This is a genomic window from Pseudomonas sp. MT3 (assembly GCF_054720805.1).
On record NZ_JBTVPY010000013.1, the window covers coordinates 53,274 to 107,921 of the forward strand.

At 66.0% G+C, this 54,648-nt stretch carries 59 protein-coding genes and 1 riboswitch (2 of these 60 running past the window's edge); of the genes, 36 read left to right on the top strand and 23 right to left on the bottom strand.

Going from position 1 to position 54,648, the window contains the following annotated elements:
- The 4 genes in view from ACYCAX_RS15015 to ACYCAX_RS15030 are tightly spaced (at most 16 nt apart) and all read right to left on the bottom strand, a layout consistent with a single transcriptional unit that may run on beyond the window.
- Positions 1-179: the 5' end (the start) of a DUF3299 domain-containing protein gene (locus ACYCAX_RS15015; RefSeq protein WP_294977166.1), read on the bottom strand. The gene continues 343 nt to the left of window position 1, outside the view; 179 of the gene's 522 nt are visible here — the first part of the coding sequence; it begins with the start codon at positions 177-179; its stop codon lies beyond the left edge, outside the window.
- 9 nt (positions 180-188) lie between these two features.
- A complete protein-coding gene (locus ACYCAX_RS15020; RefSeq protein WP_460248324.1) occupies positions 189-1,454 on the bottom strand; it encodes an ABC transporter permease in 1,266 nt (421 codons plus the stop codon).
- Positions 1,455-1,456: 2 nt separating this feature from the next.
- Entirely contained in the window at positions 1,457-2,164 is a 708-nt protein-coding gene (locus tag ACYCAX_RS15025) for an ABC transporter ATP-binding protein (protein WP_294977170.1), read from the bottom strand.
- Between the two features lie 16 nt (positions 2,165-2,180).
- A complete protein-coding gene (locus ACYCAX_RS15030; RefSeq protein ID WP_294977172.1) occupies positions 2,181-2,762 on the bottom strand; it encodes a DUF2796 domain-containing protein in 582 nt (193 codons plus the stop codon).
- Positions 2,763-2,891: 129 nt separating this feature from the next.
- Between ACYCAX_RS15030 and ACYCAX_RS15035 the strand changes: the two genes are divergently transcribed.
- Positions 2,892-3,245, top strand: a complete 354-nt coding sequence (locus ACYCAX_RS15035) for a hypothetical protein (protein WP_294977174.1) — start codon at positions 2,892-2,894, stop codon at positions 3,243-3,245.
- 97 nt (positions 3,246-3,342) lie between these two features.
- Here ACYCAX_RS15035 and trxA read toward each other — a convergent pair whose 3' ends face one another.
- From trxA to ACYCAX_RS15050, 3 genes are all read right to left on the bottom strand, one after another.
- Positions 3,343-4,212 carry a thioredoxin gene (trxA, locus tag ACYCAX_RS15040; protein ID WP_015475388.1) on the bottom strand — a complete coding sequence of 290 codons (870 nt, stop codon included), beginning with the start codon at positions 4,210-4,212 and terminating at the stop codon, positions 3,343-3,345.
- Positions 4,213-4,411: 199 nt separating this feature from the next.
- Positions 4,412-5,068: a class I SAM-dependent methyltransferase gene (locus ACYCAX_RS15045; protein ID WP_460248325.1), complete on the bottom strand. Its 657-nt coding sequence runs from the start codon at positions 5,066-5,068 to the stop codon at positions 4,412-4,414.
- Complete coding sequence (locus ACYCAX_RS15050) at positions 5,065-5,514, bottom strand: YbaY family lipoprotein (RefSeq protein WP_460248326.1); 450 nt, start codon at positions 5,512-5,514, stop codon at positions 5,065-5,067. Before ACYCAX_RS15050 ends, ACYCAX_RS15045 begins: the two co-directional genes overlap by 4 nt.
- A gap of 138 nt (positions 5,515-5,652) precedes the next feature.
- Here ACYCAX_RS15050 and nrdR point away from each other — a divergent pair, with 138 nt between their 5' ends.
- The 13 genes from nrdR to ACYCAX_RS15115 all read left to right on the top strand — a co-directional run bounded on the left by nrdR (position 5,653) and on the right by ACYCAX_RS15115 (position 15,686).
- Complete coding sequence (gene nrdR / locus ACYCAX_RS15055) at positions 5,653-6,117, top strand: transcriptional regulator NrdR (RefSeq protein WP_015475391.1); 465 nt, start codon at positions 5,653-5,655, stop codon at positions 6,115-6,117.
- Positions 6,118-6,131: 14 nt separating this feature from the next.
- The gene (gene ribD, locus ACYCAX_RS15060) at positions 6,132-7,232 is read left to right on the top strand and encodes a bifunctional diaminohydroxyphosphoribosylaminopyrimidine deaminase/5-amino-6-(5-phosphoribosylamino)uracil reductase RibD (RefSeq protein WP_460248369.1); all 1,101 of its coding nucleotides are present in this window, start codon (positions 6,132-6,134) and stop codon (positions 7,230-7,232) included.
- Positions 7,233-7,376: 144 nt separating this feature from the next.
- A riboswitch (FMN riboswitch) is annotated at positions 7,377-7,538 on the top strand.
- A gap of 162 nt (positions 7,539-7,700) precedes the next feature.
- Entirely contained in the window at positions 7,701-8,369 is a 669-nt protein-coding gene (locus ACYCAX_RS15065) for a riboflavin synthase (protein WP_015475393.1), read from the top strand.
- 16 nt (positions 8,370-8,385) lie between these two features.
- Complete coding sequence (gene ribBA / locus ACYCAX_RS15070) at positions 8,386-9,492, top strand: bifunctional 3,4-dihydroxy-2-butanone-4-phosphate synthase/GTP cyclohydrolase II (protein WP_015475394.1); 1,107 nt, start codon at positions 8,386-8,388, stop codon at positions 9,490-9,492.
- Between the two features lie 230 nt (positions 9,493-9,722).
- Entirely contained in the window at positions 9,723-10,199 is a 477-nt protein-coding gene (gene ribH, locus ACYCAX_RS15075; RefSeq protein WP_015475395.1) for a 6,7-dimethyl-8-ribityllumazine synthase, read from the top strand.
- Positions 10,196-10,675 carry a transcription antitermination factor NusB gene (nusB, locus tag ACYCAX_RS15080; RefSeq protein WP_015475396.1) on the top strand — a complete coding sequence of 160 codons (480 nt, stop codon included), beginning with the start codon at positions 10,196-10,198 and terminating at the stop codon, positions 10,673-10,675. Before ribH ends, nusB begins: the two co-directional genes overlap by 4 nt.
- Positions 10,676-10,822: 147 nt before the next feature.
- Entirely contained in the window at positions 10,823-11,782 is a 960-nt protein-coding gene (gene thiL / locus ACYCAX_RS15085) for a thiamine-phosphate kinase (protein WP_294977187.1), read from the top strand.
- Between the two features lie 2 nt (positions 11,783-11,784).
- The gene (locus tag ACYCAX_RS15090) at positions 11,785-12,300 is read left to right on the top strand and encodes a phosphatidylglycerophosphatase A family protein (RefSeq protein ID WP_294977189.1); all 516 of its coding nucleotides are present in this window, start codon (positions 11,785-11,787) and stop codon (positions 12,298-12,300) included.
- A gap of 17 nt (positions 12,301-12,317) precedes the next feature.
- Entirely contained in the window at positions 12,318-13,055 is a 738-nt protein-coding gene (locus ACYCAX_RS15095; protein WP_041711701.1) for a substrate-binding periplasmic protein, read from the top strand.
- A 5-nt stretch (positions 13,056-13,060) separates the two neighbouring features.
- Positions 13,061-13,708, top strand: a complete 648-nt coding sequence (locus tag ACYCAX_RS15100) for a retropepsin-like aspartic protease family protein (RefSeq protein ID WP_460248327.1) — start codon at positions 13,061-13,063, stop codon at positions 13,706-13,708.
- A gap of 129 nt (positions 13,709-13,837) precedes the next feature.
- The gene (gene ribA, locus ACYCAX_RS15105) at positions 13,838-14,467 is read left to right on the top strand and encodes a GTP cyclohydrolase II (protein ID WP_460248328.1); all 630 of its coding nucleotides are present in this window, start codon (positions 13,838-13,840) and stop codon (positions 14,465-14,467) included.
- Complete coding sequence (locus tag ACYCAX_RS15110; RefSeq protein ID WP_015475402.1) at positions 14,464-14,880, top strand: hypothetical protein; 417 nt, start codon at positions 14,464-14,466, stop codon at positions 14,878-14,880. Before ribA ends, ACYCAX_RS15110 begins: the two co-directional genes overlap by 4 nt.
- A complete protein-coding gene (locus tag ACYCAX_RS15115) occupies positions 14,880-15,686 on the top strand; it encodes a cobalamin-binding protein (protein ID WP_460248329.1) in 807 nt (268 codons plus the stop codon). The genes ACYCAX_RS15110 and ACYCAX_RS15115 overlap by 1 nt, the downstream gene beginning before the upstream one ends.
- Positions 15,687-15,792: 106 nt before the next feature.
- Here ACYCAX_RS15115 and ACYCAX_RS15120 read toward each other — a convergent pair whose 3' ends face one another.
- Both ACYCAX_RS15120 and ACYCAX_RS15125 read right to left on the bottom strand, forming a co-directional pair.
- The gene (locus tag ACYCAX_RS15120; protein ID WP_460248330.1) at positions 15,793-16,806 is read right to left on the bottom strand and encodes a zinc-binding alcohol dehydrogenase family protein; all 1,014 of its coding nucleotides are present in this window, start codon (positions 16,804-16,806) and stop codon (positions 15,793-15,795) included.
- A 25-nt stretch (positions 16,807-16,831) separates the two neighbouring features.
- Positions 16,832-17,119 carry a putative quinol monooxygenase gene (locus tag ACYCAX_RS15125; RefSeq protein ID WP_460248331.1) on the bottom strand — a complete coding sequence of 96 codons (288 nt, stop codon included), beginning with the start codon at positions 17,117-17,119 and terminating at the stop codon, positions 16,832-16,834.
- 101 nt (positions 17,120-17,220) lie between these two features.
- Between ACYCAX_RS15125 and ACYCAX_RS15130 the strand changes: the two genes are divergently transcribed.
- Positions 17,221-18,135, top strand: coding sequence for a LysR family transcriptional regulator (locus ACYCAX_RS15130; RefSeq protein WP_294977203.1), 915 nt, complete (start codon positions 17,221-17,223; stop codon positions 18,133-18,135).
- A 3-nt stretch (positions 18,136-18,138) separates the two neighbouring features.
- On the opposite strand, the gene ACYCAX_RS15135 is transcribed toward ACYCAX_RS15130, so the two are convergent.
- Positions 18,139-19,455: a bifunctional DedA family/phosphatase PAP2 family protein gene (locus tag ACYCAX_RS15135; RefSeq protein ID WP_294977205.1), complete on the bottom strand. Its 1,317-nt coding sequence runs from the start codon at positions 19,453-19,455 to the stop codon at positions 18,139-18,141.
- Entirely contained in the window at positions 19,452-20,171 is a 720-nt protein-coding gene (locus tag ACYCAX_RS15140; protein ID WP_041711702.1) for a DNA-3-methyladenine glycosylase, read from the bottom strand. Before ACYCAX_RS15140 ends, ACYCAX_RS15135 begins: the two co-directional genes overlap by 4 nt.
- 63 nt (positions 20,172-20,234) lie before the next feature.
- Between ACYCAX_RS15140 and ACYCAX_RS15145 the strand changes: the two genes are divergently transcribed.
- Positions 20,235-21,089: a class I SAM-dependent methyltransferase gene (locus ACYCAX_RS15145; RefSeq protein ID WP_015475409.1), complete on the top strand. Its 855-nt coding sequence runs from the start codon at positions 20,235-20,237 to the stop codon at positions 21,087-21,089.
- Positions 21,090-21,295: 206 nt separating this feature from the next.
- On the opposite strand, the gene ACYCAX_RS15150 is transcribed toward ACYCAX_RS15145, so the two are convergent.
- The gene (locus ACYCAX_RS15150) at positions 21,296-22,522 is read right to left on the bottom strand and encodes an alpha/beta fold hydrolase (RefSeq protein WP_015475410.1); all 1,227 of its coding nucleotides are present in this window, start codon (positions 22,520-22,522) and stop codon (positions 21,296-21,298) included.
- Positions 22,523-22,882: 360 nt separating this feature from the next.
- Here ACYCAX_RS15150 and ACYCAX_RS15155 point away from each other — a divergent pair, with 360 nt between their 5' ends.
- From ACYCAX_RS15155 to ACYCAX_RS15230, 16 genes are all read left to right on the top strand, one after another.
- A complete protein-coding gene (locus tag ACYCAX_RS15155) occupies positions 22,883-24,148 on the top strand; it encodes a glutamate-5-semialdehyde dehydrogenase (protein WP_015475411.1) in 1,266 nt (421 codons plus the stop codon).
- Positions 24,148-24,804, top strand: a complete 657-nt coding sequence (gene nadD / locus ACYCAX_RS15160) for a nicotinate-nucleotide adenylyltransferase (RefSeq protein ID WP_294980485.1) — start codon at positions 24,148-24,150, stop codon at positions 24,802-24,804. The genes ACYCAX_RS15155 and nadD overlap by 1 nt, the downstream gene beginning before the upstream one ends.
- 19 nt (positions 24,805-24,823) lie before the next feature.
- A complete protein-coding gene (gene rsfS, locus ACYCAX_RS15165; RefSeq protein ID WP_015475413.1) occupies positions 24,824-25,177 on the top strand; it encodes a ribosome silencing factor in 354 nt (117 codons plus the stop codon).
- Between the two features lie 7 nt (positions 25,178-25,184).
- Positions 25,185-25,652, top strand: coding sequence for a 23S rRNA (pseudouridine(1915)-N(3))-methyltransferase RlmH (gene rlmH, locus ACYCAX_RS15170; RefSeq protein WP_015475414.1), 468 nt, complete (start codon positions 25,185-25,187; stop codon positions 25,650-25,652).
- Positions 25,653-25,667: 15 nt separating this feature from the next.
- Positions 25,668-27,557 (top strand): penicillin-binding protein 2, encoded by a 1,890-nt coding sequence (gene mrdA / locus ACYCAX_RS15175; protein WP_015475415.1) that lies wholly within the window; start codon positions 25,668-25,670, stop codon positions 27,555-27,557.
- 38 nt (positions 27,558-27,595) lie between these two features.
- Positions 27,596-28,699: a rod shape-determining protein RodA gene (gene rodA / locus ACYCAX_RS15180; protein WP_086009589.1), complete on the top strand. Its 1,104-nt coding sequence runs from the start codon at positions 27,596-27,598 to the stop codon at positions 28,697-28,699.
- A gap of 8 nt (positions 28,700-28,707) precedes the next feature.
- A complete protein-coding gene (gene mltB, locus ACYCAX_RS15185) occupies positions 28,708-29,730 on the top strand; it encodes a lytic murein transglycosylase B (RefSeq protein ID WP_086009541.1) in 1,023 nt (340 codons plus the stop codon).
- On the top strand, positions 29,727-30,746 hold the full coding sequence (locus tag ACYCAX_RS15190) for a septal ring lytic transglycosylase RlpA family protein (RefSeq protein WP_460248332.1): 1,020 nt from the start codon (positions 29,727-29,729) through the stop codon (positions 30,744-30,746). Before mltB ends, ACYCAX_RS15190 begins: the two co-directional genes overlap by 4 nt.
- A gap of 99 nt (positions 30,747-30,845) precedes the next feature.
- Entirely contained in the window at positions 30,846-32,003 is a 1,158-nt protein-coding gene (locus ACYCAX_RS15195) for a D-alanyl-D-alanine carboxypeptidase family protein (RefSeq protein ID WP_015475419.1), read from the top strand.
- Positions 32,004-32,193: 190 nt separating this feature from the next.
- On the top strand, positions 32,194-32,505 hold the full coding sequence (locus ACYCAX_RS15200; protein ID WP_015475420.1) for a DUF493 domain-containing protein: 312 nt from the start codon (positions 32,194-32,196) through the stop codon (positions 32,503-32,505).
- Complete coding sequence (gene lipB, locus ACYCAX_RS15205; protein ID WP_015475421.1) at positions 32,505-33,158, top strand: lipoyl(octanoyl) transferase LipB; 654 nt, start codon at positions 32,505-32,507, stop codon at positions 33,156-33,158. Before ACYCAX_RS15200 ends, lipB begins: the two co-directional genes overlap by 1 nt.
- Positions 33,155-34,150 carry a lipoyl synthase gene (gene lipA / locus ACYCAX_RS15210; RefSeq protein WP_041711704.1) on the top strand — a complete coding sequence of 332 codons (996 nt, stop codon included), beginning with the start codon at positions 33,155-33,157 and terminating at the stop codon, positions 34,148-34,150. Before lipB ends, lipA begins: the two co-directional genes overlap by 4 nt.
- 561 nt (positions 34,151-34,711) lie before the next feature.
- Positions 34,712-35,230, top strand: a complete 519-nt coding sequence (locus ACYCAX_RS15215) for a fimbrial protein (RefSeq protein ID WP_015475423.1) — start codon at positions 34,712-34,714, stop codon at positions 35,228-35,230.
- Positions 35,231-35,288: 58 nt separating this feature from the next.
- Entirely contained in the window at positions 35,289-36,032 is a 744-nt protein-coding gene (locus ACYCAX_RS15220; RefSeq protein ID WP_015475424.1) for a fimbrial biogenesis chaperone, read from the top strand.
- 196 nt (positions 36,033-36,228) lie between these two features.
- A complete protein-coding gene (locus tag ACYCAX_RS15225; RefSeq protein ID WP_460248333.1) occupies positions 36,229-38,781 on the top strand; it encodes a fimbria/pilus outer membrane usher protein in 2,553 nt (850 codons plus the stop codon).
- A gap of 32 nt (positions 38,782-38,813) precedes the next feature.
- Positions 38,814-39,890 carry a fimbrial protein gene (locus ACYCAX_RS15230; RefSeq protein ID WP_015475426.1) on the top strand — a complete coding sequence of 359 codons (1,077 nt, stop codon included), beginning with the start codon at positions 38,814-38,816 and terminating at the stop codon, positions 39,888-39,890.
- A gap of 45 nt (positions 39,891-39,935) precedes the next feature.
- Here the strand turns inward: ACYCAX_RS15230 and ACYCAX_RS15235 are convergent, their stop codons facing one another.
- The gene (locus tag ACYCAX_RS15235) at positions 39,936-41,204 is read right to left on the bottom strand and encodes a lytic murein transglycosylase (RefSeq protein WP_015475427.1); all 1,269 of its coding nucleotides are present in this window, start codon (positions 41,202-41,204) and stop codon (positions 39,936-39,938) included.
- 225 nt (positions 41,205-41,429) lie between these two features.
- The gene (gene arfA, locus ACYCAX_RS15240; RefSeq protein WP_015475428.1) at positions 41,430-41,582 is read right to left on the bottom strand and encodes an alternative ribosome rescue factor ArfA; all 153 of its coding nucleotides are present in this window, start codon (positions 41,580-41,582) and stop codon (positions 41,430-41,432) included.
- A 168-nt stretch (positions 41,583-41,750) separates the two neighbouring features.
- Here arfA and ACYCAX_RS15245 point away from each other — a divergent pair, with 168 nt between their 5' ends.
- Positions 41,751-42,101, top strand: a complete 351-nt coding sequence (locus tag ACYCAX_RS15245; protein ID WP_041711706.1) for a YciI family protein — start codon at positions 41,751-41,753, stop codon at positions 42,099-42,101.
- Between the two features lie 175 nt (positions 42,102-42,276).
- On the opposite strand, the gene holA is transcribed toward ACYCAX_RS15245, so the two are convergent.
- The 3 genes from holA to leuS form a co-directional block, all read right to left on the bottom strand.
- On the bottom strand, positions 42,277-43,314 hold the full coding sequence (gene holA / locus ACYCAX_RS15250) for a DNA polymerase III subunit delta (protein WP_015475430.1): 1,038 nt from the start codon (positions 43,312-43,314) through the stop codon (positions 42,277-42,279).
- A gap of 36 nt (positions 43,315-43,350) precedes the next feature.
- A complete protein-coding gene (locus ACYCAX_RS15255) occupies positions 43,351-43,965 on the bottom strand; it encodes an LPS-assembly lipoprotein LptE (RefSeq protein ID WP_015475431.1) in 615 nt (204 codons plus the stop codon).
- Positions 43,966-44,045: 80 nt separating this feature from the next.
- Positions 44,046-46,667 carry a leucine--tRNA ligase gene (leuS, locus tag ACYCAX_RS15260; protein ID WP_015475432.1) on the bottom strand — a complete coding sequence of 874 codons (2,622 nt, stop codon included), beginning with the start codon at positions 46,665-46,667 and terminating at the stop codon, positions 44,046-44,048.
- 235 nt (positions 46,668-46,902) lie between these two features.
- On the opposite strand from leuS, the gene ACYCAX_RS15265 reads away from it, so the two are divergent.
- Together ACYCAX_RS15265 and ACYCAX_RS15270 are read left to right on the top strand one after the other, a co-directional pair.
- Positions 46,903-47,340 (top strand): hypothetical protein, encoded by a 438-nt coding sequence (locus ACYCAX_RS15265; protein WP_041711708.1) that lies wholly within the window; start codon positions 46,903-46,905, stop codon positions 47,338-47,340.
- A 45-nt stretch (positions 47,341-47,385) separates the two neighbouring features.
- Positions 47,386-48,147: a YdcF family protein gene (locus tag ACYCAX_RS15270; RefSeq protein WP_460248334.1), complete on the top strand. Its 762-nt coding sequence runs from the start codon at positions 47,386-47,388 to the stop codon at positions 48,145-48,147.
- A 244-nt stretch (positions 48,148-48,391) separates the two neighbouring features.
- Here the strand turns inward: ACYCAX_RS15270 and lnt are convergent, their stop codons facing one another.
- The 5 genes from lnt to miaB all read right to left on the bottom strand — a co-directional run bounded on the left by lnt (position 48,392) and on the right by miaB (position 53,890).
- Positions 48,392-49,924 (bottom strand): apolipoprotein N-acyltransferase, encoded by a 1,533-nt coding sequence (gene lnt, locus ACYCAX_RS15275; protein WP_460248335.1) that lies wholly within the window; start codon positions 49,922-49,924, stop codon positions 48,392-48,394.
- 206 nt (positions 49,925-50,130) lie between these two features.
- Complete coding sequence (locus ACYCAX_RS15280; RefSeq protein WP_015475436.1) at positions 50,131-50,970, bottom strand: HlyC/CorC family transporter; 840 nt, start codon at positions 50,968-50,970, stop codon at positions 50,131-50,133.
- A 20-nt stretch (positions 50,971-50,990) separates the two neighbouring features.
- The gene (gene ybeY, locus ACYCAX_RS15285) at positions 50,991-51,452 is read right to left on the bottom strand and encodes an rRNA maturation RNase YbeY (protein ID WP_460248336.1); all 462 of its coding nucleotides are present in this window, start codon (positions 51,450-51,452) and stop codon (positions 50,991-50,993) included.
- Complete coding sequence (locus ACYCAX_RS15290) at positions 51,445-52,446, bottom strand: PhoH family protein (RefSeq protein WP_015475438.1); 1,002 nt, start codon at positions 52,444-52,446, stop codon at positions 51,445-51,447. Before ACYCAX_RS15290 ends, ybeY begins: the two co-directional genes overlap by 8 nt.
- A gap of 106 nt (positions 52,447-52,552) precedes the next feature.
- On the bottom strand, positions 52,553-53,890 hold the full coding sequence (miaB, locus tag ACYCAX_RS15295; RefSeq protein WP_460248337.1) for a tRNA (N6-isopentenyl adenosine(37)-C2)-methylthiotransferase MiaB: 1,338 nt from the start codon (positions 53,888-53,890) through the stop codon (positions 52,553-52,555).
- A gap of 138 nt (positions 53,891-54,028) precedes the next feature.
- On the opposite strand from miaB, the gene ACYCAX_RS15300 reads away from it, so the two are divergent.
- Complete coding sequence (locus tag ACYCAX_RS15300; RefSeq protein ID WP_015475440.1) at positions 54,029-54,361, top strand: DUF1820 family protein; 333 nt, start codon at positions 54,029-54,031, stop codon at positions 54,359-54,361.
- 102 nt (positions 54,362-54,463) lie between these two features.
- On the opposite strand, the gene ACYCAX_RS15305 is transcribed toward ACYCAX_RS15300, so the two are convergent.
- Positions 54,464-54,648, bottom strand: partial view of a tetratricopeptide repeat protein gene (locus ACYCAX_RS15305; RefSeq protein WP_294980942.1) — the final stretch only. Its footprint extends 361 nt past the window's final position; 185 of the gene's 546 nt are visible here — the last part of the coding sequence; its start codon lies off the right edge, out of view — the gene reads right to left on this strand; its stop codon occupies positions 54,464-54,466.

Below are 54,648 nucleotides of genomic sequence, written 5' to 3' on the forward strand. Positions count from 1 at the left end.
GCCGGGCCACTCTCCGAATTGAGTACATCGGAAAGCTTGGACATATCGTGCAGTGGCACCGGCGGCGGGGGCGGCGGTGCGCCTTCGGGGATCAGCTCGGGCCAGGTGAGTTCACGCGGCGTGCCTGCCCAGGTGGCGAAGCTGGTCAGCATCAGCAGCAGGAAAAGCAGGCGGCGCATCGGGGTTCCTCAGAGGCGAATGGACAGCCCATCGGCCAATGACTGCCGATAGGCGCGCCACGCCGGGACACAGCCGATCAGCAGCGCGGCCAGGAGTATGCCGCCCAGCAGCGCCCCTTCATAGGCGCTGGGCGGCGTCAGCGGCAGGAAGATTCCGTAGCTGGCCTGCACGTAGCCCTGGCTGGCGGCGATGCCGGCGTAGAGCAGCCCGACACCCAGCGCCACGCCCGCCAGCGCCAGGGCGAAGGCCTCGGCCACCAGCAGCCCGAAGATGTGCCAGGGCCGCGCGCCCACCGAGCGCAGGATGGCCATCTCGCGGCGGCGTTCGTTGAGGCTGGTGAGGATCGCCGTGAGCATGCCGATCAGGCCGGTCAGCACGACGAACAGCGAGACCACGAACAGCGCCTTCTCCGCCGTGCCCATCAGGCCCCACAACTCTTGCAGCGCCACGCCCGGCAGGATCGCCATCAGCGGCTCGCCGTCGTACTCGTTGATCTGTCGCTGCAGGGTGAAGGTCGCGACCTTGCTCTTCAGGCCGAGCAGGAAGGCGGTGATCGCCTTGGGTTGCAGGTCCATGCCGCGCGCCTGATCCTCGCTGACGCGCGCGGCGCCGCGTGCCGGGACGCCGTTCTGCCAGTCGACGTGCAGCGCCTCCATGCCCTGCAGCGAGATGTGCAGGGTGCGGTCCACCGGCGTGCCGGTGCGCTTGAGGATACCGACCACGGTGAACGGCTTGTCGTCGTGCTGCACCAGGCTGATGGTGCTGACGCCGTGGGCCAGGACGATCCTGTCGCCCAGCTTGTAATGCAGGGCCTGCGCGACTTCCGCGCCGAGCACCACGTCGAACAGGTCCTGGCCGAACGGCCGGCCCTCGGCGAGTTCCAGCGTCTGCCCACGGCCGAAGCGGTAGTGCTCGAAGTAGCCGGTGTCGGTGCCCATGACGCGGTAGCCGCGGTGCGAATCGCCCAGGGAAATCGGGATGGCCCATTTCACCAGCGGGCTGTGGGTGACGGTTTCGTAGCTTTCCCAGCGGATGTTGTTGGTGGCGTTGCCGATGCGGAACACCGAGTAGAGCAGCAGGTTCACCGAGCCCGAGCGGGCACCGACGATCAGGTCGGTGCCGGAGATGGTGCTGGCGAAGCTGGCCTTGGCCTCGGTGCGCACGCGCTCCACCGCCAGCAGCAGGCAGGCGGAGAGGGCGATGGCGAAGATGGTCAGCAGCGCGGTGAAGCGGCGGTTGGACAGGCTGGCGAGCGCCAGGCGCAACAGGTACATGCTCAGATTCCCGGAGCGCGGGCGGCGCGGTTGAGGTCGGTCAGCGACAGGCTGCGATCGAACAGGGGCGCCAAGCTCTGGTCGTGGCTGACGAACAGCAGGCTGGCGCCGGCCCCGCGGCATTCGGCGAACAGCAATTGGAGGAAGGCTTCGCGGGCGTCGGCGTCCAGCGCCGAGGTCGGCTCGTCGGCGATCACCAGTTCCGGCTGGCCGATCAGTGCGCGGGCGGCGGCGACGCGCTGCTGCTGGCCGATCGACAGGCTGTCGGCGCGGCGCTCGATCAGCGCCGCATCGCCCAGACCCAGGTGACCCAGTAGCGCTTCGGCGGCCTTGGCCACGCTGCCGTGGCGCAGGGTCGCGCGCTCGGCGCGGCTGTGGGAGAAGTGGCAGGGCAGCTCGACGTTCTCCCGCACCGAGAGGAACGGCAGCAGGTTGAACTGCTGGAAGATGTAGCCGGTGTGGTCGACGCGAAAGTGATCGCGGCGCGCTGACTTCATCTGCGCGATATCCTCGCCGAGCAGCTTCACGCTGCCACGCTGGGGGCGCTGTACGCCGCCGAGCAGGCCGAGCAGGGTGGTCTTGCCGCTGCCGGACGGACCCTTGAGGAACAGGGTTTCGCCACGGGCCAGGGTGAAGGCGGGGATGTCCAGCAGCTCCGCCTGGCCGGGCCAGGCGAAGCCGAGGTTGTCGAGTTCGAGCAGTGCGGTCATTTCGTCTGTTCGGGAATCAGAAGTTCAGGGTCGGGTTGGCGGCGGTCAATTCTGCACCTTGCTGGCCGCTCGGGCCGATCAGTTGTACCTGAATCTTCTGGGTCGCCGGGAATCGCTTGAACAGCGGTGCGAAATCGAGGGTGGCAAGATCCTGCGGCTGGGCGCAGGTCAGCTGGTAGTGGGCGTCGATATCGGCGTGCTGGTGACCTTCGTGCTCGTCGTGGTCGCCATCTGCATGTTCGTGGTCATGATCGTGGTCTTCCGCCTTGGGCGCATCGCCGAACAGCGGGCTGGAGAGCTCCACCGACTGCACGCTGCACCGGGCCGAGGCGGGCAGGGCGAGCAGTTGCAGCGGCTGCTTGAGCTGGGCCTGCACGGCGGCGACCGTGGCCTTGTCGGCGTCGCTGGTGGCGGCGTGCTCGAAGCCGACGAAGTTCATCGCCGGGCTGTCCATCTCCAGTTCCAGGGTCTTGCCGTCGAGGGCGACGTTGAGCTGGGCGACGCCATGCTCGTGCTTGCCGAGGCTGCCGTGTTCATGTTCGTCGTGGGCTTGGGCGGCGAGGGGCAGCAGGGCGACAGCGAGGAGCAGGGGGCGCATGGGAAACTCCGGTCCGTTGAATGATTTTGTTACGTTATAACAGATGAATTATTAACGCCAGCTTAGCGTGCGTTTGGCGCGCCGGCCGTGCCGTGGGAGCATGCGCGAAAGGCCGCGAGGAGAAGGGCGATGCTGAGAATCAAGGGCACCATCGGCGACTGGCCGGTGGACCTCACCGTGGAGATGGATGACGCCGACTGGGCGCGGCTGGCGCAGAACCTGCCGGCTGCCGCCGTGGCGCCGGTGGCCGCTGCCGTGCCGGCGCCGGCAGCGAGCGCGCCGGTGGATCAGCTGTGGCTGGCGGCGCAGGACCTGCTACGCCGCAGTGGCAGCAGCGAAGGGCCGCAACTGCTGGATGAGCTGGCGGCGCTGGCGGGCAGTGCCGGAGCGGCGAAGGGGCTGCTGGTGCGCCTGCGGCACAGCCCGAAGGTGAAGATCGAGGTGCGCGAGGGTGTGCAGGTGTTCAACTGGATCGAGGAGTAACGGCTTTTCGTAGGAGCGAGCTTGCTCGCGAACAGCCCGCCACGGGGTTGGTTCGCGAGCAAGCTCGCTCCTACAAGGGCGGTTCCGCCGCAGGGGATCAGTAGAGGACGTTCGCCAGCTTGCGGCGATAGGCGATCACCAGCGGGTGGTCGTTGCCCAGCAGGTCGAACACCTGGACCAGCGTCTTGCGCGGCAGGTCCTCGCCGTAGCTGCGGTTGCGCACGAACAGCTTGAGCAGGGCGTCCAGCGCCGCCTCGTACTGCTGGCGGGCCAGTTGCTGGACGGCCAACTGGTAGGTGGCTTCGTCGTCGTTGACGTCGGCGGCCAGGCGGGTCTTCAGCGTGGCGGCGTCCGGGAGGCCTTCGGCCTGGCGGAGGAAGGTCAGTTGGGCCTTGGCGGCGGCCAGCGCCTGCTTGTGATCGTCGCTCTTCACCGCGCCGAGCACGGTTTCGGCTTCGCCCAGTTCGCCGCGCTCGGCGAGGCAGCGGGCATAGAGGATCAGTGCGGCGGCGTTGCTGTTGTCTTCGCCCAGCAGGGCTTTCAACTGGGCTTCGGCCTCGGCGAAGCGACCCTCGCTGAAGGCGGCCTGCGCCAGTTCCAGCGGGTCGGCGGCCGCCGGAGCCGGAGGCTGCACGTGCTGTTCGAGCATCTGGCGGATCGCCGATTCGGGCTGCGCGCCGGCGAAGCCGTCCACCGGCTGGCCGTCCTTGAACAGCACCACGGTGGGCAGGCTGCGGATGCCGAAGCGCATCACGATGTCCTGCTCGACGTCGCAGTTGACCTTGGCCAGCAGCAGCTCGCCCCGGTAGGACTCGGTGATCTGCGCCAGCAGCGGCATCAGCGCCTTGCACGGGGCACACCAGTCGGCCCAGAAGTCCACCAGGACCGGCTTGTGGAAGGAGTTCTCGATGACCACCTGATCGAAGTTGGCGATCGAGGCGTCGAAGATGTAGGGCGTATCGCTCATGGGCAATCTCGGGCGAGTGGGGCGATGGGGTGGTTGCCACTATAAGTGGGGGCGCTCTGTTACGGAAACAACCTCCGGTTGGCGGGCGGCGTGGACGGGCTTTGCCCGCCTTTCGCGGACGGAGTCCGCTCCTGCGCGAGCAACGATGTTCCCCGTTACCCGCAGGAGCGGACTCCGTCCGCGATAAGGCCGCGAGAGGCTAGCCGCGCCGCGCGTGATACAGGCTGACGTGCCTGAATTCCGCCGGCTCCGCCAGATCCGGCCAGGTGCAGCCGTCGAGGATCGCCAGACGCTGGTACAGCGGGTGGCTGAAGTCGCGGACCCGCGAGTCGGCCACCAGGGCTTCGCGGCCACGGCTGAGGAAGGCGTCCAGCAGCGGCAGGTTGGCGCGGTCGTAGAGCACGTCGGCGACGATGATCAGGTCGAAGCGGTCGATCTCCTTGAAGAAATCGTCCGAGTAGCTCAGCTCCACGCCGTTCAGTTCGGCGTTGGCGCGGCAGGCTTGCAGCGCCAGCGGGTCGAGGTCGCAGGCCACCACTTCGGCGGCGCCGGCTTTCGCGGCGGCGATGGCGGCGATGCCGGAGCCCGCGCCGAAATCCAGCACGCGCTTGCCGCGCACCCATTCCGGCTTGTCGGCCAGCCAGTGCGCCAGCACCAGGCCGCTGGCCCAGCAGAAGCACCAGTAGGGCGGCTCTTCGAGAATGCGCCGGGTTTCGTCCGGGCTGAAGGCGCGGTCCATGTTCTGCGCGTCGATCAGCCAGAGATCGATGTCGCTGCCGGGCAGGCGCTCGGCCACCAGGCGGGCGTCGCCCAGCAGTTCGCTCAGGGCCTGTTGCAGTTGCCGGGGCGCGCTCATGGTGCACGCTCCAGACGCAACTCGCCCAGGGCGCGGGTTTCCGGCCGGGGGATGCGCACCGGTGTCAGGCGCCAGGCCAACTGGCCGGATTGCGAGACGCGGCCATGCAGCTCGACGCGGGCGTTGGCCGGGAAGGACTGCGGATTGAACACCAGGCGGAAGGGCAGGGCCTGCCCGGTGGCCAGCAGCTTTTCGCTGGAGAGCAAGCGCTGCGGGCGGTCGCGTTCATCGATCACCAGCAGCGCGAGCTCCACCTCGCCGCCAGCGGGCAGGTAGCCCTGGCTGCTGCTGAGCAGGCCGGTCAACTCGCGCATGTTGGCCGGCAGGACCGGCTCGACCACTGCGGCGCGGACAGGCGTGGTCTGCTGCGGGGGCGGCGCCGGCTTGTCGCTGGAACAGGCGGCGAGCAGGGCGATGAGGGACAGGCAGAGAAGACGGGCGGACATGGGCGGACTCCATCGCGGCACATTTCCAGGCGGGCGCCTGTATAGCCTAAAGCGTCGGGCTTGTCTCGGGGGCCAGGGTTTCATTGACGAAGCGATGCGCTACCATGAGCCTTTCCCTCATGCGTACAAGACCCGCCCATGCATTGTCCCTTCTGCGGCGCCCACGACACCAAAGTCATCGATTCGCGCCTGGTCGCCGAGGGCGATCAGGTTCGTCGCCGCCGCGAATGCCTGGCGTGCGGTGAGCGCTTCACCACTTTCGAGACCGCCGAACTGGTGATGCCGCGCCTGATCAAGCAGGATGGCAGCCGCCAGCCGTTCGACGAGGACAAGTTGCGCGCCGGCATGCAGCGCGCGCTGGAGAAGCGCCCGGTGAGCATCGAGCGGCTGGAGGAGGCGCTGGCGCATATCAAGCACAAGCTGCGCGCCACCGGCGAGCGCGAGGTGAAGTCGCGGGTGCTGGGGGAGTTGGTGATGGCCGAGCTGGAGAAGCTCGATGAAGTCGCCTATATCCGCTTCGCCTCGGTGTACCGCCGCTTCCAGGACCTCAACGAGTTCCGCGAGGAGATCGAGCGCCTGGCCCGCGAGCCGTCGAAAGAATGAGCGCGCGCGACGACATGAACACCTTCGATGAAACCTGGATGGCCCGCGCCATCGAACTGGCGCGCAAGGGCTGGTATTCCACCCATCCCAATCCCCGGGTCGGCTGCGTCATCGTGCGCGACGGCGAAGTGGTCGGCGAAGGCTGGCACCTGCGCGCCGGCGAGCCCCACGCGGAAGTCCACGCCCTGCGCCAGGCCGGCGACAAGGCCCGTGGCGCGACCGCTTACGTCACCCTGGAGCCCTGCAGCCACTTCGGTCGCACGCCGCCGTGCGCGGATGCGCTGGTGAAGGCTGGCGTGGCGCGGGTGGTGGCGGCCATGCAGGACCCCAATCCGCGGGTGGCCGGCAGCGGCATGAAACGCATCGCCGAGGCGGGTATCGAGGTGCGCTCTGGCGTACTGGAGAACGAAGCCCGCGCGCTCAACCAGGGTTTCCTCAAACGCATGGAAACCGGCCTGCCCTTCGTGCGGGTGAAGCTGGCCATGAGCTTGGACGGCCGCACCGCGATGGCCAGCGGCGAGAGCCAGTGGATCACCGGGCCGGCGGCGCGCCGGGCCGTGCAGCGGCTGCGCGCGCAATCGAGCGTCGTGCTGTCCGGCGCCGATACCGTGCTGATGGATGATGCGCGGCTGACCGTCCGACCGGACGAGCTCGGTCTGGATGCCGAACAGACCGAACTGGCGATGCGCCGCCCGCCGTTGCGGGTGCTGATCGATGGTCGTCTGCGCGTGCCGCTCGGCGCGGCCTTCTTCCAGGCGGGAGCGGCGCTGGTGGTCAGCACGCGGGAAGCCCCGGGTTACGCCGAGGCCGGTCACGAATTGCTGGTGCTGGCCGGGAACGACGGTCAGGTCGATCTGCCGGCACTGATGGCCGAGCTGGGCCGCCGTGGCGTCAACGAGGTGCTGGTGGAAGCAGGGCCGCGCCTGGCCGGCGCCTTCGCCTGCCAGGGGCTGGTGGACGAGTACTGCATCTTCATGGCGCCCAAGCTGCTCGGCTCCTCCGCGCGCCCGTTGCTGGAGCTGCCGCTGGAGCGCATGGCGGAGTCCCGCGAGCTGACGATCAGCGACATCCGCGCGGTGGGCGACGACTGGCTGGTCACCGCCAGACCGCGCTGATGGCCGCCAATACACCCGTCCTTCCGCTGAGATCGTCGGTCATCCCCGCGAGCACGGACAACCCGATAAGACAACAGAACCTTCCGACTTGTGCCCGCCTGTGGTAAAACGCCACACGCGGTCGGCGTTGTAGACGACCGCGATTGACGTTCTCAGGGCGGGGTGCAAGTCCCCACCGGCGGTAATGGCGCGCAATGCGTCTAGCCCGCGAGCGCTTGCCGAACCGGTTCGCCGGAGGGGCAAGGTCAGCAGACCCGGTGTGATTCCGGGGCCGACGGTAATAGTCCGGATGAAGAGAGAACGGGATGAGCCAGCGGGGCGCGTCCGCGCGCGTCCGCGTAATCCCTTCGATCCGATACGCCCTGTTTTCTAACCAAAACAGGAGTTCGCTGCTATGCAACATCGTTCCCGGTCGGCTGCGCGGTCCAGTGTCCGCGATCACGCCGCTCCTGCCGTGTGGGAGGTCCCATGTTCACCGGCATAATCGAATCCATTGGCACCATTGCCTCCATCACCCCCAAGGGCGGTGACGTGCGCCTGTACGTGAAGACCGGCAAGCTCGATCTGGCCGACGTCAAGCTCGGCGACAGCATCGCGGTCAACGGTATCTGCCTGACGGCGGTGGAACTGCCCGGCGACGGCTTCTGGGCCGACGTCAGTCGCGAGACCCTGGCGCGCACCGCCTTCGCCCAGCTCAAGATCGGCAGCCGGGTGAACCTGGAGAAGGCCCTGACCCCGACCACCCGCCTGGGCGGCCATCTGGTCAGCGGCCACGTCGACGGCGTCGGCGAGATCGTCAAGCGCGAGGAAAATGCCCGCGCCATCCAGTTCACCGTGCGCGCACCGCGCGAGCTGGCCAAGTACATCGCGCTCAAGGGCTCGATCACCGTGGACGGCACCAGCCTGACGGTGAACGCGGTCAACGGCGCCGAGTTCGAGCTGACCATCGTCCCGCATACCGTGCAGGAGACGATCATGGCCGACTACCGCGGTGGTCGCCTGGTCAACCTCGAAGTCGATCTGCTGGCGCGCTACCTGGAGCGTCTGTTGCTGGGTGACAAGGCGGCGGACCCCGTTGCCGGTTCCGGCGGCATCACCGAAGCATTCCTGGCCGAAAACGGCTTCCTGAAACACTGATAAGGCGCGTCCCCGTATGGCACTCAACAGCATTGAAGAACTGCTCGACGACATGCGTCAGGGCAAGATGGTCATCCTCATGGATGACGAGGACCGCGAGAACGAAGGCGACCTGATCATCGCCTCCGAGTGTGTCCGCACCGAAGACATCAACTTCATGGCCCGCTTCGCCCGGGGCCTGATCTGCATGCCGATGACCCGCGAGCGCTGCGAGCGCCTGGGCATCCCGCTGATGGTGCAGCGTAACGGTTCCGGTTTCGGCACCAAGTTCACCGTCTCCATCGAGGCCGCCGAAGGCGTCACCACCGGCATCTCCGCCGCCGACCGCGCCCGCACCGTGCAGGCCGCCGCCGCCAAGAACGCCGTGGCTGCCGACATCGTCAGCCCCGGCCACATCTTCCCGCTGATGTCCCAGCCCGGCGGCGTGCTGGCCCGCGCCGGCCACACCGAGGCGGCCTGCGACCTGGCGCGCATGGCCGGTTTCGAGCCGTCCGGGGTGATCTGCGAGATCATGAACGACGACGGCACCATGGCCCGTCGGCCGGAGCTGGAAGAGTTCGCCCAGCAGCACGGCATCAAGATCGGCACCATCGCCGACCTGATCCACTACCGCCTGATCCACGAGCGCACCGTCGAGCGCCTCGCCGAGCAGCCGCTGGATACCGAACTGGGCCAGTTCAAGCTGATCACCTACCGTGATTCCGTGGAGGGCGACGTGCACCTGGCGCTGACCCTGGGCAACGTCTGCCCGGAAGAGCCGACCCTGGTGCGCGTGCACAACCCCGACCCGCTGCGCGACCTGCTGATGGTCAACCAGGCGGGCCGCTGGAGCCTGCGCGCGGCGATGGCCAAGGTGGCCGAGGCCGGCACCGGCGTGGTCCTGCTGCTGGGCCACCAGGTCGGCGGCGACGATCTGCTGGCGCATGTGCGCGAGATCACCAATACCCCGGCGCCCGTGCAGAAACCGACCACCACCTACAGCACCGTGGGTGCCGGTTCGCAGATCCTGCGCGACCTGGGCGTGCGCAAGATGCGCCTGATGTCGGCGCCGATGCGCTTCAATGCGATATCCGGTTTCGACCTGGAGGTAGTAGAATACCTGCCCGCTGACGGGCAGCACTGATCGCTGCTGCGCTTGGTCGTGCCGCGTTGGGAATCGCCTCAAAATGCTCATTTACTCCAGTAAACTGCGCTTTTTCGGCGATTCACGCCTTGCCCGACCTACACTCGCGACGCGCTCAGTGCTACCCGAATGAACCTCGCTGCCGTGCCCTGGCACGGCGGCGCCGTTCTTCTACCCTATTTGCGGAGCGTCACGCTGACGCTCCGGCTCTTTAACAGTGAGACTTGTCCATGACCCTGAAGACCATCGAAGGTACCTTCATCGCCCCCAAAGGCCGCTTCGCCCTGGTGGTTGGCCGCTTCAACAGCTTCGTGGTGGAAAGCCTGGTGGAAGGCGCCATCGACGCGCTTGTGCGCCACGGCGTCGCCCAGAGCGACATCACCGTGATCCGCGCTCCGGGCGCCTTCGAAATCCCGCTGGTGGCGCAGAAAGTCGCCCAGCGCGGCGAGTTCGACGCCATTATCGCCCTCGGCGCGGTGATCCGTGGCGGCACCCCGCATTTCGAATACGTAGCCGGTGAGTGCACCAAGGGTCTGGCGCAGGTTTCCCTGCAGTTCGGCGTGCCGGTCGCCTTCGGCGTGCTGACTGTCGACTCCATCGAACAAGCCATCGAGCGCTCCGGCACCAAGGCCGGCAACAAAGGCGCCGAAGCTGCCCTGTCCGCCCTGGAAATGGTGAGCCTGCTGTCGCAGCTGGAGGCCAAGTGAGCACCCAGGACGGCAACACTCCGGCAAAGCCCGCCAAGCCGAACAAGATCGCCATGCGTCGCAAGGCCCGCAGCCTCGCGGTGCAGGCCCTGTATTCCTGGCAGATGGCTGGCCAGCCGCTCAACGAGATCGAGGCGACCTTCCGTACCGACAACGATTTCAGCGATGTCGACGGCGCCTACTTCCACGAAATCCTGCACGGCGTACCGCGCCTGAAGAGCGACCTGGACAAGGAGTTCACCCCTTGCCTGGACCGCGCGCTGGAAGAAATCGATCCGGTTGAGCTGGCGATCCTGCGCCTGGCCACCTACGAGCTGCGCAATCGCCTGGACGTGCCGTACAAGGTCGTCATCAACGAAGGTATCGAGCTGGCCAAGACCTTCGGCGCCACCGATGGACACAAATTCGTCAACGGCGTGCTGGACAAGCTGGCCCCGCGCCTGCGCGCCGCCGAACTGCGTGGCGCCAAGCGCTGAGAACCTGTCCATGCTCTTACTGCGAGACCGTGATCGGAACTCATGCGCTGCCCGGAATCCTCATTTATGGCTCATAAACTCCGGTTCCTGTGCTGCTCTTCGTTCCGCTGACGGCCTCTCGCTACAGATCCTGAACAGGTTCTGAGCATGGGTGAGTTCGAGCTGATCCGTCGCTATTTCGCCTCGGCCGCCTGTGCGGCCGGCGGCGAGGCCGTGGCATTGGGGATCGGCGACGACTGTGCGCTCCTCGCGCCCAAGGCCGGCGAACAGCTGGCGATCTCCACCGATACCCTGGTCGTCGGCGTGCATTTTCCGGCCGTCTGCGATCCCTTCCTGCTCGGCCAGCGCACCCTGGCGGTGTCCGCCAGCGACCTGGCCGCGATGGGCGCCTCGCCCATCGGTTTCACCCTCGCCCTGACCCTGCCCGAGGCCGACCCGGCCTGGCTGGAAGGTTTCGCCCGTGGCCTGAACCTGAAGGCCCAGGAGTGTGCCCTGGCTCTGATCGGCGGCGATACCACCCGTGGCCCGCTGTCCATGACGATCACCGTGTTCGGTGGCGTACCCGCCGGACAGGCGATTACCCGTGCCGGCGCCCGGCCGGGTGACCTGCTCTGCGTCGGCGGTGCGTTGGGCGAGGCGGGCGGCGCGCTGCCGCTGGTACTGGGCGAGATGACCGCCGAGCCGGCCGTCGCCGAGCCGCTGCTGGCGCGCTACTGGTCGCCCCGGCCGCAGCTGGCCTTCGGCCAGGCGCTGCGCGGCAAGGCCAGTGCGGCGCTGGACATCTCCGACGGACTGCTCGCCGACTGCGGGCATATCGCCCGCGCCTCCGGCGTCGCGCTGATCGTCGAAGCCGAGCGTCTGCCGGCGAGCGCGCCGCTGGAAGCACTGCTGGGCGCCGAGCGGGCCCGGCAACTGAAACTCGGCGCCGGTGATGATTACGTGCTGGCCTTCACGCTGCCGCCCGAGCATTTGTCCGGCCTTTCCGCGAACTGGCCGCAGTTGTGCGTGGTCGGTAGGGTGGAGGCCGGCTCCGGTGTCCGCGTGCTGGACGGGCAGGGCGCCGATATCACGCCGCGTCAGGGCGGCTACCTGCATTTCATGGAGTGACCGTGACAGAACACCCCGACCAGGCCCCCGCGCAACCCGTACCCCATTCTGTGTGGCACAACCCCTGGCATTTCCTGGCCTTCGGCTTCGGCTCCGGCACCCTGCCCAAGGCGCCCGGCACCTGGGGCTCGCTGGTTGCGCTACCCTTCATACCACTGTGGCAGATGCTCCCGGACTGGGGGTACTGGCTGATGCTGGGTGTGACCATGCTGTTCGGCTTCTGGCTGTGCGGCAAGGTCGCCGACGATCTGCGCGTGCACGATCACGAGGGGATCGTCTGGGACGAAATGGTCGGCATGTGGATCACCCTCTGGCTGGTACCGGAGGGCTGGTGGTGGCTGCTGGTCGGTTTCGTGGTGTTCCGCATCGTCGATATCTCCAAGCCGTGGCCGATCAGCTGGATCGACCGCAACGTCCACGGCGGCGTGGGCATCATGCTGGATGATGTGCTGGCGGGCGTGTTCGCCTGGCTGGTGATGCAGGGGCTGATCTGGGGTTGGGCCCGCTGGTTGATCTGAGAGCCTGAGGACGATCGATGCGCCGACTGCTGTACCTGCTCTGTGTACTGTGGTGGCTACCGGCGTGGGCGGAGGCTCCACCCACTGAAATCCGTGTCGCCAGTGAGGTGTGGGTCAACTACAGCCAGGCCGACGGACGTGGGCTGGCGTGGGACCTGCTGCGAGAGCTGTACGAGCCGGAGGGCATACGCCTGGTTCCGCGCAGCGAGCCGTATGTGCGTTCGGTCGGCCTGGTGCAGCGTGGCGAGGCGGATGCCTGGGTCGGCTCCTATCGCGATGAGATCGACAACGTGATCTACCCGCGCTGGCCGTATGACGTCGATCCCATCGGCGCCCTGGGGCTCCGGGATTCCCCGGCGCCGAAGCTGGCCAACCTGGGTCGGTTCCGCCTGGCCTGGATGCGTGGCTACGCCTTCGACCGCTACCTGGATCATCTGCGGCAGCGCAATGAACTGCAGCGTCGCAGCTCGGCCTTGCCGATGCTCGACAGCCGCCGGATCGACTATTTCATCGACGCCCGCCCCGAGCTGGAGGAAATGCTCCAGGGCGTCGATGCCAGCGCCTACCGGATCACCGATATCGCATCGATTCCGCTGTATCTTGGCTTCGCCAACAACGAACGTGGCCGCGCGCTGGCGCGGCTGTTCGATGCGCGCATGCAGACGCTCTACCAGAATGGTGAGCTGGAGCGCCTGTTCGCCCGCTGGCATTGGCCCTATGACCCACTGAAGCCGCTGCTGCCACCCAAGGAGTGATCGTGATGCCGCGTCTGTTCCTGCTGTTCTGCCTGACCTTCTGCGCCACGCTGGCGCTGGCCGCGCCCCAGGTACGCGTGGTGGGGCTGTTCCCCGGTGCGGCGGTGCTCAACATCGACGGCCAGCGCAAGCTGCTCAAGGTCGGCCAGGTGGGCCCGGGAGGGGTGCAACTGATCAGCGCCGATGCCCACAAGGCGGTGGTCCGCGTCGGCGGTGTGGAGCAGACCTATGCGCTGGAGCGCGAATACAGCGGCGGTGGCTATTCGGCGCCGGCGGCGCGTACCGAAATGAGCATTGCCCGTGGCACGGGCGGTCATTACTGGGTTTCCGGGACCATCAACAACCAGAGTGCGCAGTTCCTGGTGGACACCGGCGCCACCTCGGTGGCGATGAACGAAGGTCAGGCGCGCCGCCTGGGCATCGATTACCGCGCCGTCGGCACGCCGATGATGGCTTCCACCGCCAGCGGCACGGCCAAGGGCTGGCGGGTGACCCTCAACAGCGTGAAGCTCGGCGGCGTCGAGGTGCTGGGAGTGGAGGCGGTGGTGCTGGACGGCGAGTTTCCCACCGAGATCCTGCTTGGCATGAGCTACCTCAATCGCGTCGGCTGGCGCGAAGAGCAGGGCATGATGTACATCCAGGCCAAGCACTGAGACGGAGGGCGGAGCCCTTCCATCGATGGTGTCGATGCTTATCTCGCAGAATTCGCAATGACGGTGCGGCCGGCGCTGCTGCTACAATGCCGGTCCTCCTTCCCTAGATAAATCTTTCAGGAGTTTCCGGTGTCTGTCGTTTTCGTCGCCGCCTCCAAGCTGCCCACCCCTTTCGGCGAGTTCACCATGCATGGCTTCCTCGATGAGGAAACCGGCAAGGAACACGTTGCCCTGACGATGGGCCTGCTCGACGACGGCCAGCCGGTGCTGGGGCGTCTGCATTCCGAGTGCCTGACCGGTGATGCGCTGTTCAGCCTGCGCTGCGACTGCGGTTTCCAGCTCGAAGGCGCACTCTCGGCCATCGCCAAAGAAGGGCGCGGCGTGCTGCTGTACCTGCGTCAGGAAGGCCGCGGTATCGGCCTGCTCAACAAGATCCGCGCCTACGCCCTGCAGGACGAAGGCGCGGACACCGTGGAAGCCAACCTGGCCCTGGGCTTTGGCGCCGACCAGCGTGACTACGCGATGTGCCTGCCGATGCTCAAGCACCTGGGTATCTGCTCGCTGAAGCTGATGACCAACAACCCGCGCAAGGTGAAGGCGCTGGAAGGCTACGGCCTGACCGTTGCCGAGCGCGTGCCGCTGCAGAAGGGCCTGAACCCGCACAACAAGCGCTACCTGCAGACCAAGGCAGGCAAGCTGGGCCACATGCTGGGCAACATGCATCAGGGCGAAGCCGAGGCCGAGGCATCCGCTTCGTGAACCGCGCCGCTGCCCGGCGCCGGCTGAATCTGCTCTGGTGGCTGCTGCTGGCGCTCGCGCTGGCACCGCAGCAACTGATGCTGGCGCTGGTGGGCGATGCGCCCTGGCCGGACTCGCTGGCCACGCCGGTATTCGTCGTCGGCCTTCTGTCGATGTTCCTCACCCTGCCGTTGTTCCGCCGCTACAAGCATGCGCTGATTGCCGCCGGCAAGGCCCGCGACGGCGCGGATGAACCTGCCGCCTGGCATGTGCTGGGCGCCGCGCAGCGCCGTGGTGGGCTGGTCGGCAGCCTGCCGGCGTGGACCGGTGCCGTGGCGGTGCTGGTCGACCTGCATGGCGTCCCCGTCCTGCTGCTGGGCTTCGCCAGTCTGATCATCCTCTGGCTGTACCGCCTGCCGCGCCAACTGGCCTGATGCGTCGCCTTCTCTGCCTGCTCCTGCTGCTTGCCGGCCTGCCTGTCGCGGCGGCGGAGCGAGTGGTCAGCCTGGCGCCGTCCCTCACCGACATGGTGCTCGAACTGGGCGCGGCCGACCGGCTGGTCGGCGTGCTCGACGGTGGGCCGCGTCCGCCGGCGCTGAACGGCATGGCCTCGGTGGGGCGCTACGGGCAGGTGAACCTGGAGCAGGTGCTCAACCTGCATCCCGACCTGCTGCTGGTGTGGCCGGGTGCGGTGCCGGAAGCGCAACTGGCCCGGCTGAAGTCCTTCGGTATCCCCCTCTACATCGTCGATCCCCACCGCCTGGAAGATGTCGCGCGGCAACTGCGCGAGCTGGGCGAACGCCTGGGCCGGCAGGAGCAGGGGCAGGCCCTGGCGCGGCAGTTCGAGGTGCGCTTGCAGGCGCTGCGCAGCCAGCACCGCCGGGAGCGGCCGTTGAAGGTGTTCTATCAGGTCTGGAATCGCCCGCTGTACACGCTGGGCGGCAACCAGATCATCAGTGATGCGCTGGCCGTCTGCGGCGGCCGGAATCTGTTCGCCGACCTCAGCCTGCCGGCGCCGCAGGTCAGCCAGGAGGCCGTGCTGGCGCGCGACCCGGAGGTGATCCTGGGCGGCAGCCATGCCGAGCTGCAAGCCTGGACGCAGATGCCGCAACTGACCGCCACCCGCCTGGGGCAGCTCTGGTCGATCCCGGACAAGAACCTGGAGCGGCCGAGCTACGCGATGCTCGATGCCACCGAGAAGCTTTGCCGGTTGCTGGCGGGGGCGAAGGTCGCGGACTGAGCCGGGCGGGGGTCGCGAGCAAGCTCGCTCCTACAAGGGCGTGCCGAGTTGCTGCTCTTCGTAGTGGCGAGTTTGCTCGCGAACAGGCCGGATCAGCGACCCGCTGTCAGAACCCTTCCAGCACGATCTTGCCCTTGGCCGTGTTGCTTTCCAGCAGCGCATGGGCGCGGCGCAGGTTGGCCGCGTCGATCCTGCCGAAGTGCTCGCCCAGGGTGGTCTTCAGCACGCCGCTGTCGATCAGCCCGGCCACGCGCTGCAGCAGCTTGTGCTGCTCGATCATGTCGTCGGTCTGGAACATCGAGCGGGTGTACATGAACTCCCAGTGCAGCGACAGGCTCTTCTGCTTGAGCAGGCGCACGTCGAGGTTCAGCGGGTCGTCGATCAGCGCCAGGCGGCCCTGCGGTCGCAGGCTGGCGACGATCTCGGCGAGGTGCTCCTCGGTCTGGTTGAGGCTGGCCACGTGGGTGACTTCGCCGACGCCGATGCGCTTGAGTTCTTCGCTCAGCGGCTTGCGGTGATCGATCACGTGGTGCGCGCCGAGGTTGCGCACCCACTCCTGGGTTTCCGGACGCGAAGCGGTGCCGATCACGGTCATGCCGGTGAGTTGGCGCGCCAGCTGGGTGAGGATCGAGCCGACACCGCCGGCGGCGCCGACGATCAGCAGGCTCTGCCCGGCGCTGGCGCTGCCTTCGGCCACCTGCAGACGGTCGAACAGCAGTTCCCAGGCCGTAATGGTCGTCAATGGCAGGGCGGCGGCATGGGCGAAATCCAGGCTGGTCGGCATCGCGCCGACGATACGCTCGTCCACCAGTTGCAGTTCGGCATTGCTGCCGGGGCGGGTCAGGTCGCCGGCATACCAGACCTTGTCGCCCGGCTTGAACAGGCTGACCTCGCTGCCCACCGCGCGGACCACGCCGGCGGCGTCCCAGCCGAGCACCTTGTACTGGCCTTCGGCGGGCTGGGTGCGCTGGCGCACCTTGGTGTCCACCGGGTTGACGGAGATGGCGCGCACTTCCACCAGCAGGTCGCGCGGACCGGGCGTGGGCTCGGGTAGCTGGATGTCGAGCAGGGAATTGGCGTCGCTGCTGGGCAGGCTCTGGGTGTAGCCGATGGCTTTCATGGGAATTCCTATTCGTTTTGAACGATCAGTCGATGCGGTTCATCAGGCGGATGTCGAGTTCCGCCAGGTCGGGTTCGGCGGCCTTCACGAAGGCCTGGAAGTGCGGGCTGGCCTCGTGCTCGGTCAGGGCCTCTTCGCTCTGCCATTGCTCGATCATGTAGATCAGCTCGGCATCCTTGATATCGCGGTGCAGGTCGTACTGCAGGCAGCCGGCCTCGGCGCGGGACGGCGCGAGCATGCCGTGCAGGCGCTCCTGCAGGCTGTCGGCGCGGCCGGGCTTGGCGCGAATGAGGGCGATCAGGGTCAGGCTCATCGGGGAAAACTCCGGGTGGGGAAACGTGAAGGCATGCTGCTCTCTTTCTCCAGGAAGAAAAACCGCGTAAGTAGAGAGTCTCTTTCAAAGGATTTTTGAAAATGCTGCGTTTCGACGACCTGCAGATCTTCGTCCGTACCGCCGAGCGCGGCAGCCTTTCCGCCGCCGCCCGTGAGCTGGAGCTGTCACCGGCGGTGGCCAGCGCGGCGCTCAAGCGCCTGGAAAACGAGCTGGATGTGCGCCTGTTCGCCCGCTCCACCCGCAGCCTGCGCCTGACCGCCGAGGGCGAGCTGTACCTGGCCCACGCGCGTGCGGCGCTGCAGAGCCTGGACGACGGCCGCCAGCTGCTGGCCGGCGGCAAGAGCGAAATCGCCGGCAACTTCCAGGTCTCGGCGCCGTCGGACTTCGGCCGCAACGTGCTGCTACCCTGGCTCGACGAGTTCCAGGTGCTGCATCCGCGGATGAACCTGCGCCTGCTGATCAGCGACCGCCAGGCCGATCTCTACCGGCAGCCGGTGGATGTGGCCTTCCGCCTCGGCTTGCCGGGCGATTCGAACCTGGTGGCGCTGCCGCTGGCCCCGGACAACCGCCGCGTGCTTTGCGCCGCGCCGGACTACTTCGCCCGCCACGGCAAGCCGGCGCACCCGGACGAGCTGCAACGGCACAACTGCCTGCTGTACATGCTGGGTGGGCGCGCCCATGAGCGCTGGCGTTTCAGCGACAGTCGCAAGCAGCATGAAGTGACGGTGCGCGGCGACCGTCTCTGCGACGACGCCGACGTGGTGCGGCGCTGGGCCGTGGCGGGGCAGGGGCTGGTGTACAAGTCCTGGCTGGACGTGGCGGCCGACGTGCGCGCCGGCCGACTGGAAGTGGCGCTGGCGGACTATCTGGGCGAGGCCACGCCGATGAACCTGTTCTGCACCCACCGCGCCCAGCTCAGCCGGGCAGTGACTCAGCTGCGCGAGTTCGTCCAACTGCGCTGCGCGGAGCTGATGCGCGAGCGCCCCTGGGCTTGAGCCCTACAGGGGCTGGTAGCGGTGGATAGCGCCGCCCAGGCCCCAGATGCTGGCGATGGCCAGCAGCGCCAGGGCGCTCGGCAGCAGGTACCGCCAGATGCGCGGCGCCAGGGCTGGCAGCTCGTCGCGGCGCTGGCTTATCCACAGGCTGGCGGCGCACACCGAGGCGCCGAGCAGCGCGCCGGCGATGATGTCGCTGGGCCAGTGGGCGCCCAGGTAGACCCGCGAGATGGAGATGAAGGCCGCCGGGATGACGGCCAGCAGCATCCAGGTCAGGCGCACGCGCGGGCTTTTCTCGCGGCTGGCCAGCACGCCCAGCACCAGGAAGAAGGCGAAGGAGGCCGAGGCGTGGCCGCTGGGCATGCTGAAGGCGGACAGCGGGTCGGCGATCACCTCGGGTCGTGCGCGCCCGAAGAAGTGCTTGAGCGTGGTGTTCAGCAGCGCCGTGCCAGCCAGCGTGCCGGCGGCGAAGAGGGCATGGCGCCACAGGCGCAGCACGGCGAGAAGCAAGGCGAGCAGGGCGCCGGCGATGAACTGGGTGCGGAAGTCGCCGACCCGGGTGACGGCCACCATCACTTCGTTCAGCCAGGCCTGGCGATGCTCCTGCACCAGAGTCATCAGGCCGTGGTCGAGGGCATCCAGGTGCGGCCAGCCGATCAGCATGGCGATCAACAGCGCAAGGCAGCCGAGGGCGCCGATCAGCGGGGCGTTGCGTGCCTGGCGCAGCTCGGCGTGGATGATCAGGGCGAAGACCGCCGCGATGCACGCAGCCACCACCCCGGCCTCTCCCCAGAAGCCTTCCGGCAATGGCAGGCGCATGGCCGCGCCGGTGGCCCAGCCGGGCACCAGGTAGGCGATGGACCAGCCGGCGGCGGCGAGGATAGAGACCGCGAGGAAGCGTCCGAAGGGCATGTCGAGCATGCCGGCGATCATCGGCAGGAACGGCCGCAGGGCGCCGATGAAGCGGCCCACCAGCAGGCTGGCGACGCCGTAGCGGGCGAAGAAGCCTTCGGCGCCGGCCAGCCATTCCGGGCGATGGCGCAGTACCGGCAGGCGCCGGATGTCCTGATGGAAGTGACGGCCGATCCAGTAGGACGACAGGTCGCCCAGCAGGCCGCCGAAGAACGCCAGCGCCAGGGTTTCGCCCAGCCCCAGGATGCCGCTGCCGGCCAGTACGGCGATGGCGAAGAGCATCACCACCCCAGGCAGGAGGATGCCGATGATGGCGGCGCATTCGAGGAAAGCAACCAGGAACAGGACTCCGGCGAGCCATTGCGGGTGGGTGGCCATCCAGGTGTTGAAGGCGGCGAGATCGATCATCGCAGGGGCGTGTCCTGAGTTCCGAGCAGGTGGTAGTCGCGTCCTTCGAGCTGTCCGCGGCGCAGCGGATTGCGTGTGCAGAATGGTGCGAAGGAGGCATCGACGAAGCGGTATTGCAGGTGTTCGTCGCGCCCCCGGGGAATCCCCAGGCGCGCGGCCTGGATGACCTGCGCCGGGGTCTCGCCGAGGTCGTCGACGAACAGCCGCTGCGGGTCGAAGCGCTGCGCGTCCCAGTCCGGCACCTTCAGGCCGAGGGCGCGGCAGAGCAGGGTCTGGCCGGCGCAGAGCTTGCCGATGGCGCGCTCGCTGCCGTCGGCGGCGGGGTTGAACTGGCGCATGCGGGCCAGGGCGGCGTCGCCGGAGACGCGGTCCATCCAGGGATGCCCGGACTTGATCAGCACCGCGTTGCCGGGGCCGCCGGCGCTGAAGTTCAGCGAGTCGCCGCCTCGCGCGTAGTACATATAGATGTGTCCGCCATCGAGGAACAGCGCCTTGCGTTTCTCGGTGTAGCCGAGGGAGGCATGGCTGCCTTTCTCGGCCAGGAAATAGGCTTCGGTCTCGATGATCCGCGCCGACAGCCAGAGGTCGCCGACCCGATGGCGGATCACCTTGCCCAGCAGCTCGCGGGCGACGGTGAGGGCGTCGCGGTTGAAGAAGGCGTCCGGCAGCGGCATTGCGTCGGGCCAGGGCAAACTTAGGTTGGGTTCGTCAGGCATCGGATTGTCGGACCAGGAGGGCCAGTCTTAGGCTGGCGCATCATAACAACAAGATTCTTAAACATGGCTGAACGGATCCGGGCCGACAGCGCCCATATCACCCCCAGTGCGCACTACACCGGTTACGTCTGGTATCGCCACCATCTGGCCGAGGCGGCTTTCGCCACGGCCTTCGGGCGTTGGGTGCACGGCTGCGTGGCGCCGATCAACTGGGGTGCGCGGATCGGCTTCGGCCTGAATATCGAAGACTTCCTGTTGCAGCGCCATTTGCTGATTGATGCCCGGCTGACCCAGGCCGTCGAGCAGCGCGGAGTCGCCCAGGTGGTGGAAATCGCCTGCGGCCTGTCGCCCCGTGGCCGACGCTTCCGCCAGCGTTATCCACAGCTCACCTACCTCGAAGCCGACCTGCCGCCGATGGCCGCGCGCAAGTCGGCGTTGCTCCGGGAGCACGGCTGGCTGGATGGCAAGCACCGCGTGCGGCCTGTGGATATCCTCGCCGGGGAAGGCGAGCAGTGCCTCGCGGCCCTGCTCGCCGAACTCGATCCGGGACGGCCGGTGGTGGTGATCACCGAGGGGCTGGTGAATTACTTTCAGCGGCCGGTGATCGAGGACTTCTGGCGCCGGCTGGCTTCGGCCCTGCGGGGATTCCCGGAGGCGACCTACCTCACCGAGCTGTATCCCGATCTGCGCGAACATCCGCGCTACCGGCAGATACGCTGGGGCGTCGGCTTGATCGGGCGGCTGACGCGCGGGGGGTATCCGCTGCATTACCGCAGTGCCGTAGAGATCGAACAGGCGTTCATCGGTTGCGGGTTCGGCCGGGTGGGTGTGCTCGATCCGCAGGTGGAGGGGGCGGGGTTGGGCATGCCCAAGGGGCGGATGCCGAGCCTGGTGCGGGTGATCGAGGCGCGGGTGTAGGTCCTGGGCCGGGTGGTTCGCGAGCAAGCTCGCTCCTACGAAGAGCAGCTTCGGCGTATCCGGGAACCTGTAGGAGCTAGCTTGCTCGCGAACCGTGCCAATGCATGACACAGGTGCCAGCACCGCCCGTTGCCCCGGCCCTCGGGAGAGGGCTGGGGTGAGGGGCTCGTGCTTGGAAATACCCCAGAATCAGCACGTCGGTGTGATCACGCCGCACACGCCCCCTGCTGCATCGGCACCACCATCGCCGCCAGCGCCGCGCTGGCCTGCGGGTCGCCGTGGGCGAAGATGAAGGCCAGCCCTTGCGCCGTCTGCCGCAGCGGCAGGATATCCAGTTCGGGCAGGCCGGCGGCCGCCAGCTTCCAGCCCCGAACAGGGCGATCAAGCGGCAATTCGACACGGATCAGCCCGCCGAAATACCCCAGTTCCGCCAGCTCGCAGCGCCACTCGCCGCCCTCGGCGTTGCGCAGCACGGCGCGCGTATCGGCCGGCGCCAGGCGCGGCTCGAAGCGGCGTTCCAGGTGCAGCAGTTGCTGGCGCTGGAAGCGCGTGCTGCCGGCGGCGCTGCGCGGTAGCGCTTCGCCGCGCAGGAAGGGGTTGTACAGCCGGGCGCAGGCGTCGCGGCGTTCGAACTGGGCCAGGTGGTCGGCGTTGTGGATCAGCGCGAACTCGGCGTCCGCACAGGCATGGGCGAACTCGGCGTGCTCCCAGGGCTGGGTGAAATGGTCGTATTCGCCGGCCAGCACCAGGGTCGGGCACTGCGGGTGGCGGTCGAAGCCGCCGAAGGCCAGCAGGCGCTGGCTGTTCTGCCGGTAGCGCTCGATCTCCGCCGCGGTCAGGCGTTGCAGTTGGCGCAGCAGGGCCTTGCGGAACACCGGGGAGACGCCGGTATCGGCCAGGCGCAACGGGTTGATCAGGCCGGTCAGCACGCCGTGGGCGAAAGGTGTCTGCTCGCCCAGTTCCAGGCGCGCCAGGGCTTCCACCAGCAGCGCACGGGCGCCGGGGCGGCCGAAGGCGGTGATGCCGGCCAGCAGCAGACGGCCGCAGCGCGCCGGGTGGCGCGCGGCGAACAGCGCCGCCAGCGCGGAGCCGTAGGACAGCCCGATGGGCATCAGCGGCGGCAGGTGAAGGTGTTCGGCGAAGGCGGCGATCAGGTCGGCCAGGTCTTCCAGGCTCAGCTGCGGCGCCAGTTGCAGGTTACCGCCCTGGCTGGGCAGGTCGAGCAGGATCACCGGGTGTCCGGCGAGCAGTTCGGACACCTCGCTGGCGAAGGAGCGGAAGCTCTGGAACGCACCGCCCAGCAGCAGCACGGGCGGGCGTGGATCGTCTTCCCGCGAGGAGAAGGCCTGGTAATGCAGTTGCCAACCGTCCAGGTCGAGTACCGCCGGGGCGGCGGTCAGCGTCTGGGCGCTGTAATCGGTGCGATAGCGCATGGCAGTTCTCCGGCGGTGGGCCGCCTCTTGTTGTTCTTCCCTGGCGCCGTGTGATGGAGGCACGGGGGCAAATCGCAGCAGGGCCTGCCGCCGTTCAGGCGAGGCCGATGCAAAACGACTGCAGGCCCTGAGCAAAGTAAACAGCGGATACGAATTTGTTTACCCAACCTTCGGGGGGCGGGGAGGGTGGAGCGCTGGCCGGGTGTCACCGTTTCGCCGCCGGGCGCCTGGGCGTGCGCATGGACGGCGTTACCCGTGCGGGCGTGAGACGGGCTGTCTACCGGCCGGCTGCTGTGTCTGGCCGCTGAGGGTCTGCTCCCGCTATACTTGCGCATTTCCCTCACGCAGACGCGTTAGATCATGACCGAGTCCGTTCTCGACTATATGAGCCGCCTGGGCCGCGCCGCCCGTGAAGCGTCGCGCGTTGTCGCGCGCGCCACGACCGCGCAGAAGAACCAAGCCCTGCTGGCCGCTGCCGACGCCCTGGACGCCGCCCGCGCCCAGTTGACCGAAGCCAACGAAAAGGACCTGGCCAACGGCCGCGCCAATGGCCTGGAGCCAGCCATGCTCGACCGCCTGGCCCTGACCCCGGCGCGCATCGACGACATGATCGAAGGCCTGCGCCAGGTTGCCTCGCTGCCGGACCCCATCGGTGAGATCCGCGACATGCGCTACGTGCCGTCCGGCATCCAGATCGGCAAGATGCGCGTGCCCCTGGGCGTGGTGGGGATCATCTACGAGTCCCGCCCCAACGTGACCATCGACGCCGCCAGCCTGTGCCTGAAGTCCGGCAACGCCACCATCCTGCGTGGGGGCTCCGAGGCGATCCACTCCAACCAGGCGATCGCCGCGTGCATCCAGACCGGCCTGGCCGCCGCCGGCCTGCCGGCCAGCGCCGTGCAGGTGGTGGAAACCACCGACCGCGCCGCCGTCGGCGCGCTGATCGCCATGCCCGAGTTCGTCGACGTGATCGTCCCGCGCGGCGGCAAGAGCCTGATCGAGCGCATCAGCCGCGATGCCAAGGTGCCGGTGATCAAGCACCTGGACGGCATCTGCCACGTCTACATCGACGTCGCCGCCGACCTGGACAAGGCGATCCGCGTCGCCGACAACGCCAAGACCCACCGTTACGCGCCGTGCAACGCCATGGAGACGCTGCTGGTGCATGCCGGCATCGCCGACCGCGTGCTGCCGCCGCTGGCCGCCATCTATCGCGACAAGGGCGTAGAGCTGCGCGGCGATGCCGCCACCCGCGCGCTGCTGGGCGCCGACGTGCTGGAAGCCACCGAGGAAGACTGGCGCACCGAGTACAACGCACCGATCCTGTCGATCCGCATCGTCGACGGCCTGGCCGCCGCCATCGAGCACATCAACACCTACGGCTCGCAGCACACCGACGCGATCATCACCGAGAACTTCTCCGACGCCCGCCGTTTCCTCACCGAAGTGGACTCGGCCTCGGTCATGGTCAACGCCTCGACCCGTTTCGCCGATGGCTTCGAGTACGGCCTGGGCGCGGAGATCGGCATTTCCACCGACAAGCTGCACGCCCGCGGCCCGGTCGGCCTGGAAGGCCTGACCAGCGAGAAATACGTGGTGTTCGGCGACGGGCACGTGCGCACCTGATGAAAAAGGCGCGTTCCCGGCGGATCGGCCTGTTCGGCGGCACCTTCGACCCGGTGCACATCGGCCACCTGCGCAGTGCGGTGGAAATGGCCGAACAGTTCGAATTCGACGAATTGCGCCTGATACCCAACGCTCGCCCGCCGCACCGCGACACCCCGCAGGTGTCCGCCGCGCAGCGGCTGGCGATGGTCGAGCGGGCGGTGGCCGGCGTGGCCCCGCTGGCGGTCGACGACCGCGAGTTCAAGCGTGACAAACCCTCCTACACCATCGACACCCTGGAGTCGCTGCGTGGGGAGCTGGATGAGCAGGACCAGTTGTTCCTGCTGGTCGGCTGGGACGCTTTCTGCGGCCTGCCGACCTGGCATCGCTGGGAAGAGTTGCTGGAGCACTGTCATATCGTCGTGCTGCAGCGCCCGGATGCCGACAGCGAGCCGCCGGAAGACCTGCGCGACCTGCTGGCGGCGCGCAGTGTTGCCGACCCGAAGGCGATGACCGGCTCCGCCGGGCAGATCACCTTCGTCTGGCAGACGCCGCTGGCAGTATCCGCCACCCAGATCCGCCAACTCCTGTCGCAGGGGCGCTCGGTGCGCTACCTGGTGCCGGATGCGGTATTGAACTATATCGAGGCGCACGGCCTGTACCAGGCGTCTCACTGATCAAGCTAGAGAGTCATACATGCAAACCGAACAACTGGTCGAACTGACCATCGCTGCCCTGGAAGATCTCAAGGCGCAGGACATCACCGTCATCGACGTGCGCGAGAAGACCAGCATCACCGACGTCATGGTCATCGCCACCGGCGCCTCCAGCCGCCAGGTCAAGTCGCTGGCCGACAACGTCCTGGAAAAGGTCAAGGAACAGGGCGTCAAGCCCATCGGCAGCGAAGGCCAGGAAGGCGGCGAGTGGGTCCTGATCGACCTCGCCAACGTCGTGGTCCACGTCATGCAGCCGGCCACCCGCCAGTTCTACGACCTCGAGCGCCTGTGGCAGGGCGCCGAGCAGAGCCGCGCTCACCACAGCGCCGAGTAAGCCTGCCGTGCGTCTGCGTCTGATCGCGGTCGGCTCGCGCATGCCGCGCTGGGTGGAAGAGGGCTGGGCGGAGTACGTCAAGCGCCTGCCCTCGGAGCTGTCCCTGGAACTGGTGGAAATCCCGCTGAACACGCGTGGCAAGAATGCCGACGTGGCGCGGCTGATCCGCCAGGAAGGCGAGGCCATGCTGAGCAAGGTCCAGCCGGGGGAACGCATCGTCACCCTGGAAGTCGAAGGCAAGCCCTGGAGCACCCCCCAGCTGGCGCAGGAACTCGACCGCTGGCGCCTGGACGCGCGCACCGTCAACCTCATGGTCGGCGGGCCGGAAGGCCTGGCGCCGGAGGTCTGCGCGCGCAGCGAGCAGCGCTGGTCGCTGTCGCCGCTGACCCTGCCGCACCCGCTGGTGCGGATCCTGGTCGGCGAGCAGATCTACCGCGCCTGGACGGTTCTGTCCGGGCACCCCTACCACAAGTAGTCGTAGCCGTTTTCGATGCCGCAGCCGATACAGCTCAAGGACCACGAGAAGGACGCCCGTCTGGTCCGCACCCGCGTCATCGTCGGCGGCGTGGCGATCTTCCTGCTCGCCCTGGTGCTGGTGGCGCGCATGTACCACCTGCAGGTGACGCAGTACGACTACCACTCGACGCTGTCGGAGAACAACCGCGTCCACGTCCAGCCGATTCCGCCCAACCGCGGGCTGATCTTCGACCGCAACGGGGTGATCATCGCCGACAACCGCCCCAGCTTCAGCCTGACCATCACCCGCGAGCGCACCGAGAACCTCAAGGACACGCTCAAGGCGCTGGTAGACATCCTCGGCCTCACCGAGGAAGACCAGGCCATCTTCGAGAAGCGCATGAAGCAGGGGCGCCGGCCGTTCGAGCCGGTGCCGATCATGTTCGAGTTGTCGGAAGAGCAGATCGCCCGCATCGCGGTGAACCAGTACCGCCTGCCCGGCGTCGACGTGGCCGCGCAGTTCGTCCGCCACTACCCGCTGGGCGAGCACTTCGCCCACTCGGTCGGTTACGTCGGGCGGATCAACGAGGCGGAGCTGAAGAAACTCGACCCGGTGGCCTACTCCGGCACCCACCACATCGGCAAGACCGGCGTGGAGAAGTTCTACGAGAACGAACTGCACGGCACCGTGGGCTACGAGGAAGTCGAGACCAACGCCCGTGGCCGCGTGCTGCGCGTGCTCAAGCGCACCGAGCCGGTATCCGGCCGCGACATCGTGCTGAGCATCGACAGCAAGCTGCAGGCCGCCGCCGAAACCGCACTGGCGGGCCGTCGCGGCGCCATCGTGGCGATCCAGCCGTCCACTGGCGATGTGCTGGCGATGGTCAGCCAGCCCAGCTACGACCCCAACCTGTTCGTCACTGGCATCAGCTTCAAGGACTACGCCGCCCTGCGCGACTCCGAGGACCGCCCGCTGTACAACCGCGTGCTGCGTGGTCTCTATCCGCCGGGTTCGACGGTGAAACCCGCCGTGGCCATCGCCGGCCTCGACGCCGGCGTGGTGACGCCTTCCACCCGCGTATTCGACCCCGGCTACTACCAGTTGCCGAACTACGACCACAAATACCGCAACTGGAACCGCTCGGGCGACGGTTGGGTGAACCTGGAAACCGCGATCATGCGCTCCAACGACACCTACTTCTACGATCTCGCCCACAAGCTGGGCATCGACCGTTTGCACGACTATATGAGCGAGTTCGGCTTCGGCCAGCGCGTGTCCCTGGACATGTTCGGCGAGGCCGAAGGCCTGATGCCCTCGCGCCAGTGGAAGCGCGCCCTGCGCCGGCAGGCCTGGTTCCCCGGCGAAACGCTGATCCTCGGTATCGGCCAGGGCTACATGCAGGCCACGCCCCTGCAGCTGGCGCAGATGACCGCGTTGCTGGCCAACAAGGGCAAGTGGATCCGTCCCCACCTGGCCAGGACCATCGACGGCAAGCCTCCGCTCGACGAGAACCCGATGCCGGACATCAAGCTCAAGGATCCGAACAACTGGGACCTGGTGGACTACGGCATGCAGCAGGTAGTCCACGGGCCCCGCGGTACCGCGCACAAGGTCGGCGCCACGTCGGTCTACCGCATCGCCGGCAAGTCCGGTACCGCGCAGGTCGTCGCGATCAAGCAGGGCGAGAAGTACAACCGCTCCAAGCTGCTCGAGCGCCACCGCGACCACGCGCTGTTCGTCGGCTTCGCCCCGGCGGACAACCCGCAGATCGCCGTGGCGGTGATGGTGGAGAACGGCGAGTCCGGCTCCGGCGTCGCCGCCCCCGTACTCAAGGCCGTGACCGACGCCTGGCTGCTCGACGAGAACGGCAAGCTCAAGCCCGAATATGCGCCCCAGGCCACGGCGGAGGCGTCCAAGCCATGAACGGTAACTTCGACCGCACGCTGTCCAACGAAGACGTGATGAAGCGGCGCTCCAGCCTGCTGCAGCGCCTGCACGTCGACGGCCTGCTGCTCCTGCTGCTGCTGACCCTCGGTTCGGTCGGCCTGTTCGTCCTCTACTCGGCCAGCGGCAAGAGCTGGGACCTGCTGATCAAGCAGGCGTCGTCCTTCGGCCTGGGTCTGGGGGCGATGTTCGTTCTGGCGCAATTCGAGCCGCGCTTCCTCGCCCGCTGGGTGCCGCTGTGCTACCTGATCGGCGTGGCGCTGCTGGTGGTGGTGGACGTGATGGGCCACAACGCGATGGGTGCGACCCGCTGGATCAACATCCCCGGGGTGATCCGCTTCCAGCCGGCGGAGTTCATGAAGCTGCTGATGCCCATGACCATCGCCTGGTACCTGTCCAAGCGCTCCCTGCCGCCGAGCCTCAAGCACAGCGTGGTGGCACTGGCGATGATCGTGGTGCCCTTCGTGCTGATCCTCAAGCAGCCGGACCTGGGCACCGCCATGCTGGTACTGGCCTCCGGTGCCTTCGTCCTGTTCGTCGGCGGCCTGCGCTGGCGCTGGATCATCATGGCCGTGTCGGCCGCGGTGCCGGTCGCCGTGGGCATGTGGTACTTCGTCATGCACGACTACCAGAAACAGCGCGTACTGACCTTCCTCGACCCGGAAAGCGATCCGCTGGGCACCGGCTGGAACATCATCCAGTCCAAGGCCGCCATCGGTTCGGGCGGCGTGTTCGGCAAGGGTTGGCTGCTGGGCACGCAGTCCCATCTGGATTTTTTGCCCGAAAGCCACACGGACTTTATCATTGCCGTGCTCGGCGAAGAGTTCGGCATGGTCGGGGTGAGCCTCCTGCTGGTGCTGTACCTGCTGGTGATCTACCGGGGGCTGGTGATCACCGCCCAGGCGCAGACGCTGTTCGGCAAACTGCTCGCCGGCAGCATCACCATGACCTTCTTCGTGTATGTGTTCGTCAACATTGGTATGGTCAGTGGGTTGTTGCCAGTGGTGGGGGTACCGCTGCCCTTCATTAGTTACGGCGGAACTTCGCTGGTGACCCTGATGTCAGGGTTCGGGGTTTTGATGTCGATCCATACCCATCGCAAGTGGATCGCCCAGGTTTGATGACAAGAGTGAAGAAAGGAATGCAAGTACTGCGCGAATGGGCAGCCAGGGGAATGCATTGGGTCGGGCTCGCGGGGGCGATCGGCATGTCCGGTGCCGCGCAGGCGGGCGACTACGATGGTTCGCCCCAGGTCGCGGAGTTCGTCAGCGAGATGACCCGTGACTACGGCTTCGCCGGCGAACAGCTCATGGGCCTGTTCCATGACGTGGAGCGCAAGCAGTCCATCCTCGACGCCATCTCCCGTCCCGCCGAGCGGGTCAAGACCTGGAAGGAATACCGCCCGATCTTCGTCACCGACGCGCGCATCAATCGCGGCGTGGACTTCTGGAACCAGAACGCCGAAGCCCTGGCCCGCGCCGAGCAGGAATACGGCGTACCGGCCCAGTACATCGTCTCCATCATCGGCGTCGAAACCTTCTTCGGCCGCAACACCGGCAACTTCAAGGTGATGGACGCGCTGGCCACCCTGGGCTTCGACTACCCGCCGCGCGCCGACTTCTTCCGCAAGGAACTCAAGCAGTTCCTCCTGCTGGCCCGCGAGCAGCAGGTCGACCCGCTCAGCCTGACCGGCTCCTACGCCGGCGCCATGGGGCTGCCGCAGTTCATGCCGAGCAGCTTCCGCGCCTACGCCGTGGACTTCGATGGCGATGGCCACATCAACATCTGGAGCGACCCGACCGATGCCATCGGTAGCGTCGCCAACTACTTCAAGCAGCACGGCTGGCACACCGGCGAGCCGGTGGTGTCGCAGGCCGAGCTGGGCACCTCCACCGCCGAGGACGCCCTCACCCAGGGCCTCGAGCCGCAGATGAACCTGAGTCAGCTACGCTCTCAGGGCTGGCGCACCCATGACGTGCTGCGCGACGACCTGATGGTGACCGCCATGCGCCTGGAAGGTGACCAGGGCACCGAATACTGGGTCGGCCTGCCGAACTTCTATGTGATCACCCGCTACAACCGCAGCGCCATGTACGCTATGGCGGTCCATCAGCTGGCCGGCGAAATCGCCAAGGCGCGAGGTGTCCATTGAGCAAGCGAATCAGCAGTCCCGGCCTCCGGTCCGTCGCCTGCATCGGCCTGAGCGCCGTGTTCCTCGCCAGTTGCACCGGTAACCGCGCGCCTCAGCCGCAGCCAGTGAACAGCGGGATCTCCGGCCCCATCGACTACAGCCGTCCACACCGCGACGGCGCTCCCTGGTGGGATGTCGACGTCTCGCGCATCCCCGATGCCGTGCCGATGCCGCACAACGGGCCGTTCAAGAACAATCCCTACACCGTACTGGGCAAGACCTACTACCCGCTGAGCAACTCGAATACCTACAGCGTGGTCGGTACCGCCTCCTGGTACGGCACCAAGTTCCACGGCCAGGCCACCGCCAACGGCGAGCAATACGACCTGTACGGCATGACCGCCGCGCACAAGACCCTGCCGCTGCCCAGCTACGTCCGCGTGACCAACCTGGACAACGGCAAGAGCGTCATCGTCCGGGTCAACGACCGCGGACCGTTCTATTCCGATCGGGTGATCGACCTGTCCTTCGCCGCCGCCAAGAAGCTCGGCTACGCCGAGAGCGGCACCGCCCACGTGAAGGTGGAGGGCATCGACCCTGACCGCTGGTGGGCCGCCCAGGGCAAGCAGCCGCCGATGATCATGGCCCTGCCGAAGATGGCCTCGCAACCAGCCGCCGCGCAGCCCCAGGTCGTGGCGATGGCGCAACCGATCGAAACCTACACTCCGCCGCCGGCGCAGCATGCAGCGCCCCTGGCGCCGGTTCAGATCGACTCAAAAAAAAACGCTTCATTACCAGCCGATGGCCTGTATCTCCAGGTGGGTGCCTTCGCCAACCCGGACGCTGCGGAGCTACTCAAGGAGAAGGTCGGCGGCCTGACGGGGGCCAAGGCCTTTATCAGCTCGGTCGTGGTCAACCAGCAGACCTTGTACCGGGTGCGCCTGGGGCCGATCGGGACGCAGGATGAAGCAAGCCGGATGCAGGACAGCATCCGCGTGGCCAAGCTTGGCCAACCCAAGCTCGTGCGCCTGGACTGAGTTTCCACGGCACGAGCCGCAGCGGTCCGTAGAGGCCGCGGCACGAGTTCCCCCCAGGGGGATTGTTTGTTTGACCATTAGTGAAACCCAGAGAGACGGATGAACATCTTCAACTTCGCCAAACGCCTGTCATTGCTTGTGCTGCTCAGCGCCCCCGTGGCCAGTTGGGCCGCTGAAGTCGTTCCCGCCGCGCCGCAACTGGCGGCCAAAGCCTGGGTGCTGATGGACGGCGCCAGCGGCAACATCCTGGTCGAGAACAACGGCGACGAGCGCCTGCCGCCCGCCAGCCTGACCAAGCTGATGACCGCCTACATCGCCACCAAGGAAATCGAAGGCGGCCGCATCACCGAATCCGACCAGGTCACCGTCAGCGAACACGCCTGGCGCACCGGCGGCTCGCGCATGTTCATCAAGGTCGGCTCCCAGGTCTCGGTCAGCGACCTGCTGCACGGCATCATCATCCAGTCCGGCAACGACGCCTCCGTCGCCTTGGCCGAGCACATCGCCGGCAGCGAAGATGCCTTCGCCGACATGATGAACACCACCGCGCAGAAGCTGGGCATGACCAACTCCCACTTCATGGACGCCACCGGCCTGCCCAACCCGGACCACTACTCCTCCGCCAAGGACATGGCCGTCCTCGCCCGCGCCATCATCTACGGCGAGCCGACCCACTACGCCATCTACGCGCAGAAAGAGTTCCTCTGGAACAACATCAAGCAGCCCAACCGCAACCTGCTGCTGTGGCGCGACAAGACCGTCGACGGCCTGAAGACCGGCCACACCGACGAAGCCGGCTACTGCCTGGTGGCGTCCGCCATGCGCGACGGCCAGCGCATGATCGCTGTCGTCTTCGGCACCAACAGCGAGCAGGCCCGCGCCGCCGAAACCCAGAAACTGTTGACCTACGGCTTCCGCTTCTTCGAATCGCAGACCTTCTACAAGAAGGGCGCCGAGCTGACCAAGGCGATGGTCTGGAAGGGCTCCGAGCACGAAGTCAAAGCCGGCCTGGCCGAAGACCTGACCATGACCATGCCGCGCGGCCAGCTCAAGCAGTTGCAGGCCAACATGGTCGTCGAGCCCAGCCTGATGGCGCCGATCCAGCAGGGTCAGGTCATCGGCAAGGTCGAGGTCAAGCTGGGTGACAAGGTCGTTCGCACCTCCGACCTGGTCGCCCTGAACGCCGTGGAAGAAGGCGGCTTCTTCCGCCGTATCTGGGATAGCCTGCGCCTGTTCTTCTACGGCCTGTTCAACTGATCGCCTGTCCCGGCCTCGTACTTTTGTATACAAAGCCGGGATTGAGCCCTACGCGCAGTCGCAAACTCGGGTAAAATGCCCGCCTGCGACTGCGCGGTTCCCCTGCGGCCCGGCAGCCGTCGTCCGATCCACCCGGAGCGTCCCCACCCTGGACGCTCATGCGGAGGCGGGCCACCCGCCCGCGAGTGTCATGACTGATACCCCTGATTCTGTCGATCGTCTCAATACCGAGAATGAGCAACCCGCACCGAAGATCGAGTTCCCCTGCGAACGCTATCCGATCAAGGTCATCGGTGACGCCGGCGAAGGCTTCTCCGATCTGGTCGTCGAAATCATCCAGCGCCACGCGCCCGACCTCGACGTCACCACCCTGGTCACCCGTGACAGCCGCAACGGCCGTTTCCTGTCCGTGCAGGTGCTGATCACCGCCACCGGTGTCGACCAGTTGCAGAACATTCATAAAGACCTGCGCGCCACCGGCCGCGTTCACATGGTGATCTGATGGGCGGCACGCTGGGCTTTCGCGAGCTGGGCATCCAGCCCTACGAGCCAACCTGGCACGCCATGCAGCGCTTCACCGCCGAGCGCGACCCCGCCACGCCCGACGAAGTCTGGCTGCTCGAACACCAGCGCGTGTTCACCCAGGGCCAGGCCGGCAAGGCCGAGCACGTCCTGTTCCCCGGCGACATCCCGGTGGTCCAGGTCGACCGCGGCGGTCAGGTGACCTACCACGGCCCCGGCCAACTGGTCGCCTACCTCATGCTTGACGTGCGCCGCTCCGGCATTGGCGTGCGCGACCTCGTCTCGCGCATCGAACAGAGCCTCATCGGCCTGCTCGAAGGCTACGGCGTCACGGCCGTGTCCAAACCCGACGCGCCGGGCGTCTATGTCGATGGCGCGAAAATCGCTTCCCTCGGCCTGCGCATCCGCAACGGCCGCTCCTTCCACGGCCTGGCCCTCAATGTGGACATGGACCTGGAACCCTTTCGACGCATCAATCCCTGCGGTTACGCAGGCATGGCCATGACCCAGCTGAGTCAGCTGGCCGGCCCCATCGCATTGGCCGATGTGCGCGAGCGCCTGCGTGGCGAACTCGTCCAGCGCCTTGGCTACGCGGCACAGAAGACCCTAACGGGCGGGATCCAACCTAGATGAGCACTGTTGTGGACAACGCAGGTCAGGCAGCCCCGGCCGCCAAGCCGGGCAAGGTGGAAGTCGGCGTCAAGCTGCGCGGCGCAGAGAAGGTCGCGCGCATTCCGGTGAAGATCATCCCCACCGAGGAACTGCCGAAGAAGCCCGACTGGATTCGCGTGCGCATCCCCGTTTCTCCCGAGGTCGACCGCATCAAGCAACTGCTGCGCAAGCACAAGCTGCACAGCGTCTGCGAAGAGGCCTCCTGCCCGAACCTGGGCGAGTGCTTCTCCGGCGGCACCGCGACCTTCATGATCATGGGCGACATCTGCACCCGTCGCTGCCCGTTCTGCGACGTCGGCCACGGCCGTCCGAAGCCGCTGGATGTCGACGAGCCGAGCAACCTCGCCATCGCCATCGCCGACCTGCGCCTGAAGTACGTGGTGATCACCTCGGTGGACCGCGACGACCTGCGTGACGGCGGCGCCCAGCACTTCGCCGACTGCCTGCGCGAGATCCGCAAGCTGTCCCCCGGCGTACAGCTGGAAACCCTGGTCCCGGACTACCGCGGGCGCATGGACATCGCCCTGGAAATCACCGCCAACGAGCCGCCGGACGTATTCAACCACAACCTGGAAACCGTACCGCGCCTGTACAAGTCCTCGCGTCCGGGCTCCGACTTCGAGTGGTCGCTGGACCTGCTGCAGAAGTTCAAGCAGATGGTCCCGCACGTACCGACCAAGTCCGGCCTGATGCTCGGCCTGGGCGAGACCGACGAGGAAGTCATCGAAGTCATGCACCGTATGCGCGAGCACGACATCGACATGCTGACCCTCGGACAGTACCTGCAGCCCTCGCGCAACCACCTTCCGGTGCAGCGCTTCGTCCACCCGGACACCTTCGCCTGGTTCGCCGAGGAAGGCGCGAAAATGGGCTTCAAGAACGTCGCCTCCGGCCCGCTGGTACGCTCCTCCTACCATGCCGACCAGCAGGCGCACGGCGAGAAGATCGGCTAGGTTCTGGCGAAGGCGCCCGCGGGCTGCACGCGTGACGCTGCGTTGAAACCGGTTCGGAATGCTCGTTTACAGCACGTAGATTCCGCTTCCTCACCGGTTTGACGCGCTGGCGCTCGTCCATCGGCTGTTGCCCTCGTTGCTCCTCGCCTGGCCATCGCTCGACGACTTTTCGTGCAGAGCCCGGTCTGTCGCTGCAGGAAACGCCGCTTTTCCGCGAGGATAGGCGGCGTTTTCTTGTTTGTGCACTCTACAACCCACTGCTACTTCGTGCCCTGCGAGGGTGCGTTCGGAGCCTGGTAGGGTGGTTGAAAAGCTTTTGAATATAAGGGGTTACATTGGTAACTGGTGTGAATTGCTAGCGATTGTCACTTGTTTATGGGTGATTGGTATTACCAGATAGGAAATTTCCTTCAGAGGTTCTGGAAATACCTGACTCCTCCTCGTATTTGCCCCCCAATAGAATCAGTGCAGGCATGGACGATGGTCCCATTAAGGGGCCGGTCCTGCCGAGCAAGCCTCCTCCGAGAGGCGCCAGCACAGAGCAAATCGAGGAAATTTCAGATGAAAAAGCTTCATGCCGCCGTCGCCCTGATCGCCCTGGGGTTGGGCAGCAATGCCTTCGCCTATGACGCACTGGTGAACTTCAATGGCGAGGTGACGGACCAGACCTGCAAGATCGACGGTAGCGACAGCGCCGTTACCAAGACCGTCAACCTGCCCACCGTAAGCGTCAACGCGCTGGCAACCGTCGGCGACTGGGCCGGCCGCACTCCGTTCAACTTCCAGTTGACCGACTGCAGTTCGGCGCGTGCCACGGCGCACTTTGAGCCGGGTCCGACCATCGATACCGCGAACGGCAACCTGATCAACCAGGCCGCCGCTGGTTCGAATGCGCAGATTCAACTCCTCAATGACTCGTTCTCCCCGATCAACCTGGCCACCAACGGCGGTTCCCAGACGGTGGACACCTCCAGCGGCAGCGCGACGCTGCAGTACTACGCCCAGTACTTCGCCAATGTCGCGCCGGTAATCGCTGGTCCTGTAACGTCCAGCGTCTACATGACCCTCGACTATCAGTAAGCCCCGTTCCGGGGCCCTGGCCCCGGACGGTTTTCGCGATTTGAATTGTGGTGATGCAATGCGCAGGTCCCTTTCTCGCACCCTCCTGACCTCCCTGGTAGCCGTTGCCTCCCTGTCGTCCCTGATGGCGCAGGCCAATGTGGTGATTACCGGAACCCGGGTCGTCTATCCCGCAGCTGAGCGTGAAGTCACCGTGAAGCTGACCAACGCAGGAACAACGCCCGCCCTGGTGCAAGCCTGGGTGGACAGGGGGGATCCCAAGACCCGTCCCGAGCAATCCGACGCTCCATTCGTGGTGACGCCGCCGGTTGCCAGGCTCGATGCCAGCAAGGGGCAGACGTTGCGCATTGCGTTCACCGGCGAATCCCTTCCAGGCGATAGGGAGAGCGTGTTCTGGCTGAATGTTCTGGATGTCCCGCCGCTGCCAACGCAGAAGGACATCAACTACATGCAGGTGGCCTACCGCTCCCGGATCAAGCTGTTCTATCGCCCGGCGGGCTTGCCCGGCAATCCCTCGCAGGCGGCCGAGAAACTGGCCTGGACGCTGACGCCGGATGCTCACGGCCTGGCGCTGAATTGCACCAATGCCAGCGCCTACCACCTGTCCCTCGGCAGGGTGACATTGCTCGTCGCCGGCAAACGCTTCACCAGCGATGCCGACGGCATGGTCAGGCCGGGTTCCACCATGAGCTTCCCTTTGAAGGGGCTTGCTACTCCACCAACCGGCGAGATGAAGGTCACCTACAACTGGATCAACGACTACGGTGCGTCGATCCCGGGTGAGTCCCTACTGCGACGCTGATCCAAGTATTACAGCCTATCGCTTTCTCCTTATCTCTCACGTCTTTCCGGGATGAATGTCCCGCCTGCCGTATGGCATCCGTATGCCCGGCGGGCGAAGGGGGACCATGAACAGGATCAGAAGTTTTCAACGAATTTCCCGCTTTGGAAATGCTGGGAGGCGGGCGTGCGGACTGCACTCCGCCAGGTCGTGGTTGATGCTGGGAATGCTGTCTGCTGCTGTCGGCATCTGTGCCGAAGCGCTGGCGGACGTGTCCAACCAGTTCGCTGCCTTCAACCCCAGCTTCTTCAGCAATGGCGAGGGCGGCACTTCGGTCGATCTCTCGCGCTTCGAGAATGGCAATCCCGTCGATCCGGGCAATTACCGGCTGGATGTCTATGTCAATGGCAACTGGATCGGCCGGCAGGACGTCAGGGGCGTCAGCGGGGAAGGCAAGAACGCCGCGCCTGGTTACTGCTTCAAGCGCGGCCAGCTTCGGGCCATGGGTATCGATTTCACCAAGCTGCCCAAGGGCAGCCAGAGCAGCGGCCATGAGCCGGAGTGCCTGGATCTCCAGCAGACCGTCCCCGGTAGCACACTGGATGTTGACATGTCCGAACAGCGTGCCACCATCAGCGTACCGCAGGCCTATGCAGGCCGGCGCGCGCGTGGATATGTCGACCCTGGCGAATGGGACAGGGGCGTGACCGCCGGTTTCCTTTCCTACAATGCCAACGTCTTCCAGACCGACAGTCGTGATGGCGCCGACAGTACCCAGTACTACGCCGGCGTCAATGCGGGCCTGAACCTGAAGGACTGGCGTGTGCGTTACAACGGCTCGTACAACCGCAGCCAGACCCAGGGCGCTCCTTCCTCCAGCCGTTTCGACTCGCTGAACGCCTATGCCCAGCGGGATGTCACCGCCCTGAAGTCGCAACTGACCCTGGGGGAGTACTACAGCCCGAGCGACCTGTTCGACAGCGTTCCCTATACCGGCGTCCAGCTGGGATCGGACGATCGCATGCGTCCGGACTCCCAGAACGGCTTCGCGCCGACGATCCGTGGCGTTGCCGATACCAATGCGCGGGTCACGGTCAAACAGGGTGACAACACCCTGTACGAGACCACGGTGGCGCCCGGCCCGTTCGTTATCGATGACCTGTACAACACCGGCTATGCCGGCGACCTGACGATCGTGGTGACGGAATCCGACGGGCGCGTGAAGTCGTTCGTCGTGCCCTATGCGTCGGTGTCGCAACTGGTGCGGCCTGGGGTGACCCGCTACAACGTCACTGCCGGCCAGTATCGCGACGACAACCTGCACGATGCGCCCAGCTTCGTACAGGGCACCTACCAGCACGGCGTCTCCAATCTCATGACTGCCTACGCCGGCGGGATCGTCGCCGAGAAATATCTGTCCGGTATGGGCGGCCTGGCTTTCAGCACGCCGCTCGGTGCACTGGCTGCGGATGTCACTTATTCCCAGGCCAGCGGCCTGCCGGACGGCATCGACACCAGCAGTTCCATGAGTGGACAGAGCTACCGGCTCACCTACAGCAAGCTGCTGGATGCCACCAGCACCAACTTCACCGTGGCTGCCTATCGGTTCTCCAGTGCGGATTTTCTCAATCTGCAGGACTACGCATGGCTCAGAGACAGCGACGATCCGAACCGCCAGGTCTATCGCCAGCGCAACCGTTTCCAGCTCAGTGTTACCCAGCCGCTGGGAGAGTACGGCAGTTTCTACTTCACCGGCTCCAGGCAGGACTACTGGAACCGCAGCCAAGGCAATACCACCTTCCAGGCCGGTTACAACACCGGCTTCAGTTGGGGCAGCCTCGGTCTGTCGGCCTCGCGTACGCGTAATGAGGACGGGAATTTCGACAGCACCTACATGGTGACCGTGAACCTGCCCATCGGCGCCACCTCATCCAGTCCGATGTATCTGAGCACCACCACCAGCTATTCCGACAGCAGGAACAACAGCCTCCAGACCAACCTCGGCGGCAGTCTGGGCGAGCAGCATCAGCTCAGCTACAACCTCTTTGCTTCGGCATTGAAGAGCGACGGCGACAGGTCCGGTAGCGAAGGATTGTCCGCCACCTACAACGCGCCGATGGCCGCCTTCAGCGCTTCTGCGAGCAACGGCGATGACTACAGGCAGGCCAGTTTCGGTGCCCGTGGCAGCCTTGTGGCCCATCCTGGCGGGGTCAACTTCACCCAGAACCAGGGCGAAACCATGGCCATCGTCGAGGCCAAGGGCGCCGGCGGCGCGAAGGTACTCAACAATGTCGGCGCCAAGGTATCCGACAATGGTTACGCGGTGGTATCCGGCCTGATGCCCTACCGGCAAAACGAGGTCGAGATCGATCCCAAGGGAATCTCTCCGGATGTGGAGCTGGAGGTGACCTCGCAATCGGTGGCGCCCCGTTTCGGTTCCATCGTGATGCTCAAGTACCCGACCGTGGCGGGAAAGCCGGTACTCCTCCAGGTGACCCGGGATGACGGTATAGCCATTCCGCTCGGTGCTGAGGTGCTGGATGCCGATGGCAAGCCGCTGTCGATGGTCGGGCAGGGCGGGCAGATCTTCCTCCGCGGCATTGCGGAGCAGGGGCGGCTGCTGATTCGCTGGGGCGAAGGGGAGGGGCAGAGCTGCCGCCTCGGCTACAGCCTGCCCTCCGAATCTGCGAAGGGGGCTGTCGTGCAGAAAGTCGCGGTGCGCTGCCAGGTCGTTACCCGCGGCGGCGCCCTGGCGCTTTCCGGGACCTGAGCGTCCCCATCAATCGAAACGAGGTCTGACGGATGCGTTGCAATCATTTCTTCCAACTGCCATGCAGGCAGTGGGCTCTCGCACTGCTCATGCTTGCGGCGGTTCTTTCGCACATCGGTTCGGTCCGGGCGGACTGCAAGGCGTTCAATGGCAGCCTGCCACAGAGCCTGGACTACAACATGAGCGTGGTGGTGCCAGAGGGCCTGTCTGCCGGGGCAACCATTCCCGGCACCTATCGCCCCTTCACCATCACCGGCGCCTGCACACCTGACGCGTGGGTCGGTAACGGCGCACCTCCACCCGCGGTCGGTTCCACGATCGTGGCCTGTGTGGCCAGTGGAACGGCCAGCCCCGTACCGGGTATTCCTGGCGTGTACTCCACCGGTATAGCCGGCGTGGGCATGGCCCTGCTGGATGCGTCAGGCAATCGGGTCCAGAACGCACAGAACCAGCAGTGCGCTTCCCATTTCGGTCAGCTCCAGGGCGGAGGAACGGCGCCATACACGCTCTTGTACAACCTCACCGGGGCCATGGAACTGGTCAAGACCTCTCCGGCTGGAACTCCGGTTGACTCCGGCATGCTGACCAGCGCCAACGCGGCGTGGCTGTTCGGTGTCTATGAGACGCTTTGGGTACTCAACTACAGCAGTGGTGCCTTGGCGCCTTCCATGATCTCTCCAGCGGGAAACCTGCAGATATCCAGCGTGACCTGCACGGTCACCAGCCCGAGTACGGTGCAGTTGCCCAAGGTAGGACTCTCCGCGCTTTCCCGGGTGGGTTCGGTCGCCGGAGGAACGCCCTTCAATATCGGCCTGCTGTGCAACAAGAACCTGAAGGTCGGGATCAGGATGGAAGCGGCGCCTGGCGTGACGGCGGTAGATTCCCAGTCCGGGATACTGGGTTCCCAGGGCACCGCCCAGGGTGTCGGCATTCAGTTGCTGAAAAGCGACTTCTCGTCCATGCCACTCGATCAGCGCGTGGATCTGGGCAATATTTCCGCCAACGGCCAGGTCAGTTTCGGGTATTTCGCCCGCTACCATAGAACGGGTACCACCATTTCGCCCGGGACCGTGCAGAGCCAGATGGTGTTCACCTTCGATTATCAGTGACAGTCGCCCTCCGCGGCCTACCCCATCAGGCCGTGGTTGTCGTCCTTATCTACCGGAACGCAGTCGGCCGAGCAGGACAGGGGTTGGATACCCGTCCGCCGGGAGCCCCTGGGATTGCTGGTAGGCGCGGATGGCCTTGCGGGTATTGGCACCGATGATGCCATCCGCCGTGCCAGGGTCGAATCCGCGCTTGGCCAGGCACTGCTGCAGCTCGATCCGCTCTGTGCGGGAGAGCGGCGCGTCATTCACCGGCCACTGCCCGACCAACTGACCGCCACCCTTGAAGCTATCCGCCAACAGTCCTACTGCCAGTGCATAGGACGTGGAGTTGTTGTACTTGAGGATGGCGCGGAAGTTGTCCGTCACCAGGAAGGCCGGCCCGCGATAGCCCGCCGGTAGCAGCAACGAGGCACTGGCGTGTGGCTCGGCCGGCAGGTTGCCGTTCATGGGTTGTACATCCTGGCGCTGCCATTCGGATACGGGTTTGCGGATATCCATATCGGCCTGCGCGTAGTCGAAGCCCTGTGGCAGACGTACTTCGAAGCCCCAGCTTTGCCCGCGCCGCCAGCCGGACGTACTCAGGTAATTCGCCGTGGAGGCCAGGGCGTCGGTGGGCGAGCTCCAGATGTCGCGCCGGCCGTCGCCGTCGAAGTCCACGGCATAGCGGTTGTAGGTGGTGGGGATGAATTGGGTCTGGCCCATCGCGCCGGCCCAGGAGCCGATCATGTTGCTCGTCGGCACATCGCCGTGCTGGAGGATTTGCAACGCGGCGATCAGTTGGTTGCGCCCGAAGTCCGGGCGGCGGCCTTCGTAGGCCAGGGTGGCCAGCGAGCGGATCACGTTCTTGCTGCCCATCTGCTGGCCGAAGTTGCTCTCCATGCCCCAGATGGCCACCACGGCTTCGCGGTCCACGCCGTAGGTGGTGTCGATGCGTTGCAGCGTCTCGGTGTTCTGCAGCAGCCGGTCCTGCCCGTTGCGCACCCGTGCCGGGGAGACAGCGCTTTCCAAGTATTGCCAGACGGGGCGGGTGAACTCGGGCTGGCTGCGGTCGGCTGCGACCACCGAATCATCCGGCTCGAGGCCGGCGAAGGCCGCATCGAAGGTCTGCGCGCTGATGCCGGCAGCCAGGGCCTGGACACGAAAGCCCTCGCGCCACTGAGCGAAACTTTGCGTGGGCTGCGCGGCGGATGTCGCGCCGGACACACCCTGAGGTGGTGCCTCGGCACAGGAAGACAGCAGGCCAAAGGTGGTCAGCGACAGGATGACGGCGAGCAGGCAGCGTTGGCCGACAACAGATGAAACGGGCTTGCGCATTGCTCTCCTCGAGTATTGGCAGGGGAGCGGCCACCTTAGCATGGCCACTGTAACGCGTCTGCGTTGGATGCAGAGGCGGTCGGATGGTCACGGCGGGGGAATTCCCGTATCGGCCCTGGGGTGCGCTGGCTCAGTCAAGGCTGGAGGGAAGGATGATGAGGGCGGTACTGCGTGGGGCTTCACGGCGGTGAGGCTGTCCGGCTGAAAGCGGGAGGTCCGAGGTTTTCAGGCCGCCAGAAGCGAAGAAGCCTCCCAATTGTGGGAGGCTTCGCGGCGGTAGCTGCCTTTGCCTTTGAGGGGCTTTTCCTGGCGGCTGCGGAACAGCGGTTGTGCGATCAGGGATTTGGCCTTGTTCGGCCGTTTGGAGCGCTTTGCCATCTGGGTGTCCTCATCGACGCCGGCCCCGTGCCGGCGCGCGCATGTTCTGCCTATTTGGCACGCTTGTCCAATGCCTTTGGTCAGTCGGCGGATGGGCCAAGGCGAGTTGGCAGTTTTCGGGACTACTCTGGCTGCGGCGCCTATCTGATGACCGCGAGGACAAGAACAATGAAGTTTCTTTGCATGATCTACTTCGACGAGCGCAAGGCGGCTGAGCTGCCCGAGGCCGAACTGCGGGGCATCGTCGATGAATGCATGACCTACAGTGAGCAGTTACGCCGTAGCGGCAACTACATCGCCGCCAACGCCTTGCTGCCGACGCTGACGGGCAGGACGCTGAGAGGGCAGGGGGAGCGCCTGTCGATCACCGATGGTCCGTTCGCGGAAACCAAGGAGCAGCTTGGTGGTTTCTACCTGATCGAAGCGGCGGATATGGATGAGGCCCAGCGCATCGCCGCGAAGATTCCGCCGGGCCGCCTGGGCTGCGTGGAGGTGCGGCAAGTCCGCGAGTGGGAGTAGAGCCGATGACGCCCGGCCGCGGCTTTTCGTAGGAGCGAGCTTGCTCGCGAATGCCGTCGTACCGAAGCCTCATGGAGGTAGGGAGCCTGTCGCTGTGGGGCGCCTGACGCTGCGGCATTAGACACTGTTCGCGAGCAAACTCGCTCCTACAGGTTGCAGCAGGTCTGAAGGCGCTTCAGGCCGACGGCAGGCTGATGCGCTGTCCGGCCACCAGCAGGGCGAGGCGGGCGAGGCCGCTCCAGGGGGTGCCCGGCGCTTGCCCCTTGATCTGTGCATCGATCAGTTGGGCGTCCTGCAGCATCTGGTTCCAGCGCGGCGCGGTATGCCGTTGCAGGGCTTTGGTCATCAGCGGGCGGCGCTTGTCCCAGATGGGGGGGCGGGCCTGGCTGAAGGCTTTTTCCAGCGGCACACCCTGGCTGAACTGCTGGGCCAGGGCCGCCAGCACGCGGATTTCCCGGGCCAGCGCCCAGAGGATCACCGGCGGCTCCACACCTTCGCCGCGCAGACCTTCGAGCATGCGCAGGCAGTGAGCGGCTTCGCCGTTCAGGGCGGCATCGATCAGGCCGAAGACGTCGAAGCGCGCGCTGTCGGCTACCGCTGCCTGGACGGTGGCGGCGTCGATCTGCTGACCGTCGGCCAGCAGCTTGAGCTTTTCGATTTCCTGGGCGGCGGCCAGGAGGTTGCCTTCCACACGTGCGGCGATCAGGTCCACGGCTTCCTGGCTGGCGGCGAGGCCGGCCTGGGACAGGCGCTGGCGAATCCATTGCGGCAACTGGTGCGCATCGATGGGCCAGATCTGGATGAACTGTGCAGCATTCCCGTCGATCAGGGCCTTGGCCCATTTTGTCTTCTGCGTGCTGCCGTCGAGCTTGGGCAGGCTGACCAGCAGGACGGTGTCCTCCGGCGGGCGCTGCAGGTATTCCTGGAGGATGGCAGCGCCCTTGTCGCCGGGCTTGCCAGACGGCAGGCGCAGTTCGATCAGGCGCTTTTCGGCGAACAGCGAGAGGCTGGCGCCGGCTTCGAGCAGTTGGCCCCAGTCGAAGTTGGCTTCGGCGTTGAACACCTGGCGCTCGCCGAAATCATGCTGGCGGCAGGCCGTGCGAATGGCGTCGCAGGCTTCCTGGCAGAGCAGCGGCTCGTCGCCGCTGACGACGTAGACGGGGGCGAGGTTGCCTTGCAGGTGCTTGGCGAGTTGTCCGGGATTGAGCTTCATGATGAAAAAGGGGCCGGTGTGTCCGGCCCCTGTCTGTCACTCGGCTTGCGGAAATTCGATCGGCGACTGCTGCGGCTGGGCCTTGGCGGCGTCCTCCGCGGCTTTCTGCGCGTCCGCTTCGGCCTTGGCCTTGGCTTCGGCCTTGCGTTGCAGGTCTTCCAGCTGGGCCGGGGTGATCATCTGCAGGCGCATGGCCATCTGCTGGACCAGGTCGCGGCGCATTTCTTCGCGGATCTGCGTGGCTTCCTGGTCGGAGCCGACCAGGTTGTTCTCGTCCTGTACGTAGACCTTGCGCACCTGGACCTGGCCGTTCATCAGCAGCAGGTCGTTGGTGCCACGGATTTCGTAGTCCAGGGTGTTGGTCAATTGGTTTTCCGCGCTACGCGCCGAGCTGGTGTAGCTGACGGTACGCTGGGTCACGTTCTCGCGGGCGAGGATGACGTGGTAGGGCGCGCGCGAGACGACTTTCACGCCGCTGCCTTCGAGCACCTGCTGGAGCTGCTTGACCGTATCGCCGTAGGCATTACGCGCGGTCAGGTCGACTTCCTTGAGCGCAAAGTTCGTATCGCCCAGGCCGCGCAGTTGGAAACCGCAGGCGCTCAGCACGCTGGCCAGGCCGATCAGCGCGAGGCTGGTCAGGATACGTTTCATCAAGCTTCCCTCACTCCTGTTGATCCGGGGTGCCCGTGGCGAAGGTGCCACGGGCGAATGGGTCTTTTCCAGCGTTGCTTTTAGTTGGCGACGATATTGACCAGCTTGCCCGGCACCACGATGACTTTACGGATGGTCAGGCCGTCGGTGAAGCGCAGCACGTTCTCGTTGGCACGGGCGGCGGCCTCGACTTCCTCGCGGCTGGCGCTGGCGGGCATTTCGATGTGGCCACGCAGCTTGCCGTTGACCTGTACCACCAGTTGCAGGCTGTCCTGCACCAGGGCGGCTTCGTCGACCTGCGGCCAGCTGGCGTCGATGACGGCGCCGTCCTTGCCCAGCTCCTGCCAGACCACGTGGCAGATGTGCGGGGTGATCGGGGCGAGCAGCAGGGTGACGGTTTCCAGGCCTTCCTGCAGCAGGGCGCGGTCGGCGGCGGATTCGGCCGGGGCCTTTTCCAGCACGTTCATCAGGGTCATCACGGCGGCGATGGCGGTGTTGAACTTGTGGTGCTGGCCCACGTCCTGGCTGGCCTGGCGGATGGCCAGGTGGATGGCGCGGTGAATGGCCTTCTGTGCGTCGTCCAGCGCGGACTTGTCCACGGCGCCGGCAGGACCCGCGTTGACGTGGGCCTGGGCCAGACGCCAGACGCGGCGAAGGAAGCGGTTGGCGCCTTCGATGCCGGAGTCGGACCATTCGCAGCTCATGTCCGGCGGCGAGGCGAACATCATGAACAGGCGGCAGGTGTCGGCGCCGTAGGCGTCGATCATCGCCTGCGGGTCCACGCCGTTGTTCTTGGACTTGGACATCTTCTCGGTGCCGCCGATTTCCACCGGCAGGCCGTCGGTCTTCAGGCGTGCGCCGATGACCTTGGCCTTGGCGTCACGCTCGACTTCCACGTCCGCCGGGTTGAACCATTCCTTGCCACCGTTGGCGGCGACTCGGTAGTAGGTCTCGGCGACCACCATGCCCTGGGTCAGCAGGTTCTTGAACGGCTCGTCGGAGTCGATCAGGCCTTCGTCGCGCATCAGCTTGTGGAAGAAGCGCGCGTAGAGCAGGTGGAGGATGGCGTGCTCGATGCCGCCGATGTACTGGTCGACCGGCAGCCAGTAGTTGGCGGCCTTCTTGTCCAGCATGCCGTCTTCGAACTGCGGGCAGGCGTAACGGGCGAAGTACCAGGACGATTCGACGAAGGTGTCCATCGTGTCGGTTTCGCGCTTGGCCGGCTGGCCGCATTTTGGGCAGCTGCACGCGTAGAACTCGGGCATCTTGGCCAGGGGCGAACCGGCGCCGTCCGGCACCACGTCCTCGGGCAGGACCACCGGCAACTGGTCTGCCGGGACCGGAACGTCGCCGCAGGTGTCGCAGTGGATGATCGGGATCGGGCAGCCCCAGTAACGCTGGCGGCTGATGCCCCAGTCGCGCAGGCGGAACTGGGTGCGGGCCTGACCCAGGTTCTTGGCGGCGAGGTCGGCGCCGATGGCGTCGAACGCGGCCTGGTAGCCGAGGCCGTCGTACTTGCCTGAGTTGACGGTGACGACGCTCTCGTCCTTCAGGCCGTACCACTCTTTCCAGACGCTCGGTTCGAAATCGTTGTCGGCGCCAACCTGGGCGATCACTTGCCGGATCGGCAGGGCGTACTTGTTGGCGAATTCGAAGTCACGCTCGTCATGGCCCGGAACAGCCATCACGGCGCCTTCGCCATAGGTCATCAGGACGTAGTTGGCGATCCACACCGGCAGCTTGTCACCGGTCAGCGGGTGCTCGACGAACAGGGAAGTGGCAACGCCTTTCTTCTCCTGGGTGGCGATGTCGGCTTCGGCGACGCCGCCGCGCTTGCACTCGTCGATGAACGCCTGCAGCGACGGGTCGCGCTGGGCGGCGAGGGTGGCCAGGTGGTGCTCGGCGGCCACGGCAACGTAGGTGGCGCCCATCAGGGTGTCCGGGCGGGTGGTGAAGACCTTCATCTGGCCGGCTTCGCCGATGGAAGCCTGGTCATAGGGGAAGGCGATCTCCATGCCACGGGACTTGCCGATCCAGTTGCGCTGCATGGTCTTGACCTGCTCGGGCCAGCCCGGCAGGTGGTCGAGGCTTTCCAGCAGCTCTTCGGCGTAGGCGGTGATCTTGAAGTAGTACATCGGGATTTCGCGCTTCTCGATCAGCGCGCCCGAACGCCAGCCACGGCCGTCGATGACCTGTTCGTTGGCCAGTACGGTCTGGTCCGCCGGGTCCCAGTTCACGGTGCCGTTCTTGCGATAGATCACGCCCTTTTCGAACAGGCGGGTGAACAGCCACTGTTCCCAGCGGTAGTAGTCCGGCTTGCAGGTGGTGACTTCGCGGGACCAGTCGATGGCCAGCCCCAGGCTGTTCAACTGGGCCTTCATGTAGGCGATGTTGTCGTAGGTCCAGGCCGCCGGTGCGACGTTGTTCTTCATCGCGGCGTTTTCCGCCGGCATGCCGAAGGCGTCCCAACCCATCGGCTGCAGGACGTTCTTGCCCTGCATGCGCTGGTAGCGGCTGATCACGTCACCGATGGTGTAGTTGCGCACGTGCCCCATGTGTAGCTTGCCGCTCGGATACGGGAACATCGACAGGCAGTAGAACTTCTCCTTGCCAGCGACTTCGTCGACGCGGAAGGAGTTGTGTTCGTTCCAGAATTTCTGGGCCTGGGATTCGATCTCGAGGGGCTGGTATTGCTCGTGCATGGCGCGATTTGAACCTGTACGGAAGATAATTGTGCGGCCGGGGAGGTCGAGTGGTCCTCCGCTTCGCTGGCCCCTGAGAAGACATGGGGCGGGCGGCTACAGAAAGCCTCGTAGCATACATGACCCCTCCGCGAGCCGGTAGCCCGCGCCGTTTGTCGCACGCTCGGTGTGGCGCGGGGTGGGCCGCTAAGCTTTGCCTGAGGGCGGGAGGTTTCCGCCTGTCTTGAGGTGACTGATGGCTGAGCTGCATCGCGCAAGTGCTTCGGGTTCCGGTCTGTATGAACGGTTGTTGCAACGACTGGCGCTGGCTCTGGATGAAGCCGATACCGCCGAGCGATTACGAGACGAATGCCCCGTTGAGCTGGAATTGCGCGGATTGAGCAGTGCGGAAATGGAGTTGATCCGGGCCTATCTCGATCAGGATGTGAATTGGTTGCGCGGCTGGCATGCCGCCGCACAGGAGTTGGCCTTGCTGGAGCAGGGCCCCGCACGGGCGTCCCGGCCGCCACGCCATGTCACCCCGCCCAGCCGTCCGCGGCTGGTGTCGCGCTCGCATACGCAGCAGTTGCAATGCGCGCTGTGTGGCACGCTGGTGGCCTGGAGCCGCAGCCAGGGTGTGCTGCCCTGCACGTCCTGCGGTTCCCAGTTGTTCCGCAACGCAAAGGCGCGCTGATATCCCGATGATCCGTTAGGCTTGGCACTCGACAAGGAGTCGCCAATGCCCTTTCGTTACATCCTCAAACAGATTCTGATGCCGCCAGGACTGCTGCTTCTGTTGCTGCTCCTGGCGTTCCTGCTGCGTCGGCGTTTCCCCCGTTTCTCGATCCTGTGCTTCTTCGGCGGCTTTCTCGGTCTGTGGGCGATGAGCCTGCCGGTGACGGTGGAGTGGGGCGCGCGCCGGTTGGAGCAGGTGGAACCGTTGAAACAGGCGGACTGGGCCGGGCTGGCGCAGCGCGCCGATGCCATCGTGGTGCTGGGCGCTGGCCGGATGCGCGGCGACCGTGCCTGGGACGAGGATCAGCCCGGGCTGATGGCTGGCGAGCGGCTGCGCTATGCGGCGCGCCTGGCCAAGGCCAGTGGCCTGCCGGTGCTGACGTCCGGCGGCCTGCACTATGGCACGCCGCCGACGGAAGCCTACATCATGGCTCGCAGCCTGGCTGACGATTACGGCGTCGAGGTGCGCTGGCAGGAGGGGGCAAGCCGCACGACCTGGGAAAATGCCCGGCTCAGTGCGCCGATCCTGCGCGAGGCGGGTATCCGACGGGTGGTCCTGGTGACCCAGGCGCTGCACATGCCGCGCTCGCTGTGGAGTTTCGAGAAGGCGGGGTTGGAGGTGGTGCCGGCGCCGCTGGGGTATATCGGCGTGGACAACGCCCGGCCGCTGGGTGGCTGGCTGCCGGAGGGGCGGGCCCTCTGGCAGAGCGAGCAGTTGCTCAATGAGGCGATCGGGCTGGTGGGGTATCGGTTGTTCTATCGCTAGGCCTGGCTTTGGTTCGCGAGCAAGCTCGCTCCTACGAAGAGCGTGCCGGAGTCGGAGGGGGACGACTGCTCGCGAACCGCCGAGGATCCACGAAAAGCCGGATTTCCGGCTTGTGTGGGAGCGGACTCCGTCCGCGATCAGTCCCGGGCGCATGGCCCTCGCGAACGAAGTCCGCTTGTACGGGATTGCCGTGTAGTGCCAGGTAATTGAGAAAGGGCCTCTCGCGAGGCCCTTTTCGTTGGCATCAGCCGAACAACCGGCGTTCTTCCGGGTGCGTCCGGCGGCGGACCAGCGCCCAGGCCAGCAGCACCGCCCCCAGGATCGCCAGCGGCCAGACACGCCACTTCAGGTAGGGCGTCAGGCCCTGCATCGGCACCACTTCGCCGCGCAGCACGCCTTGCTGGAACTGCGGGATCTGCACGGCCAGCTTGCCGAACGGATCGATCAGCGCGGTGACGCCATTGTTGGTGCCGCGCACCATCCAGCGGCCGGCCTCCAGGGCGCGCATCTGCGCCATCTGCAGGTGCTGCAGCGGACCGATGGAGGTACCGAACCAGGCATCGTTGCTGATGGTCAGCAGCAACTGGCTCTGCGCCGCCAGCTCGGCGGCGAACTCCGGGTAGACCACTTCGTAGCAGATGTACGGCGCGATGCTGTAGCCCTTGGCCTTGAGCAGCGGCTGGTCGGCCGGGCCGCGGGCGAAGTCGGACATCGGCAGGTCGAAGAAGGCGATCAGGCCGCGCAGCAGGTCCTGCATGGGCACGTATTCGCCGAAGGGCACCAGCTTCTGCTTGAGGTAGTCGCCGCTGCCTTCGCCAACCACGGTGATGCCGTTGTAGTAGCGCACGCCATCAGCCGTCTTCTGGCGTACCGGAACCCCGGTGATCAGCGCGGCCTTCTTGGCGCTGGCGACGCCGTTGATCATCTCCAGGTAGCCGGTGGCCTGGTCCTTGAGGACCGGCACGGCGGTTTCCGGCCAGACGATCAGGTCGACGTCGCTCTGCTCGGCGGTCAGGTCGCGGTACAGCTCCAGCTGATGGGTGATGGCTTTCGGGTCCCACTTCATTTCCTGGGCGATATTGCCCTGCAGCGCGGCGACCTTCAGCGGCGAGCCGGCCGGGGTGCTCCAGGCGTGGCCCTTGTACCCCAGGCCCACGGCCCAGGGGGCGATGAGCAGGATCAGGCCGGTGACCAGACGCGTCGGACGCTGCATCAGCGCCGGGAGGTTGATGATCAGCGCGCCGGAGAGGGCGATGGCGAAGGACACCAGCCAGACGCCACCAATGGGCGCGAGGCCCGCCAGCGGGCCCTCCAGTTGGCTGTAGCCGGCGTAGAGCCAGGGGAAGCCGGTGAGGAACCAGCTGCGGAACAGCTCCAGCGCCACCCACAGCGCGGCGAAGGCCAGGGCGTCGCTGACCGGTGCGTTGTTGCGACGGAAGAAGCGTGCCCAGACCCAGGCGGGCAGGGCGAAGAAGAAGGCCACGCCGGCGCTGAAGCCGATCACCAGGAAGGCGGCCAGCGGCCCGGAGGCGCCGCCGAAGTCGTGGATGCTGAAGTAGATCCAGCTGGTGCCGGCGATGAAGGCGCCAAAGCCATACCACCAGCCGCGCCACAGTGCCGAGCCGGCGGTGGCGCCGCGCAGGCCGAGGTAGAACAGGGCGAGGGACAGCAGCGCCAGCGGCCAGTAGCCGAACGGCGCCAGGGCCAACGGGGTGAGCGCGCCGGCGGTCAGGGCCAGCAAATGGCCTGGCAGGCCGGGACGGGTGATCCAGCGCATCGGGAATCCTTGTACCGGTTGAGCGATGCGCAAGAGTAATGGAGAGACGAACGGTAGGCTATGGGGATGCAAGCCAAAAGCCATGAGCTGACTGCGGCGGGATGTTGCAGGAAAGGGATGGTTTTGTTGTAGGAGCGAGCTTGCTCGCGAACAAGCCTCGCAGGGGGGCGGTTCGCGAGCAAGCTCGCTCCTACAGGTGCTTACCTTTAGTCCTGTAGCGGGGTCAGGCGCAGCAGGTGCAGCCGGCGGCTGTCCGCGTTGAGCACGCGGAAGCGGAAGCCGCCCAGTTCGGTGGTTTCGTTGCGCTTGGGCAGGTGGCCGAAGGCGCTCATCACCACGCCGCCGACGGTGTCGAATTCCTCATCGGAGAACTCCGCGCCGAAGAAGTCGTTGAAGGCTTCCACCGGGGTCAGCGCCTTGACGATGAAGTCGCCGCTGGGCAGCGGCTTGATGTAGCTGTCTTCCTCGACGTCGTGCTCGTCCTCGATGTCGCCGACGATCTGCTCCAGCACGTCCTCGATGGTCACCAGCCCCGCCACGCCGCCGTATTCGTCGATGACGATGGCCATGTGGTTGCGGTTGGCGCGGAACTCGCGCAACAGCACGTTCAGGCGCTTGGACTCGGGCACGAAGGTGGCCGGGCGCAGCAGGTCCTTGATGTTGAAGGCGTGGTTCTGGTCGTGAAGGATCAGCGGCAGCAGGTCCTTGGCCAGCAGGACGCCCATGATGTCGTCCAGGCTCTCGCCGATCACCGGGTAGCGCGAGTGCGCCGCTTCGATGATGGCGGGGAGGAAGTCGGCAGGCTTCTGCGTCGATTTGATGGAGATCATCTGTGAGCGCGGGATCATGATGTCGCGGACCTGGAGGTCCGCCACCTGGATTGCGCCTTCGACGATGGACAACGCTTCGCTGTCCAGCAGCTTGTTGTCGTGGGCTTCGCGCAGCAGCTCAAGCAGCTCCTGGCGGTTTCTCGGCTCATGGGCAAAAGCCTGGGTGATCTTGTCCAACCACGACTTGTGCCCATTGCTCGATCGGTCTTCGCTCATCTTTCCTTGCTCAGTGGCGTTTATTCTTCATCGGCCGCATACGGGTCCGGGTGACCCAGCTCAGCCAGCAATTCCCGTTCCAGGCCTTCCATTTCCTCGGCTTCGGCGTCGTCGATGTGATCGTAGCCGAGCAGGTGCAGGCAGCCGTGGATGACGAGGTGAGCCCAGTGGGCCTCGGCGGACTTGCCCTGTTCGGCGGCCTCGCGGGTGACCACGGGGGCGCAGATCACCAGGTCGCCGAGCAGCGGGATGTCCAGCAGCTCGTCGGGAACGTCGGCTGGGAAGGACAGTACGTTGGTGGCGTAGTTCTTGTGCCGCCAGGTGCGGTTCAGTTCGCGCCCTTCGCCTTCGTCCACCAGGCGGATGGTCAGCTCCGAGTCGTTCTGGCGCTGGCGCAGGGCCAGTTCGCACCAGCGGCGGAAGGCGGCTTCGCTCGGCAGGCCGGGGGCGTCGGAGGCGACCTGCAAGTCCAGTTCAAGCATTCGTGTTGCCCTGGCTTTCGACGCCGGTCAGACGGTTTTCGTAGGCGTCGTAGGCATCGACGATGCGCTGCACCAGCGGGTGGCGCACCACGTCCTTGGACTTGAAGTGGGTGAAGCTGATGCCGGGCACGTCGCGCAGCACCTCCATCACGTGCTTGAGGCCCGAGCGGGTGCCGCGCGGCAGGTCGACCTGGGTGACGTCGCCGGTGATCACCGCGGTGGAGCCGAAGCCGATCCGGGTGAGGAACATCTTCATCTGTTCCATCGTGGTGTTCTGGCTTTCGTCGAGGATGATGAAGCTGTTGTTCAGCGTGCGGCCGCGCATGTAGGCCAGCGGCGCGACTTCGATCACCTGGCGCTCGATCAGCTTGGCCACGGTTTCGAAGCCGAGCATTTCGTACAGTGCGTCGTACAGCGGGCGCAGGTACGGGTCGATCTTCTGCGACAGGTCGCCGGGCAGGAAGCCGAGTTTCTCGCCGGCTTCCACCGCCGGACGCACCAGCAGGATGCGGCGAATCTGCTCGCGCTCCAGGGCGTCCACGGCGCAGGCCACGGCGAGGTAGGTCTTGCCGGTGCCGGCCGGGCCGATGCCGAAGTTGATGTCGTGATCGAGGATCGCCTTCACATAGCGCTGCTGGTTGGCGCCGCGCGGGCGGATGTGCGCCTTGCGGGTCTTGAGCGTTACCAGGGGGGCGGCGGGCTCGACGGCGAGGTCTTCCAGGCCGGACTCCTGCAGGAACAGGTGGACCATGTCGGGAGTCAGTTCGGTGCCGTTCTGCACTTCGCGGTAGAGGCGCTGCAGAAGGTTTTCGGCCGCTTGGGTGCGTTCCGGTTCGCCGACCAGTTCGAACTGGTTGCCACGGTTGCGGATCTCGATGTCGAGGCGCTTCTCGATCTGATGCAGGTGCTCGTCGAACTGCCCGCACAGGTTGGCGAAGCTACGGGCCTCGAAGGGTTCGAGCATGAAGCGATGGATATCCAGGGGGGCGTTCAAGGTGCTGTCTAAGTCGCCATGTTGCGAAAGGGGAATGGTCGAAGAATAACTCCAGGCGACCGAGTACGAAAGTTCGGACGCCATCGGGGGATTCAACGGTCGATGATCAGTGAGGTGTTTCCACGAGGGTGGCGCGCAGGGAGTTGGGCAGCGCCTCGTAGATCTCCACGTCGACGAACTGGCCGATCAGGCGCGGATTGTCGCTGCGGAAATTCACTACCCGGTTGTTCTCGGTGCGGCCCTGGAGCTGGCCGGGATCGCGCTTGGAGTAGTCGGTGACGAGAATGCGCTGGACGGTGCCGACCATCCGTCGACTGATCTCGAAACCCTGCTGGTTGAGGCGGCTGTTGAGGGTCAGCAGACGCTGCTTCTTCACGTCGTCCGGGGTGTCGTCCGCAAGGTCGGCGGCCGGGGTACCGGGGCGCGGGCTGTAGATGAAGGAGAAGGAGAAGTCGAAGCCGACGTCTTCCACCAGCTTCAGGGTCTGCTCGAAGTCCTGGTCGGTCTCGCCGGGGAAGCCGATGATGAAGTCCGAGCTGATGCAGATGTCCGGCACCGCGGCCTTCAGCTTGCGGATGCGCGACTTGTATTCCAGCGCGGTGTGGTTGCGCTTCATCGCCGCGAGGATGCGGTCGGATCCGGCCTGCACCGGCAGGTGAACGAACTTCACCAACTGCGGCACTTCGGCGTGGGCGGCGATCAGCGAGTCGGAAAACTCCAGCGGGTGCGAAGTGGTGTAGCGGATGCGCTCGATGCCATCGACCTCGGCGACCACGCGGATCAGCTCGGCGAAGTCGGCGATGCGCCCGTCATGGGTCGGGCCACGGTAGCCGTTGACGTTCTGCCCCAGCAGGGTCACTTCCTTCACGCCGTTCTCGGCCAGGTGGATCACCTCGGCGAGCACGTCGTCGAATGGGCGGCTGACTTCCTCGCCGCGGGTGTAGGGCACCACGCAGAAGGTGCAGTACTTGCTGCAGCCTTCCATCACCGAGACGAAGGCGGTGGGACCGTCGACGCGCGGCTCGGGCAGGCGGTCGAACTTCTCGATTTCCGGGAAGGACACGTCCACCTGCGGCTTGCGGGTGGTGCGGGCGGCGTCGATCATTTCCGGCAGCCGGTGCAGGGTCTGCGGGCCGAATACCACGTCGACGTAAGGCGCGCGCTCGCGGATGGCCGCGCCTTCCTGGCTGGCCACGCAACCGCCGACGCCGATCACCAGGTTCGGGTTCTGCTGCTTGAGTGTGCGCCAGGCACCCAGCTCGGAGAACACCTTCTCCTGCGCCTTCTCGCGGATCGAGCAGGTATTGAGCAGGATCACGTCGGCTTCTTCGGCCTTCTCTGTGATTTCAAGAGCCTGGTGTTCGCCCAGAAGATCCGCCATGCGCGAGCTGTCGTACTCGTTCATCTGGCAACCGTGGGTCTGGATGAAAAGCTTCTTGGCCATGAAATCGTTCTGGGCTGGTTAAAAAATGACCGCGTATTATATGCCTCGACGCGGCTGTGTGCCACCGGTGGGTGCGTGGGGGTGGGCGCGCTTGTGCTATGCTGCGTGCCCATTTTGCAAGGCTGTCATCCTTCGTTCATGAGCAAGCGCGAGAACCCGATCTACAAGGTGGTCTTCCTCAACCAGGGCCAGGTGTACGAGATGTATGCCAAGCAGATCTACCAGAGTGACCTGTGGGGCTTCCTGGAGATCGAGGAGTTCGTCTTCGGCGAGCGCACCCAGGTGGTGGTCGATCCCAGCGAGGAGAAGCTCAAGGCGCAGTTCGACGGCGTCATCCGCAGCTTCGTGCCGTTGCACTCGATCATCCGCATCGATGAGGTGGAGCGCCTGGGCACCGCGAAGATCAGCGAGGCCAAGCCCAGCGGCAACGTGATGCCGTTCCCCATGCCGATGCCCGGCAAGGACAGCTGACGATTTTCGTAGGAGCGAGCTTGCTCGCGAACCGCCCAGCATCGAAGTCAGCCGAATAGTCTGTTTGCGAGCAAGCTCGCTCCTACAAAGAGCAGGCGTGATTCAGGGCAGCGGCGAGAACGGCGAGTTGCCGGCGGTCTGCAGTTCGATCAGGTAATTGCGGAAGATCTGCCCGAGCACCTTGGTGGCGATGTCCAGTTCATCCTTGTTCATCTGCTCGGCGACCAGGTCGGCGCTGTCCATTGCATCTTCGGCGCCGTTCACGGCGGCCATCTTCAGCACGATGT

Coding starts and splice junctions, on each gene's coding strand:
- ACYCAX_RS15020 (WP_460248324.1), bottom strand. CDS start 1,454: ATGTACCTGTTGCGCCTGGCGCTCGCCAGCCTGTCCAACCGCCGCTTC.
- ACYCAX_RS15025 (WP_294977170.1), bottom strand. CDS start 2,164: ATGACCGCACTGCTCGAACTCGACAACCTCGGCTTCGCCTGGCCCGGC.
- ACYCAX_RS15030 (WP_294977172.1), bottom strand. CDS start 2,762: ATGCGCCCCCTGCTCCTCGCTGTCGCCCTGCTGCCCCTCGCCGCCCAA.
- ACYCAX_RS15035 (WP_294977174.1), top strand. CDS start 2,892: ATGCTGAGAATCAAGGGCACCATCGGCGACTGGCCGGTGGACCTCACC.
- trxA (WP_015475388.1), bottom strand. CDS start 4,212: ATGAGCGATACGCCCTACATCTTCGACGCCTCGATCGCCAACTTCGAT.
- ACYCAX_RS15045 (WP_460248325.1), bottom strand. CDS start 5,068: ATGAGCGCGCCCCGGCAACTGCAACAGGCCCTGAGCGAACTGCTGGGC.
- ACYCAX_RS15050 (WP_460248326.1), bottom strand. CDS start 5,514: ATGTCCGCCCGTCTTCTCTGCCTGTCCCTCATCGCCCTGCTCGCCGCC.
- nrdR (WP_015475391.1), top strand. CDS start 5,653: ATGCATTGTCCCTTCTGCGGCGCCCACGACACCAAAGTCATCGATTCG.
- ribD (WP_460248369.1), top strand. CDS start 6,132: ATGAACACCTTCGATGAAACCTGGATGGCCCGCGCCATCGAACTGGCG.
- ACYCAX_RS15065 (WP_015475393.1), top strand. CDS start 7,701: ATGTTCACCGGCATAATCGAATCCATTGGCACCATTGCCTCCATCACC.
- ribBA (WP_015475394.1), top strand. CDS start 8,386: ATGGCACTCAACAGCATTGAAGAACTGCTCGACGACATGCGTCAGGGC.
- ribH (WP_015475395.1), top strand. CDS start 9,723: ATGACCCTGAAGACCATCGAAGGTACCTTCATCGCCCCCAAAGGCCGC.
- thiL (WP_294977187.1), top strand. CDS start 10,823: ATGGGTGAGTTCGAGCTGATCCGTCGCTATTTCGCCTCGGCCGCCTGT.
- ACYCAX_RS15095 (WP_041711701.1), top strand. CDS start 12,318: ATGCGCCGACTGCTGTACCTGCTCTGTGTACTGTGGTGGCTACCGGCG.
- ACYCAX_RS15100 (WP_460248327.1), top strand. CDS start 13,061: ATGCCGCGTCTGTTCCTGCTGTTCTGCCTGACCTTCTGCGCCACGCTG.
- ACYCAX_RS15115 (WP_460248329.1), top strand. CDS start 14,880: ATGCGTCGCCTTCTCTGCCTGCTCCTGCTGCTTGCCGGCCTGCCTGTC.
- ACYCAX_RS15120 (WP_460248330.1), bottom strand. CDS start 16,806: ATGAAAGCCATCGGCTACACCCAGAGCCTGCCCAGCAGCGACGCCAAT.
- ACYCAX_RS15125 (WP_460248331.1), bottom strand. CDS start 17,119: ATGAGCCTGACCCTGATCGCCCTCATTCGCGCCAAGCCCGGCCGCGCC.
- ACYCAX_RS15130 (WP_294977203.1), top strand. CDS start 17,221: ATGCTGCGTTTCGACGACCTGCAGATCTTCGTCCGTACCGCCGAGCGC.
- ACYCAX_RS15135 (WP_294977205.1), bottom strand. CDS start 19,455: ATGATCGATCTCGCCGCCTTCAACACCTGGATGGCCACCCACCCGCAA.
- ACYCAX_RS15140 (WP_041711702.1), bottom strand. CDS start 20,171: ATGCCTGACGAACCCAACCTAAGTTTGCCCTGGCCCGACGCAATGCCG.
- ACYCAX_RS15145 (WP_015475409.1), top strand. CDS start 20,235: ATGGCTGAACGGATCCGGGCCGACAGCGCCCATATCACCCCCAGTGCG.
- ACYCAX_RS15150 (WP_015475410.1), bottom strand. CDS start 22,522: ATGCGCTATCGCACCGATTACAGCGCCCAGACGCTGACCGCCGCCCCG.
- ACYCAX_RS15155 (WP_015475411.1), top strand. CDS start 22,883: ATGACCGAGTCCGTTCTCGACTATATGAGCCGCCTGGGCCGCGCCGCC.
- nadD (WP_294980485.1), top strand. CDS start 24,148: ATGAAAAAGGCGCGTTCCCGGCGGATCGGCCTGTTCGGCGGCACCTTC.
- rsfS (WP_015475413.1), top strand. CDS start 24,824: ATGCAAACCGAACAACTGGTCGAACTGACCATCGCTGCCCTGGAAGAT.
- mrdA (WP_015475415.1), top strand. CDS start 25,668: ATGCCGCAGCCGATACAGCTCAAGGACCACGAGAAGGACGCCCGTCTG.
- rodA (WP_086009589.1), top strand. CDS start 27,596: ATGAAGCGGCGCTCCAGCCTGCTGCAGCGCCTGCACGTCGACGGCCTG.
- ACYCAX_RS15195 (WP_015475419.1), top strand. CDS start 30,846: ATGAACATCTTCAACTTCGCCAAACGCCTGTCATTGCTTGTGCTGCTC.
- ACYCAX_RS15200 (WP_015475420.1), top strand. CDS start 32,194: ATGACTGATACCCCTGATTCTGTCGATCGTCTCAATACCGAGAATGAG.
- lipB (WP_015475421.1), top strand. CDS start 32,505: ATGGGCGGCACGCTGGGCTTTCGCGAGCTGGGCATCCAGCCCTACGAG.
- lipA (WP_041711704.1), top strand. CDS start 33,155: ATGAGCACTGTTGTGGACAACGCAGGTCAGGCAGCCCCGGCCGCCAAG.
- ACYCAX_RS15215 (WP_015475423.1), top strand. CDS start 34,712: ATGAAAAAGCTTCATGCCGCCGTCGCCCTGATCGCCCTGGGGTTGGGC.
- ACYCAX_RS15220 (WP_015475424.1), top strand. CDS start 35,289: ATGCGCAGGTCCCTTTCTCGCACCCTCCTGACCTCCCTGGTAGCCGTT.
- ACYCAX_RS15225 (WP_460248333.1), top strand. CDS start 36,229: ATGCTGGGAATGCTGTCTGCTGCTGTCGGCATCTGTGCCGAAGCGCTG.
- ACYCAX_RS15230 (WP_015475426.1), top strand. CDS start 38,814: ATGCGTTGCAATCATTTCTTCCAACTGCCATGCAGGCAGTGGGCTCTC.
- ACYCAX_RS15235 (WP_015475427.1), bottom strand. CDS start 41,204: ATGCGCAAGCCCGTTTCATCTGTTGTCGGCCAACGCTGCCTGCTCGCC.
- arfA (WP_015475428.1), bottom strand. CDS start 41,582: ATGGCAAAGCGCTCCAAACGGCCGAACAAGGCCAAATCCCTGATCGCA.
- ACYCAX_RS15245 (WP_041711706.1), top strand. CDS start 41,751: ATGAAGTTTCTTTGCATGATCTACTTCGACGAGCGCAAGGCGGCTGAG.
- holA (WP_015475430.1), bottom strand. CDS start 43,314: ATGAAGCTCAATCCCGGACAACTCGCCAAGCACCTGCAAGGCAACCTC.
- ACYCAX_RS15255 (WP_015475431.1), bottom strand. CDS start 43,965: ATGAAACGTATCCTGACCAGCCTCGCGCTGATCGGCCTGGCCAGCGTG.
- leuS (WP_015475432.1), bottom strand. CDS start 46,667: ATGCACGAGCAATACCAGCCCCTCGAGATCGAATCCCAGGCCCAGAAA.
- ACYCAX_RS15265 (WP_041711708.1), top strand. CDS start 46,903: ATGGCTGAGCTGCATCGCGCAAGTGCTTCGGGTTCCGGTCTGTATGAA.
- ACYCAX_RS15270 (WP_460248334.1), top strand. CDS start 47,386: ATGCCCTTTCGTTACATCCTCAAACAGATTCTGATGCCGCCAGGACTG.
- lnt (WP_460248335.1), bottom strand. CDS start 49,924: ATGCGCTGGATCACCCGTCCCGGCCTGCCAGGCCATTTGCTGGCCCTG.
- ACYCAX_RS15280 (WP_015475436.1), bottom strand. CDS start 50,970: ATGAGCGAAGACCGATCGAGCAATGGGCACAAGTCGTGGTTGGACAAG.
- ybeY (WP_460248336.1), bottom strand. CDS start 51,452: ATGCTTGAACTGGACTTGCAGGTCGCCTCCGACGCCCCCGGCCTGCCG.
- miaB (WP_460248337.1), bottom strand. CDS start 53,890: ATGGCCAAGAAGCTTTTCATCCAGACCCACGGTTGCCAGATGAACGAG.
- ACYCAX_RS15300 (WP_015475440.1), top strand. CDS start 54,029: ATGAGCAAGCGCGAGAACCCGATCTACAAGGTGGTCTTCCTCAACCAG.